This window comes from Sediminispirochaeta bajacaliforniensis DSM 16054 (assembly GCF_000378205.1).
Classification (GTDB): Bacteria; Spirochaetota; Spirochaetia; order DSM-16054; family Sediminispirochaetaceae; genus Sediminispirochaeta; species Sediminispirochaeta bajacaliforniensis.
Window position 1 is genome coordinate 105,654 of the sequence record NZ_KB899416.1, and the last position, 56,444, is coordinate 162,097.

The 56,444-nt window shown below is 51.3% G+C and carries 59 protein-coding genes (2 of these 59 cut by a window edge); 41 read left to right on the forward strand and 18 right to left on the reverse strand.

Annotation, left to right across the window (positions count from 1 at the left end; genetic code table 11):
* The 9 genes from F459_RS0111750 to F459_RS0111790 form a co-directional block, all read left to right on the forward strand.
* On the forward strand, positions 1 to 170 hold the 3' portion of the coding sequence (locus tag F459_RS0111750) for a FecCD family ABC transporter permease (protein ID WP_020612919.1). 835 nt of this gene lie to the left of the window's left edge; the window shows 170 of its 1,005 coding nt (coding positions 836-1,005); its start codon lies off the left edge, out of view; it ends in the stop codon at positions 168 to 170.
* Positions 167 to 985 (forward strand): ABC transporter ATP-binding protein, encoded by an 819-nt coding sequence (locus tag F459_RS0111755; RefSeq protein WP_020612920.1) that lies wholly within the window; start codon positions 167 to 169, stop codon positions 983 to 985. The genes F459_RS0111750 and F459_RS0111755 overlap by 4 nt, the downstream gene beginning before the upstream one ends.
* Positions 975 to 2,249 carry a coproporphyrinogen-III oxidase family protein gene (locus F459_RS0111760; RefSeq protein WP_020612921.1) on the forward strand — a complete coding sequence of 425 codons (1,275 nt, stop codon included), beginning with the start codon at positions 975 to 977 and terminating at the stop codon, positions 2,247 to 2,249. Before F459_RS0111755 ends, F459_RS0111760 begins: the two co-directional genes overlap by 11 nt.
* A gap of 51 nt (positions 2,250 to 2,300) precedes the next feature.
* Complete coding sequence (locus F459_RS0111765) at positions 2,301 to 3,275, forward strand: ABC transporter substrate-binding protein (RefSeq protein WP_020612922.1); 975 nt, start codon at positions 2,301 to 2,303, stop codon at positions 3,273 to 3,275.
* 10 nt (positions 3,276 to 3,285) lie between these two features.
* Positions 3,286 to 3,981 (forward strand): MotA/TolQ/ExbB proton channel family protein, encoded by a 696-nt coding sequence (locus tag F459_RS0111770; RefSeq protein ID WP_020612923.1) that lies wholly within the window; start codon positions 3,286 to 3,288, stop codon positions 3,979 to 3,981.
* On the forward strand, positions 3,981 to 4,382 hold the full coding sequence (locus F459_RS0111775) for an ExbD/TolR family protein (protein ID WP_020612924.1): 402 nt from the start codon (positions 3,981 to 3,983) through the stop codon (positions 4,380 to 4,382). The genes F459_RS0111770 and F459_RS0111775 overlap by 1 nt, the downstream gene beginning before the upstream one ends.
* Positions 4,351 to 5,136: an energy transducer TonB gene (locus F459_RS0111780; RefSeq protein WP_020612925.1), complete on the forward strand. Its 786-nt coding sequence runs from the start codon at positions 4,351 to 4,353 to the stop codon at positions 5,134 to 5,136. Before F459_RS0111775 ends, F459_RS0111780 begins: the two co-directional genes overlap by 32 nt.
* A gap of 16 nt (positions 5,137 to 5,152) precedes the next feature.
* Positions 5,153 to 7,147 carry a TonB-dependent receptor plug domain-containing protein gene (locus F459_RS0111785; protein ID WP_020612926.1) on the forward strand — a complete coding sequence of 665 codons (1,995 nt, stop codon included), beginning with the start codon at positions 5,153 to 5,155 and terminating at the stop codon, positions 7,145 to 7,147.
* A 118-nt stretch (positions 7,148 to 7,265) separates the two neighbouring features.
* Positions 7,266 to 8,318: an HmuY family protein gene (locus F459_RS0111790; protein ID WP_020612927.1), complete on the forward strand. Its 1,053-nt coding sequence runs from the start codon at positions 7,266 to 7,268 to the stop codon at positions 8,316 to 8,318.
* A gap of 239 nt (positions 8,319 to 8,557) precedes the next feature.
* Here the strand turns inward: F459_RS0111790 and F459_RS0111795 are convergent, their stop codons facing one another.
* From F459_RS0111795 to F459_RS0111835, 9 genes are all read right to left on the reverse strand, one after another.
* Positions 8,558 to 9,376 carry an SDR family oxidoreductase gene (locus tag F459_RS0111795; protein WP_020612928.1) on the reverse strand — a complete coding sequence of 273 codons (819 nt, stop codon included), beginning with the start codon at positions 9,374 to 9,376 and terminating at the stop codon, positions 8,558 to 8,560.
* A 24-nt stretch (positions 9,377 to 9,400) separates the two neighbouring features.
* Positions 9,401 to 9,973: a DUF2271 domain-containing protein gene (locus tag F459_RS0111800; RefSeq protein ID WP_033301644.1), complete on the reverse strand. Its 573-nt coding sequence runs from the start codon at positions 9,971 to 9,973 to the stop codon at positions 9,401 to 9,403.
* Between the two features lie 28 nt (positions 9,974 to 10,001).
* Positions 10,002 to 10,742, reverse strand: coding sequence for a twin-arginine translocase subunit TatC (tatC, locus tag F459_RS0111805; RefSeq protein ID WP_026295010.1), 741 nt, complete (start codon positions 10,740 to 10,742; stop codon positions 10,002 to 10,004).
* 60 nt (positions 10,743 to 10,802) lie between these two features.
* On the reverse strand, positions 10,803 to 11,063 hold the full coding sequence (gene tatA, locus F459_RS0111810; RefSeq protein ID WP_020612931.1) for a twin-arginine translocase TatA/TatE family subunit: 261 nt from the start codon (positions 11,061 to 11,063) through the stop codon (positions 10,803 to 10,805).
* A gap of 19 nt (positions 11,064 to 11,082) precedes the next feature.
* Positions 11,083 to 11,340 carry a twin-arginine translocase TatA/TatE family subunit gene (locus F459_RS0111815; RefSeq protein WP_020612932.1) on the reverse strand — a complete coding sequence of 86 codons (258 nt, stop codon included), beginning with the start codon at positions 11,338 to 11,340 and terminating at the stop codon, positions 11,083 to 11,085.
* Positions 11,341 to 11,379: 39 nt separating this feature from the next.
* Positions 11,380 to 11,946 carry a hypothetical protein gene (locus F459_RS0111820; protein ID WP_020612933.1) on the reverse strand — a complete coding sequence of 189 codons (567 nt, stop codon included), beginning with the start codon at positions 11,944 to 11,946 and terminating at the stop codon, positions 11,380 to 11,382.
* Positions 11,947 to 12,059: 113 nt separating this feature from the next.
* On the reverse strand, positions 12,060 to 14,159 hold the full coding sequence (locus F459_RS0111825) for an aldehyde ferredoxin oxidoreductase (protein ID WP_020612934.1): 2,100 nt from the start codon (positions 14,157 to 14,159) through the stop codon (positions 12,060 to 12,062).
* 40 nt (positions 14,160 to 14,199) lie between these two features.
* Positions 14,200 to 14,904: a ferredoxin-like protein gene (locus F459_RS0111830; RefSeq protein WP_020612935.1), complete on the reverse strand. Its 705-nt coding sequence runs from the start codon at positions 14,902 to 14,904 to the stop codon at positions 14,200 to 14,202.
* Between the two features lie 99 nt (positions 14,905 to 15,003).
* Positions 15,004 to 15,258, reverse strand: a complete 255-nt coding sequence (locus F459_RS0111835) for a hypothetical protein (protein WP_020612936.1) — start codon at positions 15,256 to 15,258, stop codon at positions 15,004 to 15,006.
* A gap of 164 nt (positions 15,259 to 15,422) precedes the next feature.
* Here F459_RS0111835 and F459_RS0111840 point away from each other — a divergent pair, with 164 nt between their 5' ends.
* Positions 15,423 to 16,196, forward strand: a complete 774-nt coding sequence (locus F459_RS0111840; protein WP_245540161.1) for a DUF364 domain-containing protein — start codon at positions 15,423 to 15,425, stop codon at positions 16,194 to 16,196.
* On the opposite strand, the gene F459_RS0111845 is transcribed toward F459_RS0111840, so the two are convergent.
* Positions 16,177 to 16,953 (reverse strand): XdhC family protein, encoded by a 777-nt coding sequence (locus tag F459_RS0111845; RefSeq protein WP_020612938.1) that lies wholly within the window; start codon positions 16,951 to 16,953, stop codon positions 16,177 to 16,179. The genes F459_RS0111840 and F459_RS0111845 overlap by 20 nt on opposite strands.
* Before the next feature lie 155 nt (positions 16,954 to 17,108).
* On the opposite strand from F459_RS0111845, the gene F459_RS0111850 reads away from it, so the two are divergent.
* Positions 17,109 to 17,519: an FMN-binding protein gene (locus tag F459_RS0111850; protein WP_020612939.1), complete on the forward strand. Its 411-nt coding sequence runs from the start codon at positions 17,109 to 17,111 to the stop codon at positions 17,517 to 17,519.
* 201 nt (positions 17,520 to 17,720) lie between these two features.
* On the forward strand, positions 17,721 to 18,782 hold the full coding sequence (locus F459_RS0111860; protein ID WP_020612941.1) for a dipeptide epimerase: 1,062 nt from the start codon (positions 17,721 to 17,723) through the stop codon (positions 18,780 to 18,782).
* 19 nt (positions 18,783 to 18,801) lie between these two features.
* Here F459_RS0111860 and F459_RS0111865 read toward each other — a convergent pair whose 3' ends face one another.
* The 3 genes from F459_RS0111865 to F459_RS0111875 are packed head-to-tail and all read right to left on the reverse strand — an operon-like array spanning position 18,802 to position 21,951.
* A complete protein-coding gene (locus F459_RS0111865) occupies positions 18,802 to 19,896 on the reverse strand; it encodes a serine hydrolase domain-containing protein (protein ID WP_020612942.1) in 1,095 nt (364 codons plus the stop codon).
* The gene (murQ, locus tag F459_RS0111870) at positions 19,883 to 20,788 is read right to left on the reverse strand and encodes an N-acetylmuramic acid 6-phosphate etherase (RefSeq protein ID WP_020612943.1); all 906 of its coding nucleotides are present in this window, start codon (positions 20,786 to 20,788) and stop codon (positions 19,883 to 19,885) included. Before murQ ends, F459_RS0111865 begins: the two co-directional genes overlap by 14 nt.
* A gap of 23 nt (positions 20,789 to 20,811) precedes the next feature.
* A complete protein-coding gene (locus tag F459_RS0111875; protein WP_020612944.1) occupies positions 20,812 to 21,951 on the reverse strand; it encodes an anhydro-N-acetylmuramic acid kinase in 1,140 nt (379 codons plus the stop codon).
* 145 nt (positions 21,952 to 22,096) lie between these two features.
* Between F459_RS0111875 and F459_RS0111880 the strand changes: the two genes are divergently transcribed.
* The 5 genes from F459_RS0111880 to F459_RS0111900 are packed head-to-tail and all read left to right on the forward strand — an operon-like array spanning position 22,097 to position 27,451.
* Positions 22,097 to 23,644: an ABC transporter substrate-binding protein gene (locus F459_RS0111880; RefSeq protein ID WP_020612945.1), complete on the forward strand. Its 1,548-nt coding sequence runs from the start codon at positions 22,097 to 22,099 to the stop codon at positions 23,642 to 23,644.
* A 53-nt stretch (positions 23,645 to 23,697) separates the two neighbouring features.
* Positions 23,698 to 24,642 (forward strand): ABC transporter permease, encoded by a 945-nt coding sequence (locus tag F459_RS0111885; protein WP_026295011.1) that lies wholly within the window; start codon positions 23,698 to 23,700, stop codon positions 24,640 to 24,642.
* 24 nt (positions 24,643 to 24,666) lie between these two features.
* Positions 24,667 to 25,497: an ABC transporter permease gene (locus F459_RS0111890; protein ID WP_020612947.1), complete on the forward strand. Its 831-nt coding sequence runs from the start codon at positions 24,667 to 24,669 to the stop codon at positions 25,495 to 25,497.
* A gap of 9 nt (positions 25,498 to 25,506) precedes the next feature.
* On the forward strand, positions 25,507 to 26,493 hold the full coding sequence (locus F459_RS0111895) for an ABC transporter ATP-binding protein (protein ID WP_020612948.1): 987 nt from the start codon (positions 25,507 to 25,509) through the stop codon (positions 26,491 to 26,493).
* Positions 26,486 to 27,451, forward strand: a complete 966-nt coding sequence (locus F459_RS0111900) for an ABC transporter ATP-binding protein (protein ID WP_020612949.1) — start codon at positions 26,486 to 26,488, stop codon at positions 27,449 to 27,451. The genes F459_RS0111895 and F459_RS0111900 overlap by 8 nt, the downstream gene beginning before the upstream one ends.
* Before the next feature lie 6 nt (positions 27,452 to 27,457).
* Here the strand turns inward: F459_RS0111900 and F459_RS0111905 are convergent, their stop codons facing one another.
* Positions 27,458 to 27,925: a GNAT family N-acetyltransferase gene (locus tag F459_RS0111905; protein ID WP_020612950.1), complete on the reverse strand. Its 468-nt coding sequence runs from the start codon at positions 27,923 to 27,925 to the stop codon at positions 27,458 to 27,460.
* Between the two features lie 29 nt (positions 27,926 to 27,954).
* Here F459_RS0111905 and F459_RS0111910 point away from each other — a divergent pair, with 29 nt between their 5' ends.
* From F459_RS0111910 to F459_RS0111995, 18 genes are all read left to right on the forward strand, one after another.
* The gene (locus tag F459_RS0111910) at positions 27,955 to 28,455 is read left to right on the forward strand and encodes a GNAT family N-acetyltransferase (RefSeq protein ID WP_020612951.1); all 501 of its coding nucleotides are present in this window, start codon (positions 27,955 to 27,957) and stop codon (positions 28,453 to 28,455) included.
* Positions 28,448 to 29,755, forward strand: coding sequence for a diaminopimelate decarboxylase (gene lysA / locus F459_RS0111915; RefSeq protein ID WP_020612952.1), 1,308 nt, complete (start codon positions 28,448 to 28,450; stop codon positions 29,753 to 29,755). Before F459_RS0111910 ends, lysA begins: the two co-directional genes overlap by 8 nt.
* A gap of 18 nt (positions 29,756 to 29,773) precedes the next feature.
* Positions 29,774 to 30,952, forward strand: coding sequence for a M20 metallopeptidase family protein (locus F459_RS0111920; RefSeq protein ID WP_020612953.1), 1,179 nt, complete (start codon positions 29,774 to 29,776; stop codon positions 30,950 to 30,952).
* Positions 30,953 to 31,028: 76 nt separating this feature from the next.
* Entirely contained in the window at positions 31,029 to 32,531 is a 1,503-nt protein-coding gene (locus tag F459_RS0111925; RefSeq protein WP_026295012.1) for a glycoside hydrolase family 3 N-terminal domain-containing protein, read from the forward strand.
* Complete coding sequence (locus F459_RS0111930) at positions 32,528 to 33,382, forward strand: MurR/RpiR family transcriptional regulator (protein ID WP_020612955.1); 855 nt, start codon at positions 32,528 to 32,530, stop codon at positions 33,380 to 33,382. Before F459_RS0111925 ends, F459_RS0111930 begins: the two co-directional genes overlap by 4 nt.
* A gap of 102 nt (positions 33,383 to 33,484) precedes the next feature.
* Positions 33,485 to 35,215, forward strand: a complete 1,731-nt coding sequence (locus F459_RS0111935) for an ABC transporter substrate-binding protein (protein ID WP_020612956.1) — start codon at positions 33,485 to 33,487, stop codon at positions 35,213 to 35,215.
* Positions 35,216 to 35,282: 67 nt separating this feature from the next.
* Complete coding sequence (locus F459_RS0111940; protein WP_020612957.1) at positions 35,283 to 36,269, forward strand: ABC transporter permease; 987 nt, start codon at positions 35,283 to 35,285, stop codon at positions 36,267 to 36,269.
* Positions 36,266 to 37,123 carry an ABC transporter permease gene (locus tag F459_RS0111945; RefSeq protein WP_020612958.1) on the forward strand — a complete coding sequence of 286 codons (858 nt, stop codon included), beginning with the start codon at positions 36,266 to 36,268 and terminating at the stop codon, positions 37,121 to 37,123. Before F459_RS0111940 ends, F459_RS0111945 begins: the two co-directional genes overlap by 4 nt.
* The gene (locus F459_RS0111950; protein ID WP_020612959.1) at positions 37,124 to 38,101 is read left to right on the forward strand and encodes an ABC transporter ATP-binding protein; all 978 of its coding nucleotides are present in this window, start codon (positions 37,124 to 37,126) and stop codon (positions 38,099 to 38,101) included.
* Positions 38,098 to 39,066 (forward strand): ABC transporter ATP-binding protein, encoded by a 969-nt coding sequence (locus F459_RS0111955; protein WP_020612960.1) that lies wholly within the window; start codon positions 38,098 to 38,100, stop codon positions 39,064 to 39,066. The genes F459_RS0111950 and F459_RS0111955 overlap by 4 nt, the downstream gene beginning before the upstream one ends.
* Before the next feature lie 144 nt (positions 39,067 to 39,210).
* Positions 39,211 to 40,230: a LacI family DNA-binding transcriptional regulator gene (locus F459_RS0111960; protein WP_020612961.1), complete on the forward strand. Its 1,020-nt coding sequence runs from the start codon at positions 39,211 to 39,213 to the stop codon at positions 40,228 to 40,230.
* Positions 40,231 to 40,303: 73 nt separating this feature from the next.
* Positions 40,304 to 41,284 (forward strand): ABC transporter permease, encoded by a 981-nt coding sequence (locus tag F459_RS0111965; RefSeq protein WP_020612962.1) that lies wholly within the window; start codon positions 40,304 to 40,306, stop codon positions 41,282 to 41,284.
* Positions 41,281 to 42,786 carry a sugar ABC transporter ATP-binding protein gene (locus F459_RS0111970; protein WP_020612963.1) on the forward strand — a complete coding sequence of 502 codons (1,506 nt, stop codon included), beginning with the start codon at positions 41,281 to 41,283 and terminating at the stop codon, positions 42,784 to 42,786. The genes F459_RS0111965 and F459_RS0111970 overlap by 4 nt, the downstream gene beginning before the upstream one ends.
* Positions 42,787 to 42,867: 81 nt before the next feature.
* Entirely contained in the window at positions 42,868 to 43,842 is a 975-nt protein-coding gene (locus F459_RS0111975; protein ID WP_154651678.1) for a sugar ABC transporter substrate-binding protein, read from the forward strand.
* Positions 43,843 to 43,909: 67 nt separating this feature from the next.
* A complete protein-coding gene (locus tag F459_RS0111980) occupies positions 43,910 to 44,827 on the forward strand; it encodes a ribokinase (RefSeq protein ID WP_020612965.1) in 918 nt (305 codons plus the stop codon).
* A gap of 38 nt (positions 44,828 to 44,865) precedes the next feature.
* On the forward strand, positions 44,866 to 45,333 hold the full coding sequence (gene rbsD / locus F459_RS0111985) for a D-ribose pyranase (protein ID WP_026295013.1): 468 nt from the start codon (positions 44,866 to 44,868) through the stop codon (positions 45,331 to 45,333).
* An 11-nt stretch (positions 45,334 to 45,344) separates the two neighbouring features.
* Entirely contained in the window at positions 45,345 to 46,034 is a 690-nt protein-coding gene (gene deoC, locus F459_RS0111990; RefSeq protein WP_020612967.1) for a deoxyribose-phosphate aldolase, read from the forward strand.
* A 12-nt stretch (positions 46,035 to 46,046) separates the two neighbouring features.
* Positions 46,047 to 47,204, forward strand: a complete 1,158-nt coding sequence (locus F459_RS0111995; RefSeq protein ID WP_020612968.1) for a uroporphyrinogen decarboxylase family protein — start codon at positions 46,047 to 46,049, stop codon at positions 47,202 to 47,204.
* A 68-nt stretch (positions 47,205 to 47,272) separates the two neighbouring features.
* On the opposite strand, the gene F459_RS0112000 is transcribed toward F459_RS0111995, so the two are convergent.
* The 3 genes from F459_RS0112000 to F459_RS0112010 are packed head-to-tail and all read right to left on the reverse strand — an operon-like array spanning position 47,273 to position 49,819.
* On the reverse strand, positions 47,273 to 48,163 hold the full coding sequence (locus F459_RS0112000) for a ribokinase (protein WP_020612969.1): 891 nt from the start codon (positions 48,161 to 48,163) through the stop codon (positions 47,273 to 47,275).
* 24 nt (positions 48,164 to 48,187) lie between these two features.
* The gene (locus tag F459_RS0112005) at positions 48,188 to 49,546 is read right to left on the reverse strand and encodes a PFL family protein (RefSeq protein ID WP_020612970.1); all 1,359 of its coding nucleotides are present in this window, start codon (positions 49,544 to 49,546) and stop codon (positions 48,188 to 48,190) included.
* A gap of 3 nt (positions 49,547 to 49,549) precedes the next feature.
* Positions 49,550 to 49,819: an ACT domain-containing protein gene (locus tag F459_RS0112010; protein ID WP_020612971.1), complete on the reverse strand. Its 270-nt coding sequence runs from the start codon at positions 49,817 to 49,819 to the stop codon at positions 49,550 to 49,552.
* Positions 49,820 to 49,962: 143 nt separating this feature from the next.
* Here F459_RS0112010 and F459_RS0112015 point away from each other — a divergent pair, with 143 nt between their 5' ends.
* From F459_RS0112015 to F459_RS0112040, 6 genes are all read left to right on the forward strand, one after another.
* On the forward strand, positions 49,963 to 50,946 hold the full coding sequence (locus F459_RS0112015) for a BMP family protein (RefSeq protein WP_020612972.1): 984 nt from the start codon (positions 49,963 to 49,965) through the stop codon (positions 50,944 to 50,946).
* 22 nt (positions 50,947 to 50,968) lie between these two features.
* On the forward strand, positions 50,969 to 51,484 hold the full coding sequence (locus F459_RS0112020; protein ID WP_020612973.1) for a (2Fe-2S)-binding protein: 516 nt from the start codon (positions 50,969 to 50,971) through the stop codon (positions 51,482 to 51,484).
* Positions 51,460 to 52,554: an ABC transporter permease gene (locus F459_RS22260; protein ID WP_033301635.1), complete on the forward strand. Its 1,095-nt coding sequence runs from the start codon at positions 51,460 to 51,462 to the stop codon at positions 52,552 to 52,554. Before F459_RS0112020 ends, F459_RS22260 begins: the two co-directional genes overlap by 25 nt.
* Positions 52,551 to 53,468: an ABC transporter permease gene (locus tag F459_RS0112030; RefSeq protein ID WP_020612975.1), complete on the forward strand. Its 918-nt coding sequence runs from the start codon at positions 52,551 to 52,553 to the stop codon at positions 53,466 to 53,468. Before F459_RS22260 ends, F459_RS0112030 begins: the two co-directional genes overlap by 4 nt.
* A gap of 16 nt (positions 53,469 to 53,484) precedes the next feature.
* Positions 53,485 to 55,020, forward strand: a complete 1,536-nt coding sequence (locus tag F459_RS0112035) for an ABC transporter ATP-binding protein (protein ID WP_020612976.1) — start codon at positions 53,485 to 53,487, stop codon at positions 55,018 to 55,020.
* A 78-nt stretch (positions 55,021 to 55,098) separates the two neighbouring features.
* The gene (locus tag F459_RS0112040; RefSeq protein ID WP_020612977.1) at positions 55,099 to 55,764 is read left to right on the forward strand and encodes a flavodoxin family protein; all 666 of its coding nucleotides are present in this window, start codon (positions 55,099 to 55,101) and stop codon (positions 55,762 to 55,764) included.
* Here F459_RS0112040 and F459_RS0112045 read toward each other — a convergent pair.
* Positions 55,761 to 56,444: the 3' end of a sensor histidine kinase gene (locus F459_RS0112045; RefSeq protein ID WP_020612978.1), read on the reverse strand. The gene runs 912 nt beyond the window's last position; the window shows 684 of its 1,596 coding nt (coding positions 913-1,596); the start codon falls outside the window, past its right edge; the stop codon is at positions 55,761 to 55,763. The two genes, F459_RS0112040 and F459_RS0112045, sit on opposite strands and share 4 nt — an antisense overlap.

Here is a 56,444-nt window from a genome sequence, read left to right on the forward strand (position 1 = left end):
TTTTACCTCTTGCTGCCTTTTCCGGTGGTGTCTTCCTGCTTTTTGCCGATACCCTGGCTCGTACACTGCTTGCGCCGACAGAGGTTCCTATAGGGGTGGTAACGGCTTTTTTCGGGGCCCCGTTCTTTCTGGTTTTAGCCGTTCGGGCCGGCCGGGGAGGCGCGGTATGAGTCTATGTGCGGAACATATCCATTTTTCCTACCGGGATAAGACGGTTCTTGCCGGTGTCGACTTTGCATTGCAACAGGGCGAGGTTTTTGGTTTGTTGGGCCCCAACGGATCGGGGAAATCGACCTGTCTGAAAACTGTATTGGGGTATCTCAAACCCTCCTCTGGTCGGATAGTTTTTGCAAGGTTCGGTTCTTTGCCCTACGGTTTACTGGTTGGTAAAGAGGTTGCCCGGCGGGTTGCCTTTGTACCGCAGCAGACTGCATTACATTCGGCAATTACCGTTTTTGAAGCGATTCTTATGGGACGCTTGCCACATCTTGCCGATCGCTGGAGCGGTTACGGGGCGGAAGACAAAAAGATCGTTCGTGAGGTGGTAGAGGCCTTGGGCCTGTGCCACTTAGTAGATCGAAATGTGACCTGTCTCTCTGGAGGCGAGTTGCAAAAAGTCATTATTGCCCGCTGCCTTGTACAGGAGAGCGATATTCTCCTGCTGGATGAAGCTACGGCAGGTCTCGACTTAAATCACGCTGTAGAAATCATGGAGTTTATGCGGCGAAAAGCGAAAGAAGAGTCGAAAAGCATCGTCGCAGTACTTCACGATGTGAATCTCGCTTCTCAATATTGCGATCGTATAGCGCTGCTTAAAAAAGGCCGTTTACGCTACATCGGTACTCCTGAAGAGGTTATAAGCGAAACGGTACTGGAAGAGATCTACGGTATTCGGGCGAAGATCGGCTACGATGATGGCGGCAAGCCTTTCGTTTTGCCGCGGCGGATAAAAACTGCTGAAAGAGAGGTTGCCAATGTTTGCTGAACGTTATCGCTCACACCATGATGCAGAAGCAAAATTAGCTTCTATTTTGGGACTGTATGCCCATTCGCGTTCCGGAACAGTGAACTGGGAGGATGTGGAGCGGCCTCTCTACTCTGCGCCACCATCCGGGAGACGCTGCATCTATATCCATATCCCGTATTGCGATAGAATTTGTGAATTTTGCAATCTTAATCGTACCGCTCGGGGACATACCGATTTAGATGCGTATACAGAGTATCTAATAAAGGAAATCGAGTGGTATGCCCGATATCCGTATATCAGGGATGGTCAGTTCGACGCCATATATTTTGGCGGCGGCACGCCCACCATTTTACAGACGGAGCAGCTTAGCCTGGTACTTCGAGCCTTACGCGACTCTTTTCATTTGTCAGAGGATTGTGAAATAACATTGGAATCGACACTTCATAATCTGCCGGCTGAAAAAAGCGCCCGCCTCCAGGAGGAGGGGGTGAACCGTTTGAGCCTTGGTGTTCAAACCTTTTCGTCCCGCGGAAGATCATTTCTCGGCAGAACAGGGGATGCAGAATATGCTATCGCTCGGCTACAGGCGATCCGGCAGCTCTTTTCCGGTGTCCTTGGAATAGACATTATTTACAGCTACTTCGATCAAAGTCTGGAAGAGGTAGCTCATGATGCTTCTCTTTGTTCTGATTTTTCCATTGACGGTGTGAGTTTTTATTCTCTCATGATTCACGACGGTTCCTCCTTGGGGCAGCGCATTGCGAAAGGTGAAATTCCCTTTGGCCGGAGCCTGGAAGATGATCGACAACGGCATAATCATTTTTATGAGGATATGCATGCGGGTGGATACGAAATGCTGGAGCTCTCCAAGCTTGTTCGTCCCGGCCGTGATGAATATCGGTACATACGAATTCGATATGAGAATGGTGATGTTCTTCCTATCGGGGCAGGGGCCGGGGGACAGTTGGCTGGATACCGCATCTATTCCATGGCGCAGGGCCGCCGCTTTGCTTCGAAGATAGAACCTGCTTATGCGCAATACCACCGCGTGTTAGGCCATTTACAGTTTGGTTGCTACGACCTTACAACCCTCTCGGAGGAATTAGGGCCGGATTCGTATGCTCCTTTGCGGGAACGAATGGACTATTTTGTCCGCAATGGGATGCTGGTACCGGAAACGGATGATCTGTATACGTTAACCACCGATGGAATTTTCTGGGGAAATAATATTGCGGTGGACATATTGAAAGCGGCGATAGATGGGACGAAAGAACATCACTAGGCTTTCGCCTCTCGGCAAGAGAGGTCCTGGGCAGAAAAAAGGAGAAATATTATGCGAAAGATAGTATATCTTGTTGCCGTTATCCTCGCTTTTGCAGGATGCGGAAATGAAAAGTCGTCTCATACGGATGCTGCATCTTCAGCTTCATCGGCAGATACCGGAAAGCAGCTCGCATCCGTTACCATGGATGAAACGACGGGACATGCACGTGATGCATATGGTCATACCATTGAGGTTCGTCCATATCAAAGAATGGTAGTAGCTTCGCTGGGAGCCGTAGAAACACTGTATCTTATTGGGGGCGAAGATGCCATTGCTGCTATAGCAACCAGTCGTGGGGGTGTCTGGCCCGAGGAGAAGACAGCCGCGCTTCCCAGTGTGGGGAATGTGGCCCGTCCAAGTTTTGAGACGATTATATCCTTTGATCCCGACATCGTTATTCTCAGCGCCATGTCTTTGGATATCGCCGAGAGCCTATCCGGGCATAATATCCCCGTATTCATCCACGACGCCACCTCAATCGAAGATATTTTCGCTTCCGTAGAGCTTTTGGGCGATCTTTCGGCTAAAGAATCGGCAGCAGAGGCCTTGATAGCCGAAAAACGGGCTCGCCTGGCGGAAGTGGCATCCGCGGTTGCCAAGCGGACGGTTCGGCTAAAAGGTGCATTTCTCTATTCAGCTAATCCCGTCATGGGGTTTACCAACGAATCGCTTCCTGGCGAGATACTGAATCTCTTAGGGGTAACGAATATAGCCGTGGGGCTAAGCGGGAAGCGTCCTATTATCTCATCTGAGCTCCTCGTATCAGAAAATCCCGATTTTCTTTTTATCTCCATGTCGATTGAGAATCCCGAAGCCTTGCTTAGTGCAGAATCTGCCGTTGCAAGAACTCGTGCAGGAAGAGAAGGCCACATCAGCACGATTCCTTCCTCTTTGATTCTGCGCCCCTCCCCACGTATTGTGGACGGAATTTCGACGCTCCAAGAGATTCTTGCGGAGATTCCTCCGGCCTCGGAAGAGGGATGAGGAGCTTGTGATGTTTTTGGGAACCTTTCACCATATTGTTGCATTCATTCAATTGGGAGGTATCCTTAACTGGATTCTTGTCGGGCTATACCTGGTTGTTCTTGTGCTTGCAGTGGATCGTTGTTCTTACTTTATTCGCACAGGATACCGGCGTAAGCGTCTCGTTTCAGGTATTGATTCGGCTTTTCTTGCATCCATATCGAATGATGGCCCCAATGGCCAAGAGATGGTTTTCCCTTGGCCAAAGCATTACATCAGAAGCCAGCCGGTACGCATGATTGCCCTTGTCTTTGAAGATCGGCGGTCGACGAAAGAGTCTTTGGACGAGGCTGTGGATCGTGAAGGCTCCTCCATACGGAGGGAGATGGATCGTGGCATAGAGGCGCTTTCGGTCATTGGTAACATTGCTCCTCTGATGGGTTTACTTGGCACGGTGACGGGGCTTATGAGGGCTTTCCATCGCATCGAGTCCCTCGGCGGTACCGTCGATATTGCCGCTTTTTCCGGTGGTATCTGGGAGGCAATGATCACGACAGCCATCGGATTAGTCGTGGCTATTCCGGCCGTAGTTTTCTGCAGAGTCTTCGAAAAGATTGTAGAACATCGTGGTGAAGATATGGGGTATGTCGTTTCTCTCGTATCGGAAAGCTTGTATGAGGAAACTACCGAGAAACCTCGGGCGAGGCAAAGCAGAGAGAGTGCCTAATGAAAACCTTTGGTGCCGTTCGATCTCGCCAAAACGGCTTGAATATGACATCCCTCATCGATGTTGTTTTTATTCTTCTTATTTTTTTCATGATCGGATCAAGGTTTGAGAAGCCTGCAATTTCTCTTACTCTTCCGAACGCAACGACGGGAGAACGGGTGGAGCGTAAAATAATCACCGTCTCTATGGATTCCGAGGGAAATTTGTATGTAGAGGGGAAAGCAATTGAATCGGCAGCCTTGGAGTCATACCTTGCACCGTTGGCAACGGCCGATCCCGAGTTAACGGCATCTTTGGAATGCGACGGGGCAGTCCCTTTTGCAAAGGTGACGAAGGTTCTGGATTCTTTGAAGCGGACGGGAATTCTCAATGTGGCGGTTCGGCACGAATTCCCTCACTGATCGTCTTACCCCTATTGCACTCTGTGCGGTGGTGATCTTTGTTCACGGGGTTATTTGGGGAAGCTTTGATTTTTCTTTTGAAGCAGCTCAAAAACAACCTGAGCCCATGACCGTTAGTTTTACCACCCTTGAGGGGCTGGATGCTACGCCTGCGGGCAGTGAGATTATCCCCCTTGAAGGTGATCCTGTGGTAGTGCAGAAGCCTCAGGAAACTCGCATAAAGGAGCCTTCCATGATGCCCGAAGTTTCAGCATCGGAGATAGAGGAGCTTCCCCTGACTGAGGTTCTCGAGACCGAAGTGAAGCCGGTTGAAAGCCCTCAAAGGAGCCTGGAGAAACCTCCGGAGACTGCCCGGCACGTTCGAGAGGAGGCAAGCCCGGCTGAAGCCGCTTCCGTAGCTTCCGTTTTAAAAAGTGAAGCCGGTGTTTCTGCACCTCCCGGCAGGGAAGGGGGGGCGGCTTACGGTGAAAGCCTGTCCCTTGATTACCGGGCCATCATTCTTCGCCAGTTGGAAGAAGGGAAGGTTTACCCCGCGGCGGCTCGAAAACGGGGAATAGCAGGCCCCGTAACCCTTTGTTTTTCTGTTGCTCCCGACGGAACAGTGTCCATGCTTTCCGTAGAAGAAGCCTCACATCGATTTTTGCGGCAGGCCGCTCTGGAATCTGTACGAAAGGCAGCGCCCTTTTCTTTTCCTGAGCGTCCTACTGGAAGGATCGATATGCAGGTAACGCTTGAATATCGGTTGGAAGAGTAGAAATGAGGAGGATTTTATGCGATATCCATCGGCGTTAGCATACGCCATAATTCTTAGTGTTGTTGGGACTCTTTCTGTCTTTGCACAGGAAGAAACAGAAAAGGAGCCTGCCGTTATTGTTGTAACAGGTGCCAAGGCCGCACAGGATATTGAGGAGACCGTCGAAGCGGTAGAAGTCGTTACGGCTGAAGAGATCCAGGAGATGGGGGCAAAAAATGTCAAGGAAGTTATGGAAAACATCCCTGGTGTCATCATCTATAATCATCCTGTTTCAACGCTTATGATGCAAGGCTTTGCGCCGGAATATGTGAAGCTCCTTGTCAACGGCATTGAGATAGCAGGGGACGTCGGCGGGGCCACTCCTATAGCTCAATTACCCGCTTCTGAAATCGAACGAATAGAGGTTGTCCGGGGAGCCTCATCAGTGCTCTATGGATCAGATGCCATGGGAGGCGTCATCAATATCATCACCAAGAAAGCGGAAAAAGAAAAGATCTCCGCTTCTGTGGCCCAGGAAATTGCATCAAACTTACGATATTACGGGGAAGGATCTGCATCGTATGCAAATGATCTTTTTGCCCTCTCGGTGATGGGCTCCTTTGACTACGACGATGGTAAATCTGTTGACGAGGAAAACAATCTTGGTCGTGAAATTTCGATCTACGAGGTTCCCTACGCTTGTCTGGGATCCGTCAGAGGAAGCGCCACCTGGTTTCATCCCGGAGGTGAGCTTGAACTATACGGAACCTGGGCCGACTCATCACGGGAGTCCAGTACTAACCTGGAAGGAGGTGTCTCCTACGATGATACCAAACTGGAAGGGGGGCTACGGGAGCGTTATTCCTTTTCCGATTTTCTTTCGTTGGAAGGGTTTTTTAGCGTTAAGAGCTATGATCACTACGTGGACCAACTTAACTATACCTATGATACATCCAGTGAGGAGAAGAGTCTCTTTGACGATATGGAAAGTGAGGTTACTGTTTCTTGGGAGCCTTCTATTTCCCATTCATTGCTGGTCGGAGTAAACGGGAAACGCGAAAACATGGAGGGCGATGCTTTCGATGAGCAGAAATCAGCGTCACAAATGAGCGTTTTTACTCAGGATACGTGGAATATTGGTGGTGTCGATCGATTTCGTATTGTTCCGGGGCTGCGCTTTGACTATAGCGTGCCGGAAGAGTCGGAAGATGATCCGATATATAAGATCACTCCCAAATTAAGCTTTCGTTATGATCCATCGGAATACGTGGTTTTACGTTTTGCCTACGGTATGGGATTTAAAACACCGAGCTTAAAACAGAAGTATTGGCGCTTTTTTCATCCCTCGCCGGAGAATTTCATGCTTCTTGGTAATCCCGATCTAAAACCAGAGACATCCCATGGCTTCAACGCTTCCGTAGCATATACCGTAAGTCCGAAAATTTCTTTAACGGTTGGCGGATATTTTAACTATGTCTTCGATCTTATCGATACGCAGATCGTCGATGAAAACTCAGGATCGTACACCGATGGCGATGGTACGACGCACAATTATATTTATACCAGAAAGTATCGAAACGTTGGTAAGGCCATTACTACAGGCGGCGATGTATCCTTCCGGTTTTCCGGCTCCCGCCTTGCCTCTTCCTTGGCATACAATTTTACCGTTGCCAAAGAGTACGATGAAGATGATGACGAGTATATCGATCTTGCTTCGCGGGTGCCTCATCAGATCAAAGGGAGCATCTCCTATACGATTCCTCATATTGAGACAAAGGCCAGCTTGCAGGTGAATTGGAATGCCCCTGAGCTGATCGATGTTGACGAAGATACGCATACACCGGATTACCTCATGGTAAATGCTCATTTTTCAAAACTTTTTTGGAAAGAGCGTCTTAATCTCTACTGTGGACTCAGGAATGCGTTAAACAACATCCATTTCATCGACAGTAGCGACGGTGAAAGCCAGGAGGACTACTTCGGCCTTCGGGATGGGCTTGTCTTCTACCTGGGAAGCCGCTTTACCATGTAAAACCATAAAAACCAGAAGCCGCTTTTCTATCGGTTTCATATGTTTTGCCCATAGGCCTCCCCACGGTATGCCGGCGCCCGGGAGTGTCCTGTAGGGTATAATAATAAGGAGTAATAGTATGGTGAAAGTACACCGTTTTTTCTTTTATATACTTGCCCTCATGACAGCAGTTCTGCTCTTGGGAGCCTGTGACAACCTTTTGGGCAGTGACGATGATGACGATGATGATGATGGCTCATCCAGTTATTCTACGGCCACAGCCGCAGTGGATTATTTGGGTGACAATCTGTCTAGTTTCTTCGATTTTTCGACTGGAACGCTAACCGAGATAGATCATGATACTTGGGATATTGCTATTGCTACGGACGGGTCTATTATTGCCAATAGCGGCGATTACGGTAGCGGCGTCAAGGTCTATAAAACAAGCTCAACCGATATAAGCGATGATCTCAGTTCTTATGAGAGCAAGGTGGCTGAATACACCTTCAAGTCCGGTACAACTCTTTATGGCGATCAGACCGAGACCAATCCCTTTGACAATGAGATCGGTAGCAGCGGAAGCGGTTCCGGGACGGTCTATCTTGTAAAGGATGAGGCCGGTACCTATTACAAGCTTGTGTTTACCTCGTATGGTCCTATGGGCCAGTATCGTGTGAATGTCGTTGAAGGCCTTGGCGGAACAAGTACACATACCATTTCCGGGACCATCGATGCTGATTACGGCTATACGTACTTTGATCTTGGAACGCATGCCGCTGTGACTGTGGCACCGAAGAAAAGTGAATGGGACATCTTATTTACCAGAACAAACGATATCCTGGATGATGGGTCGGGGGGGGCCTATATAGCGGGACGTTCCGATGTATTGCTCAATACTGCCGGAGGGGTAGAGGGAGCTACGGTAGACGATACCGCTATCGAAACGGTGGCAAACGTCTCGTCTTACACCTTTTCTTCTGTTATCGATACGCTTGGATATAGTTGGTACACCCATGACCATAGTGCAACACCGGCATATTCTGTCAATACGCTTACCTATGTGGTTAAAACCACAGAGGGGAACTACGCAAAATTGCAACCTGGTAGTTTCTATGGTCCCAATAGCGAGCAGTTTTACATGACCTTCCGATATTACTATCAGGCAGATGGATCAACGAACTTTTCGCGTTAAGGCTTTCTTGTGGAAAGAGAGAAACAGCCGCCGGTTACGGCGGCTGTAGGTGAATCGAAAGGCTTCCTCCGAAATTCTGGTGGGCCGGCAGGCCTTTCCTTATCTTGCACATAACCTTTTGCCGGATCGATCTATCACATCGATCCGGCAGATTATGCATGTATCATCTTATAAAAGTAATCGAAGAATGAAAAGCTTTCGCCGACTATTCGTTAAAGACTTCCTTTGCCAATTAGATATTATATATTGTCTGCTAAAAAGCCACCGTCGACAGGAATGGTCACGCCGGTGACGAAGCCGGAGGCCTTGTTCGATGCAAGGAAGAGGGCTGCTCCTGCGAGTTCCTGAACTTCACCGAAACGGCCGTAAGGGGTCCGGCCTATGATTGCTTTCCCCCGTTCCGTGAGTTCCCCACTCGCCTGGTCCACAAGAAGAGCCCCGTTTTGCCGCCCCAGAAAGAACCCCGGTGCAATGCCGTTGACTCTGATCTTGTAGGGCGCAAACTCTTTAGCGCTCGCCATGGTAAGGTTGAGGACTCCGGCCTTTGCCGCATCGTAGGCCCATACGCCGGAGAGTGGGGTATAGCTTGCCATGGAGGAGAGGTTAATGATGCTTCCCTGAATACCTGTTTTGATCCACCACGTTGTGATAACCTTTGTGGGAACAAGCAGCCCTGCGACAAGATTGAGCTCCATAACCGTTTTAAACTGATCGACGTCGGTATTGATAAAGGCCCCTTTCTCCTTGTTGCCCCCCACACCGTTTACCAGAATATCGACCGAGCCGAAATGGCCGATACATGCTTCCAGCGCCTTTTGGGTTTCGGTCTCGTTTCCCGTATCTGCTAGTACGGTTTGTAACATTTCATGGGCGCCGGGAAATACCGCTCTGAGGCCTTGGGACACTTTTTCCATACTGGCGTTGCTTCGGTTCCAGAGTGAGACTTGTGCGCCTGCTTTCAGATATGCTTCGGCAAGGGCCGAGGCTATGGCGCCTCCTCCCCCGGTGATGACGACCGTTTTTCCTGTAAGGCCAAACATCTCGTTGAGATACGCCATGAGAAAAGTTCCTTGCTCTTAGGCTTAGGGGATGAATTCTGCCTTTACACGGCCGATCATGCTGTGCCCTTTTTCGTTGTTTCCAAAATACCGTGCCCATGATGTCGCGCGATCTTTAGTGTTTCCAATGGTAATGGTGCCTTTTTGGAGGATGCGGCTTCGCCACCCTGTTGCCCCCTCGACAAAGAAATGGTAATCACCATCCGGCACAGGGTTCCCGTCCTGATTGGTACAGTCCCATGTGTACGATAATTCGCCCTGGTCGGGGGTCGGACCTGATACGGCATCGATCTCATCGGTCTTCATGTCCTCGGGATCGGCCGATTCAACCCAATCGGGAAGAACACCTTTTTGCTTCTTCCACCCCTCTTTCGAGGTAAAATCTGTTACAAAGATGGTTTTCACATGGTGTTTCTGGCTGTCTTCGATCCAGACGGCAAACTGATTGCTGCTTTGCGCAAATTGGCGGATATAGGTGAAGGTCAGCGTTACCGTTCGTGCTTCCGTTGTGGTTTCGGCCGATAGTGTTGTGTTGCCCTGCCAAAGTGAAAAGAGCATAAGTCCGGTAAAAAGCATGAAAATTTTTGTTCTACACATCTGAATGAAAAACCTCTCTTTGTGATCTTTATGCATGTGTTTCCGCAAGCGTTTCTTCTTTTTGCTTTCGCTTCTCGAAGATCATTGCCAGGAGAACGGAAAGTTCGTAAAGGACGAACATGGGACCCGCGAGAAGAATTTGGGAAACGACATCGGGCGGGGTGAGAATTGCCGCCATGACTACTATTCCGAGAAGAATATATTTTGCAGCCTGTTGCAGCTTTTTATGATTAACAAGTCCGACTCGGGCAAGAATGACGACGACGATGGGGAGTTCAAAGGCAACACCGAAGGCGATCAAGATGGAACTGATGAAACCGATATAGTTTCCAAAGGAGAACATAGCGGTAATCTCCGGCGTAGAATATTTCAAAAAGAAGGTCATGGTGATTGGTAATATTATCCGGTAGGAAAAAAAGGCCCCGGTGATGAAAAAGATTGTTCCGAAGATGATGGTAAAGCCGAGGGCTGCTACTTCCCCTTTTTCAAGCCCCGGTTTTACAAATCGCCATATCTGAAAAAGAATAACCGGTACGGAAGCCATAATCCCCATGGTAACCGATATTTTGATGTAGGCGAGAAAAAGCTCCGGCGGTGTCAGATAAACGAACGTAAGCCCCTGTACCGGCTTTTTGAGAACTTCCACGGCCGGATCGACAAAGTAATAACCGATACCGGAAAAGAGAACAATGGAAATTGCAATGTAAAAAAGTCTCTTTCTCAACTCCGAAAGGTGTTCGAAGAACGTCATGCGCAGATCATTACTCACTGAAATCTATTCCTCTATTGGCCGTTTCCCACCCCCGAAAAGGGGCGGGAAGGGCAAGCGTTAGTTGCTTTCGGCCTTCTTCTTTTTCTTTGCACGGGTGCGGCTGGGAGCCTGGGGTTCCTCTGTTATCTGTTTGGGATCTTCCGAGCGTTCATCTTCGTTCTGAAGCTCATCATCTTCACCCTTGCTTCCCTTTTTGAATTCCCTGATCGTTTTGCCGATGGCCTTTCCAATTTCAGGTATCTTTTTCGGACCAAAAATCAACAGGGCAATTGCCAAAATAAGAATGAGCTCAAAGGGCCCAAACCTTCCGATAAACATAGTATCCTCCTTGGGACCTTTACTTCTGCTCTTCTTTACTACTCACCTGGGCTCCCGTCGCCTCGGACGTTTCCGGCTTCTGAACCTGTCCGGCAGGTGCCTTCGTTTCGTCAAGGCTCAATTCTTCTGTCAGTTTGTTTGAGTGGGCCCTGAATTCCCGTATGGCGCTTCCCAGGGACTTCCCTATCTCCGGTAGCTTTTTCGGGCCAAAGATAAGAAGTGCTATGACAAAAATAAGGATCAGTTCCATGGGGCCGAGCCTTCCAAATCCAAACATACTATTACCTCCTGGGTAAAAATCCTATTCGAGATGGCTTTAGGGGTTGAGCGCCTGCCCTACCTCATTCCATTCCGTCAGATATTTTGCATGATCAAAGGTGAGAGACTGCTGTGAGTAAAGATATTCTTCTCCATTCGAAGCGGTGTAATATTGAATATCACTATACTCTCTCTCTTCTTTCATAAGTGTCAATGTGGCAGTCAATTCCGTATCGCTCAAATTAAAGGGGCTCTGCTTGAAAAGCCTTTTGGCAGTTGCCCTGGGATAGAGCTTTGAATCCCTGCGGACCTGATCGGCAATCATCTTTGCACTATCTTTTTCTTCGGTATTAACAAGGATATCGGCATAGGAATCGGACATATACTGCGAGCTGTACAGGTAGGAATCCTTCTTTCCTTCCTTCAGCTTGATGTCCGTCTCCTTGTTTTCTTCGAGAAACGTTAGGAACCGCTCGACGACTGCCTCTTTTGTCTCTCCGTCGGGAAGTACATCTTCAGAGATAAGTGTGGGCAGCTTACTTTTCCGAAAAAGATGCGCCGCTTTTGTCTCTTCTTGTATATCCATAATGATTGATTTAATAAGAGTCTGGCTGGAATCTTCCATGGTTCCTCGTACCTCAATAGTAGAGCGAAACGCCCTTTTTCACAATACCCAAACCGAATGAAAAAGGGAAAGGCCCTGCGGCCTTACCCTTTATTAGTACGTTGTTCTTCGTCTTATGCGGGAAGCAGGCCTTTGCTTGCGAGCTCATCGGCTACGTCTGTAAGACCAAGATTTTCCAGGGTTGCCCTGGTCGGAGCGCCGGTTTTCTTGTCCCAGCCGAACTCTTCGTAGAGCATATCCTTTGCAAGTTCCATATCTTCACGATCCAGCTTGTTGGTTCCCTTGTCGTAGGGTTTCTTGTCCTTGTCTGCATCAAAGACCCATTTGGGGATCAGATCGTGCTCGTTGCGCATGTCCATGGTATTCATCTGACGCATGGTTATCGCACGATGCAAGGTAATGAGCTTGAGGGCCTCTTTATCCAGTTCAGCTTCGCTAATCTCTTTTCCCGTTGCGAGGGTGTAATATTTTGATTCCATTGCCGTGTCCCCCCGGTAACCTTTCTCCTTAAGAGGAGATACGGTCATCGGCCACATCCAGTTACAGAGCGTCAGCGAGTCGTGGAGAAAATTCCGTTTCAGGGACCAGGCGGCAAATACGGCCTTTGGTTTGTTCATCGGGGTATAGTGTCCCGGTTCATCAATAGCTTCTCCGCCACCCCATACTTCGGCTGCGATTTCTTTCTGGATTTCAAGGGGAAGGCCGCTGCCGAGGAAGTTGTTGTGCGAGTGGTTTTGTGCGTCCCTGTTTTTGATCAGGTTGACCAAGGTTCCGACCTGGGCATCCGCCTCGTTGGAATGGTGGTGTGGATACCCGAAGTCCTTGTTCCACAGCCCATATGCTTCTTCGTCCCAGTAGTCGTCCCCGAAACCCCAGCGTTTGGCAAGGAGATAGGCACCGTCGGCCATGTGGGAAAACTCACCCTGTTTCGTTGCAATTCTTCGATAGAAATCGAGGAGGAAGGCCGGATCTCCGGCTTCGAGGAGGTCGAATCGAATGCTGTCATACTCGGCTTTTGGAAGGACCTTTTTCAGGATACCCTTGTTGTAGGCATAGTTAAAGTCTCTTCCAATCTGGAGGTAATTACACCATATTCCGTAGTCGTTGGTAATCTGTGCCCCCAGGGCCCTTGCGATCATGAGGCCTTCTCCGTTCATATCCTGGACGCCCTTTATCATAACGGCTCCGGGAGAGAAAAAGCCGACACAGGTGCTGGAGACGTAGGGAGGATATCCGTACTGCTCCAACTGAGGGATTTTCATCTGGGAATGGCACCTGATGGGACAGCTGGCGCAGCCACCCATACGGACGGTATACTTTTCCGCCACGGCGGTAAGGTCGAGAATACTCTTGAGGGTCCTAAAACCGATCCTGTTGAGATCCTGAGGTGGGTTCGTTCCCGTTTTTACGGGAGGTTCTGCAGCACCCCAGTATTTGTCTTCGGCAGAGGTCCAACGGGTAGCTGGATTGTTGAATTCGGCCCAGGGCTGGGGAAACTTCGGCACAACATGCTGGTTGTTGGCACCGATGACGGTGAGATTTTCTCTCATCAACCGCATCCATGCACCCTTGTCTCCGGCTATCTTTACCGACTGGGTACCACGGACCCCTATGGCTTTGAGCATCTTGGAACCCATCACATCGCCCAAACCACCTCCGTGGTGGCTGGACCCTGTTCTGATGAAGGATATCGGAACAAGATTTTCACCTGCCTGACCGATGACCGCTGACTGGGCCTGATCTCCCAGTTCTCCGGCAATCTCAGCCATGGTGTAGAAACACCCTTTGCCCCACATCATCGATGCATCTTCAATAGAAACTTCGTTGTCATTGATCTTGATCCAAACGGGAGAGGATGCCTTTCCCTCAACAATGACGGCGTCCCATCCTGCATATTTCAATTCCGAAGCGAAGTATCCGCCGAAGTGGCTGTTGATAACGGCATTGTATTTATTCCAGCTGGCAAGGGACGTGATAGTCATTCTTCCGCTGCAAAGAGCCCCTGTTCCCGTAAGGGGACCGGTTGAGAAGATCATTTTATTCTCGGGGTCGTGTGCTTTGGTCCCTTCGGGAACCTCATCCCACATAACCTTATAGCCAATTCCCGATCCGCCGATGTAATCGTAATATTTGGAAGAATCTTCCGCTGATATTTTTCCTGTAGAAAGGTTAACCCGCAGGATTTTTCCTGCCCATCCACCTAATGTAGCCATGTCTCATTGCTCCTTATTTCAATACTCAGATAAAATCGAACTACGCCTGAAGCGCCTTCTCAAAGCCCTGCTTTTTATAGAGCTCTATTGCATCTTCCCAGCTTACAAAGGTGAGTGCGCTGTTTGGACAGCCGGCAACACAGGCCGGGTGGCCGTAGCAAAGAAGACACTTTGTCGATTTGTTTCTCTCCGGATCCACCGTTGCCATGCCAAAGGGGCAGGCGCGTTCACAGGCACCACAACCGATACAGATATCGGTATCTACCACCCTTGCACCGGTATTTTCATCGGTACTGATTGCCTGAACCGGGCAGGCATTGGCACAATAGGGTTCGGCACACTGCTTACAGGTTTCTCCGTTAAGTTTGAAGTTACCCATCTGTCCGTCCCTGTAGGCCCAGGCCATGGTAACTCCGCTTTTTCCGTAGTTGAAATTCCTTCCTATCTTTACTCGAGCAATGTAGGGATGCACTTTCCCGTCATTGGAGACGGTACAGTTTATTTCACACCGCTTACAACCGGTACAGAGTCTGGAGTCGTGGATGATGGCTCCTGAAGCTGTCTCATAGACCCGGATTTCCGGACCGATTTTTTTCTTTCCGGTTGAAAGACGATACACCAGCGCTCCGACGGCAATTCCCGCCACACCGGCACCGCTGATTTTAAGAAATTCCCGTCGCGCTATTTTTCGTTCTAGCAATTTCTCCTTTTCTTCGTTAGATTTTTCTTCTTTTTTTTCGGCCATGTTGTTACTTCTCCCTTATTAAGCTTAACGCGTGTACACATCATCAGATTATCACCTGCGGATTTATTATATGCATTGGGAAATCTGATGTGATGCGGTTCACGATATTAGCTTCTCTCTTTGTTCCCTTTCTTCTGCATCCCGTACCTTTTTCCGCGTTACCGGACTCCGGAACATCTTCCAATAGCAGAAGATATTTTTCGATTCGATGTCGTAAAGATAGGCTTGAGCGTCGACTTCCCGATCGAAGCTCATGAAGATCCCATCTCCCACGACATAGTATCCCTCCGGGCCTTTTTCAACCCTTAGTTTGCCGTCGGTATCTACAGTCTCTCCATCGCTGAATTCTATCATGGCACCTCCCTATTATTGAGTTCATTTCACATAATACATGACTTTAGAAAAATAAAATTTATAATTTCACAATATTTACTTTTTTATCGATTTGTCAAGGATAATCGTTTGCATGGAATGAAGAAAAGCTTACAATTTTTGTTGTCTTTGGTATGATACCCGCCATGAATGAGTTGAGCATCGAAATTGCGCTGGTTGAATGCGCTGCTGCACGGGTGAAGGGGAGAAGAATACGGTCGATCTGTATCGGCTATAATGTAACCATAGTAGAGCTTGACGACGGATCCATGGGTACTTCGGCAATGTTGAAGGAGCCGAAAGCGGGAACTGAGCATCATTTGACGGAAGCAGGAACCTTGATTGGGGCAAAGGCCGACAAGGTGATGTACTGGCTGCTGGAACATCAGGCTTCGGTAAAGCGAAATGTCGCCCTTGCCACCATTAATGCCGCTTCGGCCATGACCAGCTATCCGGAAGAGCAAGGGATAACGGCATCGGATCTTCCCCTTATTCACGAGGGAGATGTGCTTGGAATTGTCGGTTTCATCGCCCCTATGGTGCGGCGGATGGCTCCGAAAGCCGCGGATTTTTTTATTTTTGATAATAGCCTGAATGAGGGGGTATCGCCCCCTGAAAAGCAACCTGAATTGATTCCGAAATGCTCGGTTGTCTGCATCACCGGTACCAGCTTTTTGAATCATACCGTGAGTACCGTTCTTTCCTACTGTCGGAACGCCCGGGAGGTTGTCATTGTAGGACCAAGTACTCCGCTTTTTCCCGAGGTCTTTGCCGATACCCCAGTCACCTTCCTTGCCGGCTCCCGCTGGCCTTCGGACAAACGGGAGCAGTTATTCAGCTTGTCTTCCCAGGCCGCCGGCGTACACCAACTAAGCAGGCTTATGCGGAAGGTAACGATCCCTATTTCCCGCGGTTCATGACCTCCACAAGCTGAGCAACAATTCCCACAGCGATTTCTCCCGGACTGCTTCCTCCGATCGGTATACCGATGGGACTGACCATCCTGTCTATCTTCTCTTCCTCATAGCCTTCCTGCTTGAGCTCCTTCCTCAGTTTTGCCGCTTTTGTTCCGCTTGCGATCAATCCAAGGTACTTCCACTCTTTTTTTAGAAAATAGCGGGCAAGGCGAAAATCCGTGGTATGGTCGCGGCTCACGATGACGATGTAGCTGTGGTCGTCAAGGGACAGAGAATCCTCGATTACCTTTTCATCGAAGGAGGTAATAATGCGTTCCACACCGGGAAAGCGCTCCTCGTTGGCATACTCTTCCATCGAGTCGATCAGGACCGTCCTAAAATCCAACTCGCGGGTCATCGAATAGATGGCTTTGCCGATGTGGCCTGCTCCGCAGATGACAAGCTGCTTCCGTTTCTGAAGCGGTTCGATAAGGTAAGTGACCTTACCGCCGCAGGCCATATTAAGGTCCTTGCCCAGATCCTTTTTATAGTAGCGGACCTCTCCTTCCCGGATTGCCTCCAGGGCCTCTTCCAGGGCGATATGTTCCAAGGCTCCCCCTCCGATGGTCCCGAACGTCAAATGGCGATCCCCCTTGTCCACCACAAGCATTTTTGCTCCCGGGATCTGTGGAACCGAACCTATAACCTCGACGATGGTGACAAAGGCAATAGACTCCTCGCTTTTTGCAAATTCCGCGGCAGTCAATATCAAATTATCCATATCGCTACTCCATATTCTATTCTTTGACTAGGGTTTTAGCATAAACACATGCTTTTTTCCAGATGCAGCCGTGAGTTTTCCCTTTTTCCGTTGCTCATTGACATTCAGGACCGTAAAATATATACCATAGTGGTAAAGCTAACTAGGAGGATACTATGAAGCGTACGCTCGTATTGATCGGATCAATGCTTGTTATTCTTACGTTTGTAACCGCATGCGGAGGGAAGTCCGCCTTCCCCAAGGCTTCGGACAATGTTGCTGTTGCGGAGGATGACTTTGACGCTCACGGTTGGAAGGGAAAGGTCGCTATCACATTTGAGGGCGATAAGATCGTCAAGGTTCAGTACGACGAGTTGAACAAGAAAGGTGATTTAAAGTCTGGAGATAAGGCCTATGCCGCTCAGATGGAACCAGCAGCAGGCGTGACACCGGCGGAGGCCGGCGAACAGCTTGCCGCCAGCCTTGTGAAAACGCAGGACGTCTCCAAGGTCGATACCGTTACCGGTGCTACCGAGATCACCGCGCGTTTTAAGGAACTTGCGGAAAAGGCTCTCTCAAGCCGATAGATTCGTTCCATCTCTCTTACAAAAGCTGCCTGGAAAAGATCGGGCAGCTTTTTTTATAGAAAAGGCCTTTAGCTTTCTTGATTTATATTCGGCGCTAACCATTTCGATGTGCAGGAGAATGAAATCATTCCTTCCCCGTGAGCTTGATGAAAATCTTCCAGTGATAGAGAATAGGCAAAACAGCTTTGGGGGAGAGGTCAGATGAAGATTACCGGATGGAAGCTTGATAGGATTTCCGTGGCATTGAAGACTCCTTTTATCACTTCGCTAAGGAGGCTGGATGCCATCGAGAATATCATTCTGACCATTAATAGTGATACCCCGTTCTCGGGGCAGGGGGGGGCCGCCCCTACAGCGGTGATTACCGGCGATACCTTCGGTTCCATCACCGCCGGTATCGAGCACATCATGACTGCCATCATGGGAATGGAGATCGAAAACATAGAAGGCATCATGCAGCGTATACAGACCTCCATGGTCGGCAACAGCTCGGCAAAAGCGGCTGTCGATATGGCTGTCTATGATCTGTACGGCAAGCTGTACTCCGCTCCGCTCTACCGACTTCTGGGGGGCGCGCGCGACAGCCTTACGACCGACATCACCATCAGCCTGAATGAACCGGAAGAGATGGCGTCGGATAGTGTAAAGGCCGCGGAAGAAGGGTTTTCGGTCCTGAAAATTAAATTGGGCAAAGATGCGGCAAGGGACTTTGAAAGAATAAAAGCGGTAAGGGATGCCGTGGGGCCTTCCGTTTCGCTTCGGATCGATGCAAATCAGGGATGGACGCCGAAGGATGCCGTCGGGGTTGTTGCGAGGATGGAACGGGCTGGGATTAATCCGGAACTCATCGAACAGCCTGTTGCTGCCCGTGATTTTGAGGGCATGTGCTATGTCAGGGAGCGAATCCCCTTTCCCCTTGTTGCAGACGAGAGTCTCTTTTCTCCCAAGGATGCCATCGATCTGGTGAAGATGCATGCGGCAGATGGTTTCAATATCAAGCTGATGAAATCCGGAGGGATCTGTAATGCCATGAAGATTGCCGCCATCGCCGAATCGGCAGGTTTATTTTGCATGGTGGGATCCATGATGGAAAGCCACACAGGCCTTACCGCTGCCGCCCATTTTGCGGCATCCCGTGCCGTTGTTAGCATGGTCGATCTTGATGTGCCTCTTTTATGCGCCGAAAGGAAAGAGCATGGCGGAACGGAGTATACAGGGAGCAGTATTCGTCTACCGGAGGCAGCGGGCCTTGGTCTCGACTGAGAAATACTTCAGAGGCCTTTCAGGAAAAGGCCCTGGACAGTGCCGAGTGTAGGTTTTTCCTGAAGGTTTTTATCTTCTCGGCAGTTGCAGCCCTTCCGAAATGCACCCTGTTTGTCAGCAGTACCACCTTCAGATCGAGGGAAGGGTCCATCCACACGCTGGTCCCCGTGAAGCCCGTGTGTCCGAAGGCTTCGGGACTAAAAAGCGGTCCTGCGAAAGAGTCCCGATCCTGCACCAAAAAACCGAAGGCCCGTTTCGGTGAAAGCCCCTGGGTCTGGTTCCCGGTCATCAGGCGTACACTTTCTTCGGAAAGTATGTGCTTACCGTTGAGCATTCCCCCGCTGGAAAACAGCTCAAGGAGTTTCATAATCCCTTCCGCATTTCCGAACAGGCCGGCGTTGCCTCCCATGCCGCCGAGGCAGAACGCGTTCTCGTCATGTACCTCTCCTTTCAGCCACCTGTCTCGCCAGGGACAGTATTCGGTAGCGGCGATGTTCTCTTTGATTTCCTTATCGTTGCTTCTTAGGGGATTGAATAGAAGGGAATCTATTTCTCCCGGAGTGGTAACCAGTTGACGGAAAAGCTCATCCATGTTTTCCCCCGTTATCTTCTTTACCGCTTCGGCAAGAAGGATATAGCCCGTGCAGCTGTATATGACCTGGGCTCCAGGTTTTACGGTTGGAGTAAGGGAGAAGAGATGCCCGATTGCCTTAGCCCGGTCGATCTCCGCTTCCGTCTCAAAGAGCTTGAATATATCGGGGACGGGGGGAAGCCCCGAGGTGTGAGTGAACAGCTGGCCAAGGGATATACTGGCGGTTTCCCGCCGAAGGGAAGGAAGGAAAGCCCCTATTTCCGTATCCGGAGAAATCTTCTCCTGTTCCATGACGGCAAGGGCCGTTGTGGTAGTTGCCAGGGGTTTTGTGAGCGAGGCAAGGTCGAAGATGGTTTCCGACGTCATCTCTTCTTTGTACGGATACAGCCGTCTGTATCCGGCGGTCTTGGAAAAAACAACCTTTCCGTGCTGCTTTACAAGGAGGACAAAACCGGGAGTCGTCCTGTCGGCAATGGCCTCGTCGAGCATTGTTTCGATGGTCTTTCCGTTATTTTCCTGCATGCTTGAGAACCAACCCAATATGTTCTTCGTTTTGCTGGAGCAGTTTTCGTGCCTCTGGTGCCGAAACCTTGAGCAGCACCGATACGATTGCCACCTTCGGCTTCCTGTCGCACGCCAGGAAGGCCTGTTCTGCCACTTCGCTTGTGCAGCCGCACACCTCTTTTATGAGCCTTATGGACCTGTTTATCAGCTTACTGTTGAGCGGCATCAGGTCGACCATAAAGTTTTTGTACACCTTGCCAAGCCGTATCATTGCCGCCGTGGTGATCATATTCAGAACCAGCTTCTGGGCCGTTCCCGATTTCATTCGGGTAGATCCCGTAATAATTTCCGGGCCCACATCGATAAGGATGCTCCTGTCGGCATATGCAAATGTTCGGGAGTTGCTGTTGCTGCTTATGGCGCAGGTAACGGCTCCCTGTTCCCTTCCCCGCTTCAGGGCTCCTATGACATAGGGGGCATGGCCGCTTGCGGTGATCCCTATCACAATGTCATTGGGGCCGACCCCTTTTTCATCCATGGCGGCCCCGCCTTTCTCTTCGTCATCTTCGGCCCATTCCACAGCCCTTGTCAAGGCATCCTGCCCTCCGGCAATAATCCCCTGAATCATTTCGGGGTCCGTTCCGAAGGTCGGGGGGCACTCCGAAGCATCGAGAACTCCTAACCGGCCAGAGGTCCCTGCCCCTACATAAAAAAGCCGACCACCGCGCCGAAACCCCCTGACAGCATCATCGACGACATCGGCAATGGAGTCGAGGGCCTTTTCGATGACCAGCGGAACCTTTTTGTCGGCTTCGTTTATTATTTTAAGAATCTCTATTGTCGACTTTGTATCGATATCTTGAGAAGCCGGATTTGCCTGCTCTGTTGTGAGGTTTCCCAAATAATCCATGTCCGTTTTATCTCCTGTTCGTTTCACGCCTGTGATATTTTTCCCATCACAACAGGACAAGCGGCACCGGTTGCTGAAGGAATATTGTTTGTTTTTCCATTGATAGTAAAATAGGCCATAAGAGCAAAGGCCGCCGCCTCTTTGTAATCGCTGCTGATGCCTGCCTCTTCTCCCTTAAGTACGGGACACTGCAGATGATTTCTCAGCGATTCCATGATAAGAGGATTATGAGCGCCACCTCCCGTCACTATCACCTTGTCGGGAAGTCGGTCCAGATGCGCCGAATAGGCGTGGACGATGCTGCGGGCGGTAAACTCCTCGGCCGTCCGTATCAGATCTTCGTTGATCGTAAGCTTTTTCAGAAATACGTCAAAAAAAGAGGACCCGAATTCTTCCCGGCCCGTGCTCTTCGGAGGTTTTTTCCCAAAATAGGGGTGGGCCATCCACTCCTGCAGAAGAGTCTCGTCTATGTTCCCTTTTCTGCCGAGGCTTCCATCCCTGTCGTACGACCATGCCCCGTTTGTAAATTCGGTTACCAGTCGGTCGACAACCATGTTCCCCGGCCCGGTATCAAAGGCCACGGGATCGGCAGCCGCATCCCCGAAGAAGGTGACATTTCCGATTCCGCCGATGTTTTGAAAAGCGGTACCCGAACCAAGCCGCTCGACCATGATCCTTTCCAGGAAGGGAACCAGGGGGGCTCCCGTTCCTCCCGCAGCAATGTCGGCCGATCGAAAATCGGATACCGTCGTTATTCCCGTTCTTCTGGCGATAATGGATCCGTCTCCGACCTGCAGACTTCCCCTTGCACTCTTTCCACAGAATTCTGTTTTTTCCGCGATGTGATAGAGTGTCTGTCCGTGAGAGCCAATCACTGCCACATCTTCGCAGCGGAGGCCTTCTTTTTTCATTAACAAAAGGGCAGCTTCAGCAAACAATTCACCCATGATCGAATGGAGAAGGATAAGCTCCCGGAGGGAACACCGCGGATCTTCAAAGAGGGCAAAGATCTTTTTTTTGACCGGATCGGGAAGACCGACATTGATTCCCTTCACATCCTTGATTGCTATTTTTGCACCATTATCATGAAAGCTTATGACGGCTGCATCAATCGAGTCCACAGATGTTCCCGACATGAGCCCGATTGCTTTTGTCCTCTTCATGCTGCAAGTATGCCGCTTTCCGTCATGATTGTCAAAATGTTTTAAAATTTTTTTTCAAATAAAAAAATCTTCAATAAAAATATTTTTTATTGACACTCATATCTGGCCAACCTATAATCATACAATTATATAAGGGGGTAGATTAATGAAAAAAATAGCGTGGTCCTTATTCTTCTGTTTTCTGGCCTTGTCGCTTTTTGCTTCCGGTAAGCAGGAAGCCACGCAAAAGGTGGGACCTTCGGAAAAGGTGCTGGCTGCGGACCAGACGCTGATCATCGGCACAGATGCGGAGCCTGCGGGGATTGATCCTCACAAAAGCACATCGTTTTCTTCTGTCCGAGTTACGAAAAAAATCTATGAAACACTGGTTCAGACCGATGCGAATATGAATATCATTCCGGGTCTGGCCGAATCCTGGGAGATACCGGAGAATACGACCTACATCTTCAACCTGAAACACGGGGTGAGGTTCCATAACGGCCGGGAAATGACGGCCGGGGATGTGAAATATTCCTTTGATCGTATCATGAATCCGGAAAATGCCTGTATTGCAAAATCCTATTTCAAGGCGGTTTCCGATATTACCGTAGTGGACGACTATACGGTGAAGCTTTCCCTTACAGAACCCTATGCACCGCTTTTGTCCTATCTGACGAGTGTGTATACTTCCATTGTTCCAAAGGAAGTGGTTGAGGAAAACGGCGATCTGATGCAGGTTGCCTGCGGTACCGGCCCATTTATGCTTGAGGACTGGGTTCCCGATAACCATATTACGTTCAAAAAAAATGGTGCATATCACATTTCGGGAGAGCCGAAACTCGATAGTGTGGTCCTGATGGTAATGCCCGATGAATCGTCCCGCCTCGCAGCCTTGCGGACGGGTGCCGTTCACCTTACCACGCTTGGCTCCCAGAATATCGAACTGGTTAAGAACAACCCGAATATCGTATTGAAGAGCTATCAGTCGAAGGATTATACCTTTCTCGGTTTCAACATGAATATTGAACCCTTCAGCGATGTCAGGGTTCGGCAGGCGATGTCCTTGGCTGTGGACAGAAGCGAACTGGCGAAGATTGTATTCAATGGTGATGCAGTGACCTCCGGACCGGTTCCCCCTGCTTTCGGGAAATGGGCCCTTGATGTCGATACGAATGATTTTTTTCATCAGGATCTCGATCGGGCAAAAGAACTTCTGAAAGAGGCTGGTTACAAGGATGGTTTTGATGTCGAAATAACCGTTCCCAGTTCTTATCCCGAAGTGGTGAGTACGGCCCAGGTCCTTATCCAGCAGTTCGGAAAGATCGACATCAGAGCGACGATACGCCAGCTCGAGATCGGACAGTATGTCGATGCCTGGAAAAAGACGGACCATCAGGTTATGGCCGGAAAGAACGGTTCGGGGACGGACCCCGATCGTGCGCTCTCCTTCTTTTTCAATACCGAAGGAAGTGCAAATGTCTGGGGGTTTTCCGATAAGGCTTTCGATGATCTGACAAACCGGGCAAAGGTGACGACCGACACCGACGAACGGGTGGTGCTTTACCTTGACGCCCAAAAGCGGCTCTTTGAGCTTTCTCCCAATCTCTTTTTCAATGCACCAATGAAATATTACTTCGTCCGGAGTAATGTGGAAGGGTTCAACCCGAATGCTTTCAATGCGGAGGATCTCAGAGAGGTAGTCATCTACGAATAAAAAGGGTAGGGGGTGCGATGCTTCGCGCCCCTTGCTTTGAAGGTTCAGTCAGGATGCGTTCATATATACTAAGACGATTATTACTCTTCATACCTGTGCTCATAGGTATTTCGATTGCCGTTTTTCTTCTCATGCACCTGATTCCGGGAAATGCCGTGGACAGCCTTCTTGGGGTGGAGGCCACGGATGAATTACGCGCCCAGCTGACAAAGCAGTTTGGGTTGGATCTTCCCTGGTACCGCCAGTATGCAAACTGGATAACGGGTGTGATTCAGGGTGATTTTGGAAATTCAATCAGGACCGGAAAACCGATACTTCCGGAGATATTAAAGCGATTCAGGGTTACCTTTGAGCTGTCGCTTATCGCTTCCCTTATTTCATGGATCATCGCCATTCCGCTGGGTATCCTTGCCGCTGTTAAGCGGAATACCCTTCTGGATGGTGTTGCAAGGGTTGTCGCCCTGTTCTGGGTCTCCATTCCCAATTTTGCCCTTGCGACCCTGCTGTTGCTTTTTCTTTCCCTGAAGATGAATTATTACCCGGCCCTGAAGTATGCATCGTTTTTTAGTAATCCCATGGAAAACCTGCAGATCATATTTTTTCCTGCCCTGGTTCTTGGAGCCATCATGGCTGGATCGGTCATGCGAATGACCAGGTCCTCGGTTCTGGAGGTGCTCAGGCAGGATTTTATCAGGACGATACGGGCCAAGGGGGCGAAAGAACGGGTTGTCATTTTCAAGCATGCCTTGAAAAACTCATTTTCGCCAATCATAACCATTGTGGGTATGCAGATGGGGTATCTTCTCGGCGGAACCGTCGTAACGGAACAGATTTTCTCCTTGCCGGGGCTTGGACTTTTTATTTTGACGGGTATCAATCAACGCGACTATCCTGTCGTGCAGGGCAGCATTTTGTTTTTCGCCTTGATTTTCGGCGTCATAAATCTTCTGGTAGATCTGATATATGCCGGAGTAGATCCAAGAATCCAGTATAAATAGATTTTTCTTGATAAGGATGTGCCAATGGGGCTTCTGAAAGAACTCCTACACGACAAGATAGGAAGAATAGGATTGATTGGGGTGCTTATCGTGTTGCTCACGGCACTCTTTGCGCCTCTCATTGCCCCCCACGACCCTGTCGAAATGTTTCCTCAGCTCAGAGAGGCTCCGGGAAAATTGTTTATCATGGGGACGGATAATTTTGGACGTGATGTTTTTTCCAGAATTGTGTACGGGGCGAGGGTATCGATTATGGTAGGCCTGATTTCCGTGGGAATCGGCGCGTCGCTGGGGATTGTTCTCGGCCTTGCCGCCGGTTATTTTTCGGGATGGCTGGATAATATCATCATGCGTCTTATGGATATTTTGTTTGCCTTTCCCTCGATTCTGCTGGCCCTGTCGATCGTTTCCGTGCTCGGACCCGATCTGAAAAATACCATCATTGCAATAGGCATCGTCAGGATACCCATTTTTACCAGAACCGTGCGGGCGGAGGTTCTGTCGGTGAAATCCCAGGAATATATTACCAGCGCGCGATCGATAGGCATCAAGGATTCCATGATAATAATCCGGCACATCATGCCCAATATTATGTCGCCGTTTCTTGTTCAGGCAACGCTTTCTCTTTCGAGCGCGATCCTTGTCGAAGCCTCCCTCAGTTTTCTTGGCCTTGGCATTCAGCCTCCCAATCCGTCATGGGGTTCCATGCTCAACGAAAGCAGAAAGATCATGGAGCTTGCGCCCTGGACCGCTCTGTATCCTGCCATTGCCATCATCCTTACCATTTTGTCTTTTAATCTGCTGGGTGACAGCCTGAGGGACATCCTTGATCCCAAGCTTCGGAATATCGAGTGAGATTGCCGCATGAGTGAAAACGAATTACTGCAGATTGAACATCTTACCATAGAACTCAGGACGAAAAAGAACCGCTACAATCTGGTCGAGGATGTCTCCTTTTCCGTCGGCAAGAAAGAGGTTTTCGGTATCGTCGGTGAATCAGGCTGCGGTAAAAGTGTGACCGCCTATTCGATCATCGATCTTTTGGCCACACCTCCTCTTTATATCAGCCGCGGCCGTATCAATTTCGAAGGAAGGGATCTTACCGGACTGTCGAACACAGAGATGCGGAAAATCAGGGGCAATGCCATATCGATGATCTTTCAGGAGCCTATGACAGCCCTCGATCCGCTTTTTACCATCGGCCAGCAGTTGAAGGAAATCCTGCACTTTCATTACCAGCTGCCGGAAGAGGTCATGCATGAACGGGCCGTCGATATACTGCGGAAGGTGGAGATTCCCAGGGCCGAGCAATTAATGAAGGAGTATCCTCACCAGCTCTCCGGCGGCATGCTTCAGCGGGTGATGATTGCAATGGCATTGCTGAACAATCCAAAGCTTCTCATTGCCGACGAACCCACCACCGCCCTGGATGTAACGATCCAGGCACAAATCCTCGATCTCATAAACGGATTGAAGGAGCGTTTCGATACCTCGGTCATCATGATCACCCATGACCTCGGCGTCATTTCGGAGACCTGCGACCGGGTTGCGGTCCTTTACGCCGGCCATGTTGTGGAAGTAAGTGATGTGGAGACGATTTTTTCGGATGCCATGCATCCCTATACCAAGGGACTTGTCCGGTCCGTCACATCCCTGGGAGAGAAAAGGAAGGAGCTCTACACCATTCCCGGCGTGGTACCCAGCATCGATACCATGGGAAGAGGCTGTCGTTTTTATGATCGATGTTCACGGAAAATGGAAAGATGCAGGGATGCCGTTCCCGCTCTGAAGGAATATGGCCGGGGACATCTGTGCAGATGCTGGCTTTTTGAAGGATCCGAGCATGAATAAGAGCCTACTGGCCGTCGAAGGCCTGCGGAAATATTTTCCCCTGAAGGGCGGCGTTTTCAATAAGACCATCGGGTACGTACGTGCGGTGGAAAAGGTGAGCTTTTGCGTGAACAAACAAGAGACCTTCTCCCTTGTCGGCGAATCCGGCTGCGGAAAATCCACGACTGGCAGGACCATTCTGCGTCTGGAAGAGCCCGATGAGGGCAAAATCATCTTTAACGGCGAGGACATCAACAAATACGGTAAGAAGTCGATGCGGATGATGCGTAGGCATATGCAGATGGTCTTCCAAAACCCCTATAATTCCCTCAATCCCCGCATGAAGATTAAAGCACTTCTTGCCGAACCCCTTCAGACCCACACGGCGCTGTCGTCAAAAGAGATACATGGGAAAATAGACGAAATGCTGGAAAGGGTGGGGCTTTCTGCCTCTTATAAGGAGCGCTATGCCCACCAGTTCAGCGGCGGACAACGCCAGCGGATAAGCATAGCAAGGGCCCTGATAACCAACCCCGCCCTTGTCATTGCCGATGAGCCGGCCAGTGCCCTCGATGTTTCCATTCAGTCGCAGATTATTAATCTACTTATGCAGCTTCAGGATGAGTTGGAGCTTACCTATATCTTCATTTCGCACGATCTGAATGTAGTCCGGCATATAAGTTCGGTGGTGGGAGTCATGTATTTGGGGAGAATCGTGGAGCAGGCTCCTACCGAAGAGTTGTTTGCCAGGCCTTCCCACCCCTATACCCAGGCGCTGCTTTCCGCGGTTCCCTTACTTTTGCCGGGGAAGAAGAAGGAGCGAATCATTCTTTCGGGAGATGTGCCCAACCCTGCCGATCCGCCGAAGGGTTGTCCCTTCCACTTGCGGTGCCGGTATGTCATGGACAAATGCAGGACGGAGTTGCCCCAAAGCGTGGCGTTGAGCGACGAACACCGGGCCTCCTGTCACCTGCTGTAAGAGGCCTTAGGGTTCTTTCAGCAGATTACGATAGATGCCCGGGTCCGATCCTTCTATGGGGACGGCTCCCACGCTTTTGCGGTAGAAATCGGCAGGGCCGACACCACCTATGACGGCGTAGGCATAGCCCGATTCCCGCATGGCCCAGAGGGCATGGAGCAGGAGCGTTTCGCCGATTTTCTTTCCGCGTGCTTCCTTCCTGACCCCTGTCGGACCGAAAAAGTTTTTACAGACGGCGTCGTAGGAGGCAAACCCCATGATCCTGCCCTCTTCGACGGCAATGAAGGAAGAGACCGGCAGCCTTGAGAAGGTCGCTTCGACCTGATCGGCCCAGGAGCGGCTGAAATGTTCGCAAACCCATTGTGTGACCAGGCTTTTTTCCGAAGGCAGCGGCCGCTTGATGATTATTCCTCCGGCTTTGGCCGGAGCGGGGAGGGGCGGAAGATCATAGAGTCTGACAAGCATGTCGAACATAAAGGGAGTATACACTCTTTGGAGGTGCTATGATAGAATCCGAAACCATGAAACAGCATATCCGCCCTGCGGCATCGGAAGAAGAATTGATTTCCTGTGCAAAATTGATGGCGGAATCCGAACCATGGATTACCCTGGGAAGAGGCTTTGAACAGACACGGAAAGCGGTGCATGATGCTTCCTCCGATCTGTTTATTTCACTGGCCGGCGAAGAGTTCACCGGCTTTATCATGGTTCAGATGCAGGGGGCCTTTCGCGGCTATATAAAGTCTTTCGGCATTATGCCTTCCTGGAGAGGCCGCGGGATTGGTACTTCGCTTCTGTCCTTTGCCGAGTCGTACATTTTCGCAGCAACCCCCAATGTTTTTCTCTGTGTCTCTTCCTTCAATACCTCGGCACAAGGCTTTTATACCGCTCATGGGTATGAGATTATAGGAGAACTAAAAGACTATATCATTGAAGGCTATTCCGAAATCCTGATGCGGAAGTCTGTCGGGCCCTTGAGTGGCTACAGGGGAAGTCGTGGATAGGATCGGTTATGAAGATGGCACACTGCGGGTCGAAGGTCTTTCCGTCGGAGAGCTTGCTGGTAAGTTCGGGACGCCGCTGTTTATCTACAGCAAGAAAGAGCTGCTAAGCCGTCTGGAGAGAATGAAGCAGGCCTTTTCGGCAGTCGGTCCAACCATCTGCTTTGCGGTCAAGTCGTTGAGTAATATCCACATCCTCACTGATCTTGCGGCAGCCGGCTGCGGATTCGACATCGTCAGCGGCGGTGAGCTGTATCGGGTAAGGGAAGCGGGAGCCGACATGCGCAGCGTTGTGTATGCCGGTGTAGGCAAGACCGATCGGGAACTTTCCGAGGCAATTGGCGCAGGGGTTGGCCTGTTCAACGTAGAATCGGAAGAGGAGCTTGCCGTCCTGGAAACGATAGCTCAAGAACGGGGCGCCCGTGTCGAGGCTGCCCTGAGAATCAATCCCGATATCGATCCCGGAACCCACGATTTTATTTCGACGGGGAAGAAAGAGACCAAATTTGGTATCGATATCGATCGGGCCTTCGCCGTTTTTGATGCCGTGAAAAACAGTCCTTCCGTACACCTTTGCGGCATCCATTTTTACCTTGGCTCCGGCGGTCATAGCGCCGAGCCCTATGCCGAGGCGGCACGGACCGGCGTGGATCTTGTGTGCAGGCTGCGCAGCCGTGGTCATGAGCTGCGCTATCTCGACCTTGGCGGAGGCTTCGGGAATGATTACCTAAGCGGTGAAAGTCCCGCCATAGAGGAGTATGCTTCGGCCATTGTTCCTCACATAAAAGGTACCGGCCTCCGTCTGATTCTCGAACCTGGTAAGAGCATTGCGGCCAACAGCGGAATACTTGTAGGTCGCGTACTGTTCAGGAAACAGGGCGGCTCAAAGACCTTTATCATCCTCGATGCGGGGATGAACGACCTCATCCGGCCGCCCCTGTACGGTGCCTTTCACTTTATCTGGCCCGCAGAGGCTGCCGAAGATCAAATTCCCCTTCGTATGGAAGAGCGGATGGATCTCCCCGGGCTTGAAAAGGTTGATGTCGTGGGTCCGATCTGCGAAAGCAGTGATTTTTTTGCAAAGGAACGTTATCTTCCCCACCTCGAACGGGGAGATCTTCTGGCCATTTTCTCGGCAGGGGCCTACGGCTCTGCCATGAGCAGTAATTATAATTCGAGGGGGCTTTTGCCCGAGGTGCTTGTGGACGGAAACGAGGCCGTGCTTATCCGCAGGCGCCAGGATTATGAGGATCTTCTCGGCCTGGAACGACTGAGCGGAAACAATTGCATAGGAAAAAACTGAATAAAAGGAAGGCGCTGTATGGATTTTTTGGCCGGGGCTGGGGGGCTGCGGGAGGAAATTGTCGGCTATCGAAGATATATCCATCGCCATCCCGAGCTCGGTATGGAGACCGCCGGGACCGCTGATTTCGTGCAGGCATCTCTGGAAAAGATGGGAATACGCTGCTTTCGGCCGATTCCAAATTCGGTCTGCGGGATACTTGAGGGAGACGGAGAAAAGACCGTCGCCCTCAGGGCGGATATGGATGCCCTGCCCATCGAGGAGCAGACCGGGCTCGATTTCTCATCCGCCGTTCCCGGCCGAATGCATGCCTGCGGCCATGATGCCCACACCGCAATAGCCCTGGGCTCTGCCCTTCTGCTGTCCCGTCACCGGGAACTGGTGACGGGAAACGTCAAATTCATCTTTCAGCCCGCGGAAGAAACCTCGGGAGGAGCCCTGCCCATGATCAGGGCCGGAGTCTTACGGAATCCCGAGGTTTCCGCAATATTCGGCCTGCACTGCAATACGGGAAGGAAAGCGGGAGAGATCGCCCTTACCTATGGGCAGGCGTACGCCGCATCTGAGACCTTCGATATTGAGATCATCGGCAAGATGAGCCACGGTGCGGCTCCCCAGGGTGGCATCGATGCCGTTCTTGTCGCCGCCCAGGTGATCACCGCCCTTCATCACATTGTTTCGAGGGAGATTGATCCCGTTCACCCTGCGGTGCTCACCCTGGGTACCATAGCCGGCGGCCAGGCCCGCAATATTCTGGCGGAGCGGATCCGCCTTGAAGGTATCTGCAGGGCGACCGATCCCGAGGTCCTGCATCGTCTTCGGCAGAAGGTGATACGAACGGCCGAGGGTGTGGCCTCGGGACTTGGTGCGAAGGCGCTGGTTAGCTTCGAATCGGGGTATACGGCGCTTATCAACAACGATGCCATGACGGATCTTGTAAGGCGGTCGGCGGAAAAGCTTCTGGGAAGGCATGCGATACATATCAACAAAGAGCCCAATATGGGGGTCGAGGATATGGCCTATTTCTTGAAGGAGATCCCCGGCTGTTTCTTTTTTCTCGGGGTCGCCAATGAAGAGAAGGGGATTACCGCGCAGCTTCATAACGGTGCTTTCACCATCGATGAAGAGGCCCTGATCATCGGCACAGCCATTCAGTGCGAGAACATCGTCTCTTTTCTTTCAAATAGAACTCTTTAAAAAAAAATTACAAAAAAAGTTTCCATTTATAAAATAATTTATTGGCTTCTGCCTTCGGCCATGATACTATAGCCTCATGGATTTCAACGAAATGATCGGGAATATTTTTATGCTGGGCCTGCCTTCTTCAGTGCTTGACGATGTGGGAAAGGATGTTCTTGCAGCCGTCAGACCCGGATCGGTCATTTTATTTTCCAGAAATGTGGTGGACAGGGAGCAGGTGGCCCGGTTTATCGAAGAGATAACGAATTTTCTCGGATACAAACCGCTCATTGCAATCGATCAGGAAGGTGGCATTGTCACAAGGCTGAAAAAGGGATTTACCGTTTCTCCCGGCGCCATGGCTCTGGCTGCAACCGGCGATCCCCATAGTGCATACCTGGCGGGAAAAGTGCTCGGCCAGGAAATGAAGGCCGTTGGCATCGATTGGAATCTCGCCCCCGTTGTCGATATCAATAACAATCCGCTTAATCCTGCCATCGGGATTCGCAGTTTTTCCGGGAATGCAGATGTTGTCATCACCTATGCATCACAGTTTGCCGCAGGCCTTGAAAAAAGCGGTGTCCTGACCTGTCTGAAGCATTTTCCGGGCAACGGCCGGGTTCATGTTGATCCCCACCTGGATATGCCCTCTCTTGATATTTCCCGGGAAGCGCTGTTCCGTAATGAGATGCTTCCCTTTCTTTCTATTCCCGCTCCTTCCTGGATGCCTACCCACATCTATGTGCCCGCATTGCAGAGCCGCAGGGAGGCCGTTACCGTTTCAAGGGAGGTCCTGACCGGGCTGGTCAGAGACAAGCTGAAATACAAGGGACTTCTTGTTTCTGATGATCTGAACATGGGCGGCGTGGCAAATTTTCACCGGGCCGATGATCTTGCGGTCGAGACCTTGGCAGCGGGTATGGACATGATTTCGTTCTGTGACAATCCGGAAAAGCAGCTGATGGCAGCCTCTGCCGTTGCCGGGAAAGTCGCCAACGACGAAGTCTTTGCAGAGCGGGTAAGGCAGGCCTCGGCGAGGGTGAAAACGATGTTTTCGCTTCGTGACAAGGCGGAGGGTTCTCGCTCTCCCCTGGTTGATTTTAAGGCGAACAGGCGAAAGATGGATTTCATTTCCCTGAAATCGGTGCGACTGGTAAAAAATGAAGAAGAGGCTGTTCCCCTTTGTTCCGTGGATCATGTATTCACCATGAGAAGCAGCCGGCTTGTTCTCATTGAAGAGGGCAGTGAAGGAATTCCTGCGGTTGCGTCCCGTGCCGCCGAAGAGCTTTCCTGTCCCCTTTCCATATACGAAAGAACCATCACCGATGCAGAAGCGGCGGTTTTAAAGCGACAGGCTGAGGGAACGTCCAATCTTATCTTTACTGAAAATGCCCATCTCGAACCGTCTCTGGTGCGGTTCATCGAAGATCTTGCACGGATATCCGACAGGCTTGTACTTGTCGCTTTGCGAAATCCATACGACACGGATATTGCGGGAGTAAAAAATGGGATTGCTTCGTATGGCTACACTGCGGCTCAGCAGGAAGGGGTGATGAGGCTCCTTTTACCGGGAGCATTCGAGGAAGGTTGCGTATGAACGGATGTCTTCTGAAGGTGAAAGAGGCCTTTGACGATTTGAAACCTTCGGAAAAGAAGGTTGCCAGTTATATTTTGAGTTTTCCGGAAGAATCGGTAGGGCTCTCCGTGGGAGAACTTGCACAGCGCTGCAATACCAGCAATGCCGCGATCATCCGTTTTTGCAAAACCCTTCGCTTTGACGGGTACCGTGACTTTGCCATTCAGATGGCTTCCGATATCTCTTCTCAGAGGGTCGAGGAAGATAGTTATACCGATATTCAGGTTGGCGATGATCTTGAAACGATCATAAAAAATGTATCGTACAACAACAAGAAATCCATTACCGATACCCTTCTTGTTCTTGATATCGAGGAGCTGAAAAAGGCCATTGCGGTGTTGCATTCATCCAAGCGTATCGACTTTTACGGCGTAGGGGCCTCGGGGCTTATCGCTCAGGATGCCCAGCAGAAATTTATGCGCATCAACAGGTATTCGATGGCCTACACCGATACCCATCTCCAGGCCACGGCGGCTGCCAACCTTTCGGCGGAGGATACGGCTGTCTTTATATCCTATTCCGGAGAGACCAGGGACATCGTCGAAACCATGGAAATTGCGAAAAAGACAAAGGCCAAGACCATTTCCATTACAAAGTTCGGGAACAATACCCTGAACAGCAAGGCCGACATCAAGCTTTTTACGGCTTCTTCCGAGACGAGCATGCGAAGCGGAGCCAGCGGTTCAAGGATAGCCCAGCTTAATGTGATAGACATCCTCTTTTCCGGTCTTGGAAGCATCGAGTATTCCGAGATCAAGAAATATCTTGACCGGACCAGAAAGGTTCGGGCCATAAAAAAATTCCGGGACTGAAGAGGGTCTGAGGTTAGGGAGGTTTTGCAAATTCCATAAATCAGTCGACTGCTCAACGAGGTCTGCTTTGCAGGTTTGCGCGGTCGATACAAAGGAGACAGAATGAAAAAAAAGATTTCTACTGGACGCTTGATATTGTCGATGTTTCTTCTGCTGGCGATATCGTTTTTCGGCGCTTGTTCTCAGAAAAAGCCGTCTGACGGAGGGGCTGCGGCGGCCGCAGTTGAAAGCGATGCAAAGGGCTCTGTCAGACGGGGCGGGACCGTAAACGTGACCTCGACGAAGCAGGGTGTTCTGATCAAGAATTTCAACCCCTTTTCTCCGAACGCATTACAGTCGACCTTCGGATGTTTCTATGAAACCCTTATTTTTGCCAATGAATATTCGGGAGAGGTAAGTCCCTGGCTTGCTGAGCGTTACTCCTGGTCGGAAGATCTCAAGACCCTTGAGTTCCATCTTCGCAAAGATGTGAAATGGAACGACGGCAAAGCTTTTGATGCCGACGATGTGATCTTTACCCTGGAGCTGGCAAAAGGCGACAAGGCCCTGGACAAGGCCGGAATCTGGAACCAGGGGCTGATCGACGTAAAGAAGATCGATGCCTATACGGTTGATTTTACCTTTGAGGAGGTAAATACCACCGTGCTTCCCCAGATGGCCAGTCTGTACATCATACCCGAGCATGTATGGGCCTCCGTCGATAATCCCTCGGAATGGACAGGAAATGAAAACCCCGTGGGAACCGGTCCCTTTGTCTTTGACGAGGGCTCTTTTACCGAGCAGTCGTACCGCCTCAAGAGTAATCCCCTGTACTGGCAGCTGGGAGAGGATGGAAGGCCTTTGCCCTATATCGACGGTGTTCAGTATGTGGGGGCGACCGGAAATGCCCAGGCCCAGATGAAGATCATCTCCGGCGAGGTCGACTGGGGAGCGTACTTTCTTGCAAATATCGACGAGACCTATGTAAAGCGGGATCCCGATCACAATCATTACTGGCTGCCCGAGGGAAACATCGTCTACCTCAACCTCAACAACGGCAAAGAGCCGTTCTCCAACAGAAATGTCCGGCGTGCCCTTGCCATGGCCATCGACCAGAAAGAGATAACAACCATCATGAACTCCGGTGCGGTTCCTGCGGGGCAGGCCGGTGTAAAGACCGGATATCTATCCTGGGTGCCCGAAGATGCCGAATCCTTTCGGCTTGCCTTCGATCCCGATGCTGCGGTGAAGTTGCTTGAAAGCGAGGGCTATGCAAAGAATACCAAGGGCATCATGGAAAAGGACGGAAAAGCGCTTTCCTTTGAACTTTATGTTCCGACGGGATGGACCGACTGGATCACCGCGGTTGAAACCGTGAGCAATCAGCTGAAGAAGATCGGTATCGATGCCCGGGTAAACCAGGCTTCATGGCCTTCTTCCTTTCTTGATAATATCACGACGGGAAATTACGATATCTCCATTGATTACGTAAATTCGGGCTTCTCTCCCTACTACCAGTACAATAATATTCTGCCTTCCCGGCACTGGGCTCCCATCGGTGAGAATGCAACGGGTCATTCCCAGGTTCGGTACAGGAACGAGAAACTTGATCAGGCCTTTTCGGCCTACCGCAGGACGGCGGACAAAGAAGAACAGCTTGGTTACATGCATACCATTCTCTCCGCCGTCATGGAAGACACTCCCCTTGTTCCCCTTTTCTTTAATCCGACCTGGTACGAATACTCCACCAGGAACTTTACGGGATGGCCGAACGGTGATGACCCCTATACCGTCCCCAAGACTGCAGGTATGGACAAGATGCCTGTGTTTCTCAACCTTCATCCGAAGAAATAGATGAAGCATAGATAAAACAACTGCCCGGCCTCCTTCCGTGAGGTCGGGCCTTATGACAGAGACGCCCATGAAATATTTTTTACGCAAATTGTTCTGGTTTATTTTCGCACTCTATATTGCGGTTACGATAAATTTTATTCTGCCGCGACTGATGCCGGGAGATCCCGTTTCCGTTCTCGTAAACCGCCTTCAGGGGGTTGATGAAAACTCGATGGATGCAATTCGTGCTGCTTTCGGCGTGGATACCGAAAAAAGCATCGTTACCCAGTACTTCGAGTATCTCGGGAATATTCTCCGGGGAGATTTGGGCATCTCCACAAGCAATTATCCTCATAAGGTCTGGGATGTGGTTGCGACGGCTCTTCCGTGGACCATCGGCCTCATGGGTATTGCAACCCTTTTCAGTTTTCTTATCGGGACGGTGATCGGTATTGTCATTGCCTGGAAACGGGAAACGAAACTGGCAAACGGTGTGCTCGGCGTCTTTCTGTTTATCCGTTCCTTTCCCTATTTCTGGTTCGGGCTGATATTGGTCTATTTTTTTGCCTTCCACCGCCAGCTCTTTCCCCTCGGCGGGGCCTTTGCCATAGGGGTGACCAGGGCCGACGGCTGGGCCTTTGTTCGATCGGTGATCTATCACGGCATACTTCCTGGCCTGACCATTGCCATAAGCTCGATGGGGTATTGGATGCTTACCATCCGTAACAACATGATCAACGTTCTTGCAGAGGATTACATTGTCGTGGCCAAGGCCAAGGGGCTGCCGCTTGCAAGAATCCGGAACAGGTATGCGGCACGAAATGCCATCCTGCCTTCTGTTTCCGGCTTTGCCATGGCCCTTGGCTTTGTCATCAGCGGAAGTCTCCTGACCGAGATGGTGTTTTCCTACCCCGGGATCGGCTTTATGTTGTACCAGGCGGTTCAGCAGCAGGATTATCCTCTTATTCAGGCAATTTTTCTCTTTATCGCGGTCTCCGTCATGGTTGCCAACTTTCTGTCCGACCTGGTGATCATGTTTCTGGACCCGAGGGTCAGGGATGGAGGCAAACAGTGATCAAGGACATGCTGAAACTTTTCATAGAGAACAGAAAGGCCCTTGCCGGAGTCATTATTCTCGGGCTCTTCATCCTTATGGCGCTCCTGGCGCCACTTCTGGCACCCTACGGCCCCAAGCAGGATAGTGACGATCTGGGAAGGTTTCCCCTGATGGCGGCGCCTTGCGATGCGCATCCCCTGGGTACCACCAATGCCGGTTATGATATCCTCTCACAGCTTATCTATGGCTCCAGGGTCACGCTGACCGTCGGCATTCTAACGGGGCTTCTGACAAGTTTTATCTCCCTTTCGGTGGGACTTTTCAGCGGCTATCTCAAGGGGGCTGCCGATGACGTTATTTCCTTTATCACGAATATTTTTCTTGTCATCCCCAGCCTTCCGCTGGTGATCGTGGTTGCCTCGTATGTTCCCATGCGGGGAGTCGTGCCCATTATTGTGGTCCTTGCCCTTACCGGGTGGGCCTGGGGCGCCCGCGTCGTCAGGGCCCAGGTGATGTCGGTCGGTGAGCGGGAGTTTGTGAAGGTAGCGGAGGTGATGGGAGAGAACTCCCTTGTTATTGTCTTTCGGGAGATACTTCCCAACATCATCTCGCTTGTCATGGCCATTTTCTTTACGTCGACGATCGCGGCCATCATCGGAGAGGCCACCCTCGAGTTTATCGGCCTGGGGAATGTCTCGACGGTAACCTGGGGAACCATGCTCTTCTGGGCCCAGAACAACGCCGCACTTTTGATGAACGCCTGGTGGTGGTTTCTTCCTCCGGGGCTCGGAATCGGTTTGCTCGGGACCTCTTTTGCGCTGATGAACTTTGCAATCGATGAAATCTCGAATCCGAAAATCAGAAAGAGGTGAATGGTGGACGATGTACTGCTGAGAATCACGAATCTTGAGGCGGGTTACCGGCTTCGACAGGGAATGATACGGGCCGTCGACGGCATCAGTCTCGATTTGATGAAGGGCGAGTTCCTGGGCATTGCCGGGGAGTCGGGCTGCGGTAAATCAACCCTGGCCTATACCTTGATGGGGCTGCTTGAGGACAATGCCGAAATTACCGGAGGGGAGGTGCTGTTCAAGGGGGAAAATCTCCTTACATTGTCCCGAAACAGGGCCAAGGAGATACGATGGGTCGATATCTCGATGGTATTTCAGTCTGCAATGAACGCCCTGAACCCGGTTCTGAAAATCAGCGAACAGCTTACCGATACGGTTTTGACCCATCGCCCCGGGCTGGCCCAGACCAAGGTCTTCGATATGGCGAAAAAGGCCCTCGCCCTTGTCGATATCCCGGAAGACCGCCTCGATGCATATCCCCATCAGCTTTCCGGCGGCATGAAACAACGGGTCATGATAGCGATGGCCATGATACTGGAACCCGATTTGATCATCATGGATGAGCCCACCACCGCCCTTGATGTGGTGGTTCAGCGGACGATCATCGACAAGATTTCCGATCTCCAGAAGCAGTTTGATTTTTCCGTTATCTTTATAACCCATGACCTTTCGCTTCTGGTTGAGATTTCCGACAAGCTGGTGATCATGTACAGCGGCCAGATCGTTGAAAGCGGTCCTGCGGAAGCGGTATATCGACATCCTGCCCATCCCTATACCAGGGGGCTGATGAATTCCTTTCCGCCCCTCAGCGGTCCCCTGCTCGAGTTCGGGGGAATCCCCGGTAGACCGCCGAATTTTCTCGACCTGCCGGAGGGCTGCCGTTTTTATCCGAGATGCCCGCAGCGAAAAGATATCTGCAGGCAGCTTCCCCCCGAACTTTTGCCGCTGGATGAGGATCATTCGGCCAGGTGTCACCTGCTAAAGGAGGGAAATGTATGAGCGAAACGATACTCGAACTGCGAAACGTAACAAAGCATTTTCCCGTACGGGGCCTTGGTCAGAAGCGCTTTGTCCATGCCATGGACGATGTCACTTTTTCTCTCAACCGCGGTGAGATCCTTTCGGTAGTCGGCGAGTCAGGGAGCGGAAAGACAACCACCGCCAAGGTGATCACGCGCATATACGAAAGTGATGCCGGATCTGTCATGTTTCAGGGAAAGCCCGTCGACGGCAAGCTGAAACACGATCGGCTGCTCGAATATCGGTCGCAGGTCCAGATGATATTTCAGGACCCCTTCGGAGCGCTCAATCCGACCCACACCATTGGTTCCATCATGGAGCGGCCCTTTGTCATTCACAAACTTTCAGGACGAAAAGAGCTCGAAGCGCGTATCAAGGATGTGCTGGTCCAGGTGGGCATGGATCCTCCCGAGCAGTATATGCGGAAATTTCCCCACGAACTTTCCGGCGGCCAGCGGCAGCGCATCAATATTGCCAGGGCAATTGCGGTAGATCCGCTTCTGTTGATTGCCGATGAACCGACTTCGATGCTTGATGTATCCATCAAGATGATCATCATGAACATGATCAAGCGCTTCAGGGACGAGAAGGAGATTTCCTATCTTTACATTACCCACGACCTTGCCGGAGCGCGTTATATCGCCGATCGTATCGTGGTCATGTACGCCGGCATGGTCATGGAAACGGGTCCCGCCGAGGGGGTGATAAGCGATGCCCATCATCCCTATACAAGGCTTCTGAAATCTGCCGCTCCCCAGCCCGAAGCGAATTTCAGCAGGGCAAGGCTGACCACAAAGGGTGATATCCCCAGCCTCATCGATCCGCCTTCGGGCTGCCGCTTCCATCCCCGTTGTCCCATCGCCAGGTCCGAATGTTCGGAGCATGTTCCCGAGATCCGGGAGGTTTCCGCCGGACACTTTTCCCGCTGCCCTTTTTCTTCCTAACGATTTTTTGGCATCGCCGGGCCGAACCGATAGGGTTTGTTGGTTTGGTTTTCATCGAAAAATAATCCTTGACAGTAAGAAAATTCAAAGCTAAAGTTAGTATAACGTTAAGCTAAAACGTTATACTAATGGGATAGAGGCTTTATGAAGGTAACCATAAAGGATATTGCCAGAATGTGCGGCGTATCGGTAACAACAGTGTCCCGTGTGCTGAACAACAAAACAGAATCAATCGGTAAAGACACGGTTGTGCGGATACGAAAGAAGATTGAGGAACTGGGGTATCGGCCCAATTCCGTGGCGCGCAGCATGATCACCGGCCGGTCTCATACCGTGGGACTGGTTGTCCCCGATGTTCGCAACCCCTTTTTTTCGGAATTGGCCCGTGGTGTGGAAGATTTCATGAATGAGCGGGAGTATGGTGTCTTTCTGTGCAATACCGACAGCTCTCTTGATAAGGAGCGGCAGTACATCGATTTGCTGAAGGGCAAATTCACCGACGGCATCATCTTCACGACCCAAAATAAGAATGAACTGGGTCAGTACTTCGGTAACTTCATCATGCACGATTTTCCCGTCGTCCTGATCGAACGTTATATCGACGGCATGGACGCTGTTCCGGGGATCTACGTCGACAACCGGGGCGGGGCCGAAAAGTTGTGTGATTTTATCATTGGAAAGGGCCACCGTGGCATTGCCTGCATTGCCGGCCCCTTCCTGACAACCAATGCACGCTTGCGTCTGGAGGGGTATAAGGATTCACTTCGCAAACATGGGATCGCTGTCGACGACCGTCTCATCATCGAGAGCAACTACCGCTATAGCGGCGGCTATCGGGCCATGAGGGAGCTGCTCGAACAACAAAAGGGGCGCTTCACTGCGGTTTTCGCCTGCAACGATATGATGGCCTACGGCGCTTACAAGGCGCTGGAGGAGGAGGGGCTTCCTGTTCCCGAGGCGATGTCGCTGGCAGGCTTCGACAACATCAAATTTCCGGAGGTTCTACGTCCCCGTATTACCAGTGTGGATCTACCTGCTTACGAGATGGGAGGAAAGGCTGCGGAGATGCTTTGTGCGATCATGAAAAAGCAGAAGCTCAGCGAGCTTCGCTATGAGTACGATCTCGAGGTGATCGATAAGGGCAGTGTCGCCGAACCGCTGTAATTTTTTTCGCTTATTAGGAAAACGTTATACTATAACGTTTCACTATGAAAACCTCTGTCAGGAGTCAAAACTTATGCTGGGAGTCAGAAAAAAGCAGGCCTCGAAAAAGGCCGGACATCGGGAGTTGGGAGTGTTTTTCGCTCTTCTCCTACTCATTCTCTTTTTTTCCATTACATCTCCGTTTTTTTTCAAATTGAATAACCTGATCAACATTGTTCGCCAGATTTCTCTTCTCGGGATCATTGCCATGGGGATGACGATGGTAATTGTTTCCGGTGAGATCGATCTCTCCGTCGGAGCCATCTACGGTGCCGCAGCGATTGTCAGCGGCATGGTACTTACCCACGGCGGCACTGTTTTTCTTGCCGTTGTCGCGGCATTGGCCACCGGCATCTTTTTCGGTGCACTCAACGGGGTCCTGACGACCTACGGGAGAATTCCCGCTCTGATTGTCACCCTGGGGATGATGAATATCGCCCGGGGTGCTGCCTTGGTACTATGTAACGCCCGGGTTATTTCCCTTTCAAAGCGAACGGTGGAAAGTTCCGGACTCGGGGCCTTTCTTTTCCTCGGTCAGGGTAAGGTTTTTCACATCCCGGTGGTGAGTATCATCTTTATCGCCGTGGTCATCATTGCCAATTTTCTCTACTCGAAGACCCTTCTCGGATTTCGCTTACGGGCCGTAGGAGGAAATAAATTGGCTGCCAAGGCTGCCGGTCTCAACCAAAATCTGATAAAAATAGCGGCTTTCGGCATCACCGGCCTGCTCTGCGCCTTGGCCGGCATCCTCAACCTCTCTTTTCTTGCCAATGTCCAGGGAACAACAGGGACCGGCCTTGAGATGGATGTCATATCGGCGGTTATTATCGGCGGCACTTCGTTGTCGGGGGGGGAAGGGACCATTATCGGCACCCTCATCGGTGTGCTTATCATGGGGGTCCTGAAAAACGGTATCATTTTGCTCGGCGTCTCCCCCTTCTTTCAGATGCTCATTATCGGCATTGTCATCATTGTCGCCGTCGGTATCGATATGTGGTCGAGGAAAGCACAATGAAGCCGATGGTCGCCTTTGAACATATCTCAAAGAGCTTTCCCGGCGTCAAGGCCCTTTCGGATATCTCTTTTTCCATAGAACGCGGTGAAGTACACGCAATCGTCGGGGAGAACGGCGCAGGAAAATCCACCTTGATGAACCTGCTCGGCGGGCTCTTTTCTCCCACCGAAGGAGCGATCTTTTTCGAGGGAGCCGAGGTCGCCATTCCGAACGAACAGGCCTCTCTCGGTATGGGAATCGGTATTGTCTATCAGGAATTACGTCTTTGTCCCAATCTCACCATTGCCGAAAACCTTTTTCTCGGCCGGGAGCTTCACGACGGCCATAGGCTGGACTGGCGGTGCATGAAAGAGCGTTCGAAAAAGGTGCTCTGCGACTTGGGCATGGATCTTTCTCCCGACGCTCTTGTCAGGAGCCTTTCCATTGCCGAACAGCAGATTGTTGAAATCGCAAAATCCCTTACCAGGGATATCAAGGTCCTGGTCCTTGATGAACCCACTTCGGCCCTGACGATTCGGGAATCAGAGAATCTTTTTGCCAATATCAGGAAGCTGAAGGACGAAGGTGTCACGATCATCTACATTTCTCACCGCCTTGAGGAAATCATGGAGCTGAGCGATCACATCACTGTTCTTCGGGATGGTGAGTATAAGGGGACCTTCGAGACCGGTTCCGTTCAGATTGATGATTTGGTGAGGTTGATCGCAGGGAAAAAGCTGATAGAGGTCCTGGAACGGGGGGATCAAACCTCTGAGAAGAACGGTGTCTCCTCCGAAGTTATTCTGTCCCTTCGAAATTTGGAAAGTGCCGACGGAAAGGTGCGGAATGTGAGTTTCGACCTCCACAAGGGTGAGGTCCTCGGTATTTACGGCGTGCAGGGGGCAGGGAGGACCGAACTGCTCGAAACCATATTCGGTATCAGGAAGAAGGGTGCAGGTGAGATGCTCTTTGGTTCCGAAACCCTTGAAAACAGAAGTCCTGCCCAGGCGATTAAAAACGGCTTTGCCATGGTTCCCGAAGACCGGCGTCAGGTCGGCATCTTTCCCAACATGAATATCCTGGAGAATATCAATATCTCGAACAAAAACGATGTTTCCTCTCTCGGCGGTTTGCTGCATAAGCGGCGTATGGTAAAGATCTCCGACCACTACCGGGAAGAGGTGGGAATCAAGGCAAAGGATATCTACCAGAACATCACGCACTTAAGCGGAGGTAACCAGCAAAAGGTCGTCATCAGCAGATGGCTTGCAACAAATCCCAGGGTTCTTCTTGTCGACGAATTGACCCGCGGTGTGGATGTCGGTGCAAAGGCCGAGATTTTTTCGGTCCTGAGAATGCTCAGATCGAGAGGACTCGGCATCATCATGGTTTCCTCGGAGCTGCAGGAGGTTATCGCGGAGTCCGACCGCGTTCTCGTGATGAAGAACGGTGCAGTGGTTAAAGAGCTTAGCGGTGAGGCCATCGATAAAGATAACATCATTCGATATGCCCTGGTCGGGTAGACCGGGAAGGAGGTGTTGGAAAAAAAGGCAATGGACGGATCAGCAAAAATCGAGAGCAATTTTATTTTTTGGAGGACAAAGATGCGTAAAAAAACATTGTTTCTGGTATTGATGCTCTGCTTCGGTATTCTGATTGCAGGTGCGAACGGCACGCAGGAGGCCGGTTCAGCCTCAGACAGCGACGCCATCAATATTACCGTTGTCTATCACGACACGGGGATCGAATTCGGCCAGGTCATCAAAAGCGGTGCCATGGCTGCTGCCAAGGAGTTTGGCGCCAACGTGAACTGGGTCGGTCCCATCGGGATCAACGTGGACGAACAGGTCAACTTCATAGAAAATGCCATTACTGCAGGTGTCGACGGTCTTGCCATATCGAATGTAAACGCCGAAGCCCTTAACCCCATGATCGATAAAGCCATGGATGCCGGAATCCCCGTAGTTACCTTCAACAGTGAGGCTCCGGGATCAAAGCGCCTTGCCTTCTACGGCCAGGACCTGAAGCAATCGGGGTATGTTCAGGGACAAATTCTTGCCGAGTACATGAAGGGGAAGGGCAAGGTGATTATCACCAGCGGTGATGCTTCCGCTTCCTGGTCACAGGACAGAGAGGCTGGTGTTCGCAAGGCCCTTGCCGAATATCCCGATATCGAGATCGTTCAGGTGGTCAGCACGGGCTGGGAAGAGCAGCAGATGTATGCCGCAATCGAGAATGCCCTGCTTGCAAACCCCGATCTTGGAGGGCTTGCCACCCTTGGAGCTCCCACTACCATGGCCGGAGGTCGGGCCCTGCTGCGCAGCGGACGCTTCGACAAGGTCATGCATGTGGGCCACGACTTTATGCCCGAGACCCTGGACAATATCAAGGCCGGTGCAACCAAGGCAACCCTGAGCCAGAATCCCTACATGCAGGGATACCTGCCGGTAAAGAATCTTTATCTCTATATTACCACAGGAGTGAAGCTGAAGAGTGAAGATACGGGAATCGTTCGCTGCGATGCAAGCAATGTCGATACCTATCTGCAGAAACTTGAGGACGGAGAGCCGATCGGCTGACATTCCGAAACGGGGTGTTCCGGCCGCCCGCCGGGCATCCCCTACATCATATGAGCAGGAGAAAACAGTGGAACGGAAACCCAGAATACAGGTAATTGGCAGCTATGCTGTGGGGATGACCATGGGAACGGACCGGTTTCCCAAAGAGGGCGAAACCGTACCCGGCTACGGCTTTTGTCAGCTGCACGGAGGGAAAGGTTCAAACCAGGCCGTCGGCGCGGCAAGGGGTGGGGGGGAAGTCCATTTTACTTCCTGCATCGGCCGTGATCGAATGGGAGACGATGCGATATCGATGCTCCGTAAAGAAGGAATCGGAACCGAAACGGTGTTCAGAAACTCCGAGGCCTCTACAGGAGTAGGCTTTGTCATGGTCGGTTCCAGCGGGGAGAATGAAATTCTTATCGATTTGGGAGCAAACGAAAAACTGGGCCGAAACCATATCGATACGATTTTTACTTCTTCTCCACTTCCCGAGATCATCCTGGTACAGCTTGAGGCAAACCTCGATGCTGTTCACTATGCCATCAGACGAGCAGACGAAAAAGGCATTCCCGTGGTCCTGAATCCGGCACCCTTTCGTGCCGTTCCCGATGGAATGGTTGCTGCGGCAAGCTACATCACCCCGAACCAAACCGAGGCACAGTCCTTGCTGGGCAGAACAGGCGATCCTGAAACCCTTTGCCGAGAGTTGTCGGCAAAGTATGGCAATATCGTGGTATTAACGGCAGGGAAACACGGGGCCTTTATTGTGGAAGATGGAAAGCCGGTGCATATTCCCGTCCCTGCCGTGGCGGTGAAGGATACCACGGGAGCGGGAGACTGCTTTAATGCGGCCCTTACCGTCGCCTTGGCAGAAGGGAAAGAACTTCGCGATGCCGTCACCTTTGCCAATGCGGCAGCAAGCCTTTCGGTTCAGGTTCCGGGGGTTATCGAATCCTTGCCCTTCAGGGCTGCGGTCGAAGATTTCTTAAAAAAACAACGATAGAAATACGTTGACCATTTTTATACGACACGAGGTAGAACATGAAAAAGAGCAGAATATTGAGCAAACCCCTGAACGATGCGATTGCAGCCATGGGCCACGGCGATTTCATCATTATCTCCGATGCCGGCTTCCCCATTCCCGAAGGGAAACGGGTCGATCTTGCCATAGAAGCAGATAAGCCCAGTATCATGGAAATTCTGGATCTGATGGTTTCCGACTTCATCTACGAACGAGTGATTGTTGCCGAGGAGCAGAAAGAAAACAACCCTAATCTCTACAACGCCATTGAAAAGCTCTGTGACCGTTGCAACGTTGAGACCATTCCCCATGCCCAGCTGATTGAGCAGTATCCTGAAAAGGCCAAGTTTATTGTCAGAACGGGGGCTTTCGAACCCTGGGGAAATGTCATTCTCTGTTCCGGGGTCGATGCTCCTGTATGGTTCAAGAAACCAGGAACGAAGGTTCCCGGCTATTACGAGGAGCGGGCTTCCTACGAAGAAAAATAGAGGAGGGCGTGATGAATAAGAAAGAACTTGCCGGAAAAATCCAGTTCACCGACGTTAATCCCGATCGTACACGGGAAGGAATTGTTCGACACCTCGAGGCTTGTATGGAACTTGGGGTCCAGGCGGCCATGATCTCTCCCTGCTGGGTACCCCTTGCAAAAGAGATGTTGCAGGGAACCGGCATTAAAATCGCCACCACCGTTAATTTCCCCCAGGCAACCGATACGCCGGAGATGAAGGCTGCGGTCATTCCTCTTCTTGCAAGGATGGGAGCTGATGAGTTCGACTTTCCCCCTAATCCGGCATTTTTATTGTCCGGGATGCAGGATGCATATGCCGAAGAGATTGCTCTGGTTGTCCGTGTTGCCCATGACCATGGCTTAGTCGTGAAGGCGATGCTGGAATTCGGTTATCTCAAGGATCGCGGAATGAAGATCGATGCGGTGCGTCTTTCCTCCCAGGCCGGCGTGGACTGGGCAAAGAATTCCAGCGGATGGGGCAAGGGCGGCTCCCCTGCAACGGTGGAGGATATAGCTTTACTGAAAGAGTATGTAATCCCACCTTGCCGGGTGAAGGCTTCGGGAAAGGTGAATTCCATGGCAAAGGCCCTTGCCATTCTCGAATCTGGTGCTGAGCTTATCGGTACCAGTTCGGCGCGGGAGATTCTTCTCGGTGGTGAAGGTTCGAAAGACAATTATTGAAAGGAAAGAAAGATGGATTATCGAAAAAGGGTTCTTCAGGCCCTGAACCATGAAGTAAGCGACCGGACACCGGTTGATTTTCTTGCTACCCCGGAAATTTGGGAAAAGCTTATCCGTCATTTCGACATTGCGCAGGCCGATACGCTTCAAGGATTTTTCGATCCCGCCTGGGAAGAGGTCCTTCGTAAGCTGGATGTCGATTGCCGTGTCGTCTCCTACGATCAATTCTGCAAACCTCCCGAATCCCTTTTCGAGGCAGATGAACGGGAAGAGTGGTGGGACGTGATGGGGAGATCGACCCCTGCCAGGATGTGGCGGCGGGTGAAGGATGGCGAGTATGCCCGTTGTATCTTCGGTCGGCTTTTTAAACGGGTGAAAAACGAAACCGGTGTCTACGAGTCGAATGTGGATGTCCTTGCCGATGCGAGCTGCGTGGATGACCTGAAACAGCACTGCTGGCCGGATCCCGATTGGTGGGATTTTTCCGCCCTCCCTTCGGTCATCAAGGAGATCAACGGCGAAAATCGTTATCACATACGATATCGGATTGGGACCGTCTTCGAGCTTGCCTGGCAGCTGCGGGGGCTTGATACCTTTTTCATGGACCTTGCTCTTAATCCCGATATGGTGGAATACATGCTCGACCGCATTACGGATATCCTCTGTGAGGTAACCGAGCGGGCCCTGAGCGCCGGTAAAGATCTCATCGACATGGTCTATTTCTACGATGACGTTGCTTCGAACAGCAACCTTCTCATTTCGAAGGATATGTGGAACCAGTTTATACGACCGAGGCATGAAAAGATCATTGCCGTGGCAAAGCGTTACGATACGTCGATTATGTACCATTCCGACGGTGCCCTGCGGACGCTTCTTCCCGAATTGATCGACATGGGTATCGATGTACTGAACCCTATCCAGCCAGATGCTGCAGGAATGGCGCTTCGCGGTTTGAAGGATGACTTCGGCGACCGACTTTGTTTTCACGGCGGAATAGATATCAAGGAAACCCTGCCCAAGGGAAGCGTCGATGATGTCAGGGCGGAGGTTGCCGACAGAATTGGCATCCTTGGAGAAAGCGGCGGCTATATCATGGCCAGCTCCCACCACATCCAGTCTGACACTCCCTTAGAGAACGTCCTTGCCATGTACGATTTTGAAGAAAAGTAGCAAGCCGGAAGAATCAAAAAAGGGGCCGACTGAGAAGTAGTTGGCCCCTTTTTTTACGCGCTTGGTTTCTACAAGCCGAGTTTCTTATCAACCTCGGAAGCAGTTGGGATCGACTCCATCGCTCCTGGACGGGATACGGTGATGGAAGAGGCCACCGTTGCCCGTTCCATTGCAGCCTTGGGCGAGGCCCCTGCTATTCTGGAAGCAAGGTAATAGCCGAGAAAGGTGTCTCCTGCCGCAGTGGTATCTACCACGGGCGCGTCGACGATCGGTACATATTCGCGTGCTTTTTCCCGTCCATAATAGGCACCCTGTTTGCCTGCCGTCATGATGATGTCGATGTCCGGGTAGCGTGAGGTCAAACGGTCGAGAACCTCTTCGGGCGTTCCTTCGCTTTTGGCCAGTTCCATTCCCTCGGTTTCGTTTACCACCAGGGTATCCAGAAGCTCAAGAGGCCAGGAGAGGACCTCTTCCGAGAAGGGTGCCGGATTGAGGTAAATTTTCATGCCCTTTTTTGCCGCTGCCTTCATGATCTCCGGAACATTGTTGATTTCGTTCTGAAGAACAAGCACATCTCCCGTTCCGAAGCTTTCCATGGTTCCTTCAATCTCCCCCACCTCGATACGCCGGTTCCCACCGCCGAAGAGAACGATGGAGTTTTCCCCGCTCTCCGCAACCTGGATGATGGCGTGTCCCGTGGGACCATCCCATACTCGTACCAAGTCGGTATGTACACCGGCTTCCTTCAGAATATCAAGAAGCCATTGTGCATCGCCTCCTACCTTTCCTGCATGCCATACCTCCACTCCCGTCTTGGCGATGGCTACGGACTGGTTTGCCCCTTTACCACCTGCAAAAAGCTTGAGGTCTCCGCTTGCAAGGGTTTCACCCGGTCGTACGATGTGGGGCACCCGATAGACGTGATCGATGTTCAGTGAGCCGTAGTTCAGAATCTTCATATGGCACTCCTTTTCCCTCTATGCTTAGTTACGAACGCTGTGCAGAGGAGCCGGAATCCTTCCGCCCCTGCTGATGAAGTCGGCTGCGGAAAAGGCATTGACCGGCATCACCGGTGCCGTTCCCAAAAGACCTCCGTATGTTACCGAATCACCGACACCCTTTCCGGGAGCGGGAATGATACGTACCGCCGTGGTTTTGTTGTTTACGACCCCGAGGGCCATCTCGTCGGCGATAATTGCCGATATGGTCGAAGCGCTGGTATCTCCCGGCACGGCGATCATATCGAGGCCCACCGAACAAACACAGGTCATCGCTTCCATCTTCTCAAGACTTAGCGCGCCGGCCTCCACCGCTCTGATCATACCTGCATCCTCGCTCACGGGAATGAAGGCGCCGCTGAGCCCCCCCACATGGGAGCTCGCCATGATCCCCCCTTTCTTTACGGCATCGTTTAAAAGGGCGAGGGCGGCGGTGGTTCCCGGGGCACCTGCGGACTGGAGCCCCATCTCTTCCAGGATTTCCGCCACACTGTCTCCCACGGCTGGGGTGGGTGCGAGAGAAAGATCGATGATGCCGAATGGGACATTGAGCCTTCTGGAGGCCTCTCTCGCCACCAGCTGCCCTGCCCGTGCGATCTTAAAGGCCGTCCTTTTGACCGTCTCGGCGACCACGTCGAACCGTTCCCCTCGGACCTTTTCCAGTGCGGCCTTTACCGTACCCGGTCCGCTGATTCCGACATTGATGGTACACTCCGGCTCTCCTATCCCGTGCATCGCCCCGGCCATAAAGGGGTTGTCCTCCGGGACGTTCGCAAAGACCACCAGCTTCGCACATGCGATGCCGTCTCTATCCGCAGTTCTTTCGGCGGCAGCCTTCACCACCTCACCCATTCGTGCCACTGCATCCATGTTGATTCCGGCCTTTGTTGTAGCAACGTTGATCGATGAACAGACCCTGTCGGTAAGGGTGAGGGCCTCGGGAATCGAATCGATCAGGCGGAGATCGGAAGCCGAAAAGCCCTTGTGGACAAGGGCCGAAAAGCCGCCGACGAAATCGACTCCCACCGCCTTTGCCGCCTTATCCAATGTCTGGGCGAAACCCACATAGTTGTCGCATTCTGAGGCCGCGGCCACAATGGAAATGGGGGTGACGGCTATCCGCTTATTGATGATGGGAATACCATATTCCGATTCGATTTCCCTGCCGACCTCGACAAGATTACCGGCAAGGCGGGTGATCTTGTCGTAGATCTTCTTTTGAGCGGCCTTCGCATCGGGATCCGCACAGTCCTGAAGGGAAATCCCCATGGTAATGGTCCGAATGTCGAGTTTGTCCACGGTGATCATCCGGATGGTGTCCATGATCTCAAGTGTATCGAGCATCGCCTATACCCTGTGCATGGTTCTGAAGATCTCTTCATGCTGGATTCGAATCGAAACACCCAGCCGCTTGCCGATCTCTTCCAGAGCTGTCTTGAGCTTTTCGAGAGAGAGCTCCATCTCGGAAAGTTCCACCAACATCATCATGGTGAAATAATTTTGCAGAATTGTCTGGGTGATGTCCAGGATATTCACCTTGCGCTGGGCCAGCTCCCCGCTCACACTGGCAATGATGCCTACTTTATCTTCTCCAACTACCGTTATAATCGCTTTCATGCGGCTATTATACACGCTTACTTCCTGCTCTGGAAGCCTGGCGTTTCTTTTTCGGATACGTTTGACAAAACCTATAGTTGCTCTATACAATCAACACTATCTGTTAAACGTTTATCAGGCGTTTACACATTAAGGAGGAGACGATGAAAAGAGGAGTAGTACTGGCTATATTGTTTTTCCTGCTGGCTGCGGGAGTGCTGTTTGCCGCCGGTTCCCAGGAAGCGAGTGAGGAAGAAGCCCTGAAGGTTGCTTTGGCACTTCCCGGACCCATTAGCGACAATGGCTGGAGTGCGTCTGCCTATGAAGGCTTGATGATGATCGAGAAGAACTATGGCGCCGATGTCTCTTACACGGAAAATGTGAGCACCAGCGATATGGAAGATGTATTTCGCAGCTATTCGGAGCTTGGTTACAGTATCATCTTCGGCCACGGTTCCCAGTTTACCGATGCCATCCATGCTGTGGCAGGTGATTATCCTGATATCCAGTTTATCATTATCAATGGAAACAGCCCGAAGGCTCCCAACATTGCCTGTATTCAGGTTGCGGATGATCAGCAGGGCTTCATGATGGGGGCCGTAGCAGCTTTGCTGACGAAAACCGGGACCATTGGGGTTATCGGTGGTGTTGAAATTCCCCCCATCAAAATGGCGGTGGACGGCTACATGCTCGGTGCAAAGTATGCGGATCCCAATGTCGAGGTCCTCAGTACCCTTACCGGAAGCTTCGACGATGTAGCCAAGGCAAAGGAAACCGCCCTTGCCATGATAGGAAACGGCGCCGATATTGTCGGTGCGATTGCAAACCAGGCCGGGCTCGGCTCCATCGAGGGGTGTAAAGAGCGCGGCGTCATGGCTGTCGGTTCAAATCAGGACCAGAATCCCGTTGCTCCCGATACCGTCGTTGTCAGTGTGGTCAAGAGCATTCCCGTTCTTTTTACTTTTGCCTTCGAAAAGATGTCCGAGGGTACCCTGGAGCCTAAAGTGTATCGTCTCGGTGTCAACGAGGGAGCGGTTTTTCTCTCTTCCTGGCATGGTTTTGAAGATAAAGTACCTGCCGAAGTGAAGGCGAAACTTGAAACGATTAAGAAAGAAGTCGGTAGTGGTACGGTAAAGACCCAGCCGTAGTTCGAAGAAAGGGGAGCGATGTATGGAAAAGATAACGCTTTTCGTCAATGGCCGGGTTCGGCGTTTAGAGGTTCCGAAAAATCGGACACTGCTTCGGGTTTTGAGGGAAGATCTTCATCTTACCGGAACCAAGGCCGGCTGTGAGACCGGAGATTGTGGTTCCTGCAAGGTCCTTGTTGACGGAGAGGCTGTAAATTCCTGTACGCTCCCCGCGTTTCGTGCGGATGGCAAGACAATTACAACCATAGAAGGGGTGGCCGCTTCCGACGGCACCCTTCATCCTGTACAACGTGCTTTTATCGAGGCAGGAGCCGTTCAGTGCGGCTTCTGCACTCCGGGCATGATTATCGCCACCATAGCCTTGCTGAACCGAAATCCCGATCCTTCGGAAGATGAGATCAGGAGCATGCTCGACGGACAGGTCTGCCGTTGTACCGGATATGTAAAGATTGTTGATGCCATCCGACAAGCTTCAGCTTTGCTGCGCTCTTCACATAAGGATGACATGGACACATGCGAAAAAGCACAATTGATCTGAGTAAGGCCGTTTCGCCTCTTTTGGCGATCTTTTTTGCTCTGCTTTTTGGAGGAGCTGCCATTTATCTCCTTGGCTTTAATCCTCTCGCGGCATATGCGAGCCTTGCGAAGGGCTCTGTTGGCAGTATCAAGGCCGTGACCGAAACTATCGTCAAGGCCGTTCCCCTTATATTTACCGGACTCGGTTTCGCCGTTGCCAAACGGTGCGGGATGATCAACATCGGCGCAGAGGGGCAACTCTACATGGGCGGCCTTTTTGCCACCGCCGTCGGGGTCTATTGGGATTTTCTGCCCCCTGGAATCCATCTGTTGGTTGCCCTTGCCGCCGGAGTTGTCGGAGGCGGGATTTGGGGAGCCCTTGCCGGTTGGTTTAAGGTCCGTTTCGGTGCGAGCGAAATCATCACCACCATCATGCTTAATTATATTGCAAGCCTTTTTATCAGCTTTCTGGTGACCGGCCCCATGAAGGAGCCCAAGGGAGAGTTTCCCCAGAGTTCCCAAATCGCCCTTACGGCGCAGCTTCCCCGGATCCTGCCGGGAACGCGATTACACCTCGGCTTTATTGTGGCCCTTCTTGCTCTCGCCTTTTTTTACTATTTTCTTTGGAAAACCGCCTCGGGCTACGAGATGCGGGTGGTGGGAATGAACCCGGAAGCGGCTCGCTATGCAGGCATGAACACTGCAAAAAGCAGTCTTCTTGCCATGTTTATGGCCGGGGGCTTCTCAGGCCTGGCCGGTGCCACGGAAATTCTCGGTGTCCAGTTCAGACTCTTTCAGAATTTCTCGCCCGGATACGGTTTTGACGGGATTGCCGTTGCCTTGTTGGGGCGAAACACTCCGATTGGTATTTTCCTTTCCGGTATTTTATTCGGTACGCTGCGGGCCGGGGCGAATATGATGCAGATGCTGGCCAAGGTTCCCGTTTCCGTTATTTCGATCATGCAGGCCTTTGTCATTCTTTTCGTGGTCGGACGGAGCTTTTTCGAGACACGGAAGAACAGGGTGAATATCCTTGAATCGGAGTCTGAATCCGATCTTGATGCAGAAGTGGGCGAGGGAGACAGGGTATGATGGATTGGATATTTGAATTCATAGCCGCCGATCTGCGTACCATGACGCCGATTCTTCTTGCGGCCCTCGGTATGGTCTTCAGCGAGCGGGCCGGTTCGGTCAATATCGGCGCCGAAGGCATCATGCTGATCGGAGCACTGGCAGGGGCCGCCGGTTCCTTTCTTTTCGGCAACATCTGGGCCGGAGCCTTTGTTGCCATGGCAAGCGGGGCCCTTATCGCGCTTCTGTTTGCTTACCTTACGGTCACCCTCTACGCCGACCAGATTGTCGTAGGAGCCGGCCTAAATGTCCTGGGACTCGGTCTGAGTACAAGCATTGCAAGGGTCCTTTTCGGGGTTAATACTACTCCGCCACAGCTGGATGCCTATAAGATTGTCCCCATTCCCCTGCTTGAGAAGATCCCTTTAGTTGGGCCCGCTCTTTTTCAACAAAAATTGTTGGTCTATCTTGCCGTAGCCTTGGTTCCTATCGTCCATTTTATTCTCTTTCGAACCAACATAGGCTTGAAAATACGGGCAGTGGGCGAGCATCCAAAGGCTTGCGATACCCTGGGGATCAATGTCTACCGAACCCGCTATGCAACGCTTATCATCAGCGGGGTTTTTCTCGGCCTTGCAGGATCCTATGTGAGTTTGGGACTTTTGAGTTTTTTCACCGAAAACATGATATCGGGGCGAGGTTTTATTGCTCTGGCTGCGGTTGTTTTCGGAAAATGGAAGCCGAAGGGCATTCTTTTTGCCGCCCTGCTCTTTGGGGCCGGGGATGCCCTTCAGTTTAGGCTGCAGGCCTCCGGGACGGAAATTCCCTATCAATTTTTGCTGATGGTGCCCTATGTTCTTACGATAGCGGCGCTGATTGGTCTGGTCGGTAAGGCCAAGGGACCTGCGGCCAGGGGCAAGCCCTATCTAAAATGAAACAGAGAGGTAGAGTATGAGTCCGGTTCTTGAGATGAACGGAATCGTCAAACGCTTTCCCGGGGTCCTTGCCAACGATCATGTCGACCTCCGAGTGGAAAAGGGTGAGGTACATGCCCTGCTCGGGGAAAACGGGGCGGGGAAGTCGACCCTGATGAATGTACTTTACGGCATGTATGAGGCCGACGAAGGAGATATTCGCTTTAAGGATCAGGAGGTGCATGTTAAGGGTCCCGGGGATGCCATCGCTCTCGGTATCGGTATGGTTCACCAACACTTCATGCTTGTTCCTGCCCTTACCGTGGTCGAAAATGTGATTCTCGGTATGAAGGATAACGGCAAGGTCCTTGATCTCAAAGCGGCCGCCGAGAAGATTACCGCCCTTGCAGAGCGCTACGCAATGAAAATCGAACCATTCGCCCTTGTCGGTGAAATGAGCGTGGGACAGCAGCAGCGTCTGGAGATTCTGAAGGCCCTCTATCGGGGTGCCGAATTACTGATTCTGGACGAGCCCACAGCGGTCCTTACCCCACAGGAGGTAAAAGGTCTGTTCAATATGATCAGGGCCTTTACCTCGGAAGGGCGTACCGTCATCTTCATCAGCCACAAGTTGAAAGAGGTCATGGCCATAAGCGATCGGGTTACGGTGCTGCGCTCTGGCAAGGTGGCCCATACCCTTCATACCTCGGATACCGATCCGAAAGAGTTGGCCCGTCTTATGGTCGGTAGAGAGATCGACCTTTCCTGTGAGAAATTTTCCTGTGCAGACAACAAAGAGGTGCTTCGTATGGAAGGGGTCTGCGCCGAGAACGAAAAGGGTATGGCCGTCTTAAAGGAGCTTAACCTTACGATACGCGAAGGGGAAATCCTTGGGGTTGCAGGGGTCGATGGAAATGGGCAGGACGAACTCGCCGAGGTGCTTACGGGACTGCGTCGGGTCACTTCCGGTACCATCACCATGAATGAAAAGGATATCACTAACGCCTCTTGCCGTCATATCCTCAATCAGGGCGTCAGCCACATCCCTGCCGACCGCCAGCTTCGGGGGATGATCGGCGACATGAACGTCGTCGAGAATTTGCTGCTCATGCGGTATCACGACCGCCCGTTTGCAAAGCCCTTTCATCTCGATTGGAAGCGTATAGAACGCCGTGCCGAGACCCTTGTCAAGGAGTTTCAGGTCAAGACACCCGGCATTAAGGTTCCGATGGCAACCCTCTCCGGGGGAAATCAGCAGAAGGTTGTTCTTGGCCGGGAGATCGAGCGGAATCCGAAGCTACTGGTTGCGATGCACCCTGTCCGGGGACTGGATATCGGCGCCACGGAATATATTCACAAGCGAATCATTGAGCAGCGTGATCGCGGTTGTGCCATTCTCCTCATATCGACGGAACTGGAAGAGATCCTTGAGCTCTCCGATCGCATTGTTGTTATGTATGAGGGGGAGATCATGGGGAGTGTGGACTGTTCCTGTGTCACCATTGAACAGCTTGGCTTGATGATGGCCGGACATCGCTGGGAAGAGGTTGCCGACGAAAAGTCCGAAGGATGATCCCGATACAGGCGGGACGCAGCTTGATTTTGCTTGTTAATCGTTTTACTGTTTCGTATTGTGAAGGAGGAACATCGTATGGCGAAGATTCTTGGTATTTGCGGGAGTCCCCGAAACGGGGCAACCGAATATGCGCTGAAAGAGGCCTTGAAGGCTGCCGAATCGGTCGACGGCATAGAGACCGAATTCTGGACCGTAAGGGGAAAGAAAATTCGCCCTTGTATCCACTGTGATACCTGCATAAAAAAGAAGACGATGTGCGTGATAGCCGATGATATGAAAGAGCTCGAAGACCCCTTCCTTGAGGCCGACGGCCTGCTTATCGCCTCTCCCGTCTATGACATGGGAATAACAAGTCAGTTGACCGCCCTTTTCAACCGTCTGCGGCCCATCTATCTTGTCCATCCCGGAAAATTGCGAGGCAAGCCTGGTGCGGCTCTTACCAGCGGCGGAACCCGTCATGGCGGTCAGGAGTTTACACTGCAGATTATTCATAACTTCTATCTGATGCATGAGATGTTTGCCTTTGGAGGACTGGGCGGTTGCTATAACGGTGGTACCATCTGGTCCAAAGACCGAAAGGCGGAAGGTGCTCAGGAAGATACCGTTGGTATGGATACTGTCCGCAGGGTGGGGCAGGGGCTTGCCGAGGCCGTTCTGATTACCAGCCACGGAAAAGCATGGTATGAGAAGAACTTCGCTCATTCCAAGGAAGAGGACGCCTCACCTTTACGGGACCACTAAACCTCGATATCGATTATCACTTTGGGACGAGGACTATTGGTGAAGGTAAGGCTGCCGCCATGCTGCTGGGCAAGAGCATTGACCATAGTTAATCCGAAGCTCCCCCCTCCCTGAATGACGGAGTCGGGAAAGCCGGGGCCGTTGTCCGTAACCTCAATCTTCAACCGATTCCCCCTCTGCTTCTGGATGCTGAGGGATATATCGACTATGCCGCTTTCGTCTCCGGCATATTTGAGGGAATTGGTCACCAGCTCGTTGATGATAATGCCGATGGCGATGGCCTCTTGCCTCTGGCAGGTGATTTCGTCGACGGTGGTGTGTAACTGAAGTTCCTTACCGGAAAGCCCTGTTTTGAGATTTTGTAACAGCCCACGGGCAAAAAAAGGAAGGTCGACCGATGAATAATCGTCGGCGGCTTGGTAGAGGTATTCGTAGATCTTACTCATGGTCAAAATAGAGCCCTGGGCATCGTGGAGAATTTCTTTTATTTGGGAATCATTGCTTTGGCTTTCGCGGATTGCAAGAAAGGATTGAACCATGTTCAGGTCGTTTTTTACCCGATGATGTACCTCACGAACCAACAGATTAATCTCGCTTGTCCGCTCATCTACGAGCCGGCTGAGTTCTTCTGTTTCGGCAAGAGTCTTTCCCGATAGGAATCTCAGGGCAAGAATGCTGAA

Bases quoted from the DNA above. Each gene is read 5' to 3' on its own strand.
- F459_RS0111755 (WP_020612920.1), top strand. From the start codon at position 167: ATGAGTCTATGTGCGGAACATATCCATTTTTCCTACCGGGATAAGACG.
- F459_RS0111760 (WP_020612921.1), top strand. From the start codon at position 975: ATGTTTGCTGAACGTTATCGCTCACACCATGATGCAGAAGCAAAATTA.
- F459_RS0111765 (WP_020612922.1), top strand. From the start codon at position 2,301: ATGCGAAAGATAGTATATCTTGTTGCCGTTATCCTCGCTTTTGCAGGA.
- F459_RS0111770 (WP_020612923.1), top strand. From the start codon at position 3,286: ATGTTTTTGGGAACCTTTCACCATATTGTTGCATTCATTCAATTGGGA.
- F459_RS0111775 (WP_020612924.1), top strand. From the start codon at position 3,981: ATGAAAACCTTTGGTGCCGTTCGATCTCGCCAAAACGGCTTGAATATG.
- F459_RS0111780 (WP_020612925.1), top strand. From the start codon at position 4,351: ATGTGGCGGTTCGGCACGAATTCCCTCACTGATCGTCTTACCCCTATT.
- F459_RS0111785 (WP_020612926.1), top strand. From the start codon at position 5,153: ATGCGATATCCATCGGCGTTAGCATACGCCATAATTCTTAGTGTTGTT.
- F459_RS0111790 (WP_020612927.1), top strand. From the start codon at position 7,266: ATGGTGAAAGTACACCGTTTTTTCTTTTATATACTTGCCCTCATGACA.
- F459_RS0111795 (WP_020612928.1), bottom strand. From the start codon at position 9,376: ATGGCGTATCTCAACGAGATGTTTGGCCTTACAGGAAAAACGGTCGTC.
- F459_RS0111800 (WP_033301644.1), bottom strand. From the start codon at position 9,973: ATGTGTAGAACAAAAATTTTCATGCTTTTTACCGGACTTATGCTCTTT.
- tatA (WP_020612931.1), bottom strand. From the start codon at position 11,063: ATGTTTATCGGAAGGTTTGGGCCCTTTGAGCTCATTCTTATTTTGGCA.
- F459_RS0111815 (WP_020612932.1), bottom strand. From the start codon at position 11,340: ATGTTTGGATTTGGAAGGCTCGGCCCCATGGAACTGATCCTTATTTTT.
- F459_RS0111820 (WP_020612933.1), bottom strand. From the start codon at position 11,946: ATGGAAGATTCCAGCCAGACTCTTATTAAATCAATCATTATGGATATA.
- F459_RS0111825 (WP_020612934.1), bottom strand. From the start codon at position 14,159: ATGGCTACATTAGGTGGATGGGCAGGAAAAATCCTGCGGGTTAACCTT.
- F459_RS0111830 (WP_020612935.1), bottom strand. From the start codon at position 14,904: ATGGCCGAAAAAAAAGAAGAAAAATCTAACGAAGAAAAGGAGAAATTG.
- F459_RS0111835 (WP_020612936.1), bottom strand. From the start codon at position 15,258: ATGATAGAATTCAGCGATGGAGAGACTGTAGATACCGACGGCAAACTA.
- F459_RS0111840 (WP_245540161.1), top strand. From the start codon at position 15,423: ATGAATGAGTTGAGCATCGAAATTGCGCTGGTTGAATGCGCTGCTGCA.
- F459_RS0111845 (WP_020612938.1), bottom strand. From the start codon at position 16,953: ATGGATAATTTGATATTGACTGCCGCGGAATTTGCAAAAAGCGAGGAG.
- F459_RS0111850 (WP_020612939.1), top strand. From the start codon at position 17,109: ATGAAGCGTACGCTCGTATTGATCGGATCAATGCTTGTTATTCTTACG.
- F459_RS0111860 (WP_020612941.1), top strand. From the start codon at position 17,721: ATGAAGATTACCGGATGGAAGCTTGATAGGATTTCCGTGGCATTGAAG.
- F459_RS0111865 (WP_020612942.1), bottom strand. From the start codon at position 19,896: ATGCAGGAAAATAACGGAAAGACCATCGAAACAATGCTCGACGAGGCC.
- murQ (WP_020612943.1), bottom strand. From the start codon at position 20,788: ATGGATTATTTGGGAAACCTCACAACAGAGCAGGCAAATCCGGCTTCT.
- F459_RS0111875 (WP_020612944.1), bottom strand. From the start codon at position 21,951: ATGAAGAGGACAAAAGCAATCGGGCTCATGTCGGGAACATCTGTGGAC.
- F459_RS0111880 (WP_020612945.1), top strand. From the start codon at position 22,097: ATGAAAAAAATAGCGTGGTCCTTATTCTTCTGTTTTCTGGCCTTGTCG.
- F459_RS0111885 (WP_026295011.1), top strand. From the start codon at position 23,698: ATGCGTTCATATATACTAAGACGATTATTACTCTTCATACCTGTGCTC.
- F459_RS0111890 (WP_020612947.1), top strand. From the start codon at position 24,667: ATGGGGCTTCTGAAAGAACTCCTACACGACAAGATAGGAAGAATAGGA.
- F459_RS0111895 (WP_020612948.1), top strand. From the start codon at position 25,507: ATGAGTGAAAACGAATTACTGCAGATTGAACATCTTACCATAGAACTC.
- F459_RS0111900 (WP_020612949.1), top strand. From the start codon at position 26,486: ATGAATAAGAGCCTACTGGCCGTCGAAGGCCTGCGGAAATATTTTCCC.
- F459_RS0111905 (WP_020612950.1), bottom strand. From the start codon at position 27,925: ATGTTCGACATGCTTGTCAGACTCTATGATCTTCCGCCCCTCCCCGCT.
- F459_RS0111910 (WP_020612951.1), top strand. From the start codon at position 27,955: ATGATAGAATCCGAAACCATGAAACAGCATATCCGCCCTGCGGCATCG.
- F459_RS0111920 (WP_020612953.1), top strand. From the start codon at position 29,774: ATGGATTTTTTGGCCGGGGCTGGGGGGCTGCGGGAGGAAATTGTCGGC.
- F459_RS0111925 (WP_026295012.1), top strand. From the start codon at position 31,029: ATGGATTTCAACGAAATGATCGGGAATATTTTTATGCTGGGCCTGCCT.
- F459_RS0111930 (WP_020612955.1), top strand. From the start codon at position 32,528: ATGAACGGATGTCTTCTGAAGGTGAAAGAGGCCTTTGACGATTTGAAA.
- F459_RS0111935 (WP_020612956.1), top strand. From the start codon at position 33,485: ATGAAAAAAAAGATTTCTACTGGACGCTTGATATTGTCGATGTTTCTT.
- F459_RS0111940 (WP_020612957.1), top strand. From the start codon at position 35,283: ATGAAATATTTTTTACGCAAATTGTTCTGGTTTATTTTCGCACTCTAT.
- F459_RS0111950 (WP_020612959.1), top strand. From the start codon at position 37,124: ATGGTGGACGATGTACTGCTGAGAATCACGAATCTTGAGGCGGGTTAC.
- F459_RS0111955 (WP_020612960.1), top strand. From the start codon at position 38,098: ATGAGCGAAACGATACTCGAACTGCGAAACGTAACAAAGCATTTTCCC.
- F459_RS0111960 (WP_020612961.1), top strand. From the start codon at position 39,211: ATGAAGGTAACCATAAAGGATATTGCCAGAATGTGCGGCGTATCGGTA.
- F459_RS0111965 (WP_020612962.1), top strand. From the start codon at position 40,304: ATGCTGGGAGTCAGAAAAAAGCAGGCCTCGAAAAAGGCCGGACATCGG.
- F459_RS0111970 (WP_020612963.1), top strand. From the start codon at position 41,281: ATGAAGCCGATGGTCGCCTTTGAACATATCTCAAAGAGCTTTCCCGGC.
- F459_RS0111975 (WP_154651678.1), top strand. From the start codon at position 42,868: ATGCGTAAAAAAACATTGTTTCTGGTATTGATGCTCTGCTTCGGTATT.
- rbsD (WP_026295013.1), top strand. From the start codon at position 44,866: ATGAAAAAGAGCAGAATATTGAGCAAACCCCTGAACGATGCGATTGCA.
- deoC (WP_020612967.1), top strand. From the start codon at position 45,345: ATGAATAAGAAAGAACTTGCCGGAAAAATCCAGTTCACCGACGTTAAT.
- F459_RS0111995 (WP_020612968.1), top strand. From the start codon at position 46,047: ATGGATTATCGAAAAAGGGTTCTTCAGGCCCTGAACCATGAAGTAAGC.
- F459_RS0112000 (WP_020612969.1), bottom strand. From the start codon at position 48,163: ATGAAGATTCTGAACTACGGCTCACTGAACATCGATCACGTCTATCGG.
- F459_RS0112005 (WP_020612970.1), bottom strand. From the start codon at position 49,546: ATGCTCGATACACTTGAGATCATGGACACCATCCGGATGATCACCGTG.
- F459_RS0112010 (WP_020612971.1), bottom strand. From the start codon at position 49,819: ATGAAAGCGATTATAACGGTAGTTGGAGAAGATAAAGTAGGCATCATT.
- F459_RS0112015 (WP_020612972.1), top strand. From the start codon at position 49,963: ATGAAAAGAGGAGTAGTACTGGCTATATTGTTTTTCCTGCTGGCTGCG.
- F459_RS0112020 (WP_020612973.1), top strand. From the start codon at position 50,969: ATGGAAAAGATAACGCTTTTCGTCAATGGCCGGGTTCGGCGTTTAGAG.
- F459_RS22260 (WP_033301635.1), top strand. From the start codon at position 51,460: ATGCGAAAAAGCACAATTGATCTGAGTAAGGCCGTTTCGCCTCTTTTG.
- F459_RS0112030 (WP_020612975.1), top strand. From the start codon at position 52,551: ATGATGGATTGGATATTTGAATTCATAGCCGCCGATCTGCGTACCATG.
- F459_RS0112035 (WP_020612976.1), top strand. From the start codon at position 53,485: ATGAGTCCGGTTCTTGAGATGAACGGAATCGTCAAACGCTTTCCCGGG.
- F459_RS0112040 (WP_020612977.1), top strand. From the start codon at position 55,099: ATGGCGAAGATTCTTGGTATTTGCGGGAGTCCCCGAAACGGGGCAACC.